This window comes from Flavobacterium sp. TAB 87, assembly GCF_001529295.1.
Taxonomy (GTDB): Bacteria; Bacteroidota; Bacteroidia; order Flavobacteriales; family Flavobacteriaceae; genus Flavobacterium.
This window is the reverse complement of sequence record NZ_LLWK01000036.1, coordinates 173,015-230,685: the sequence shown is the minus strand read 5'-3', so window position 1 is coordinate 230,685 and position 57,671 is coordinate 173,015. Positions and strand designations below refer to the sequence as shown.

The window sequence follows — 57,671 nt, the reverse complement described above, 5'->3', positions numbered from 1 at the left end:
AAAGTAAAAAGTAAAAAAGTAAGTAGAAATAGATTTTTCATCGCAATTATAATTTTGTGCAAATTAATACAATTTTGTTATCATTTACATCCGTTGTAAAAAAACAATAACTAGTTCCTCCGTCTTTTATTTTCCATTTTTTTCGAATGATTTCGACCGTATCCGGAAAATTTCTAGTAGTAATGTTTGCTTTTTTATTAGACAAATGAAGTTTCATTTCCGTTTTATTGTAAGGAATTGCGTTTTGTATTTCAAAACGTCTCCCGGGAAATTCAATTGCTTCTTCTGAAGTATATAAATGAGAATGTTTATGTAATTTATTGATTTTAAATTGTGAACTAACGGATTCGAAACCTCCAGATTTCATTATCGCACTATTAGCTTCGTATAAATATTTTTGTGGCAAATGGTAGGTTGCAAATTCGTTGTTTGTGTTTAAAACATATTCAAAAGTTTGATTTTTCTCCTTCGAAATATTTACTGTTTTAATAGTAATTACATCCGTATAGTCATGGTGAATTTCCCAGAGTACTTCTTTTACTTCATTTTCTAGCGCAACGATATGGATGTTTTTTACATTTTTAAGTTCGTCCAATCCTGCAGCAATATCTAGCAATGGTGCTGTTTTTAATAGTATGCAGTTAGAATACTTAAAATAAGAGTCTAAATTTTCAGGTACATTTGGTAAGCAATCGGTCAGCATGAATACTTTTCCTTTAGCATCATTTCTGCGAGACGGATCAATATATATCCAATCAAAATATTGCTTTAATTCTTCTAAAATATGTGTACTATCACCTGCATAACATTTGATGTTTGAAGCATTCATTTGCTCAAAATTATGCGCTACAATTTCAGAAAGAGAAGCGTCAAGTTCGCAATGAATTACTGTCTTAAAAATGGTTGAAAAAAAATAATCATCTACACCAAAACCGCCAGTTAAATCTATTATTGAATTTCCAGAAAGTAAGGAAGTTTTGTAGGCTGCCGTTTTTTCTGAAGAAGTTTGTTCAACAGAAATCTTGCTCGGATAAATGATGCTATTGGTATTAAACCAAGTGGGTAATTTGTCTTTAGCTTTACTTTTTGCTTCAATTTGATTCAAAATAGAAATCCATTCTACATCTGGAAACTGATTTTTTTGGAAAGCCAATCGTGCTATTGATTTACCTATTTGTTTATTGATAAAGTCTTGAATTTCAGCTTGTAAAATGGGAATTTTCAATATTATATTCTTTCGGTTAAAACCATTACAATTTTATTATTCGGAAAAAATTCTTTTAAAATTACTTTGATCATTGTAAAGACTGGAATTGCAACAATCATTCCGACAATACCAAAAGAAATTCCACTAATAAGAATGACTAAAAATATTTCTAAAGGATGAGAGTTCACACTTTTAGACGATATAATTGGCTGACTGATATTGTTGTCTATGGCTTGAACCAAGAAAAAACCAATAACAATGTAAATCGTAGTGGGTAAGATTTCACTTTGAAAATCTTGGCCAATTAAACTTAACATCGTTAATAGTGCTGCTAAAACGGTTCCAATAATTGGTCCGATGTACGGAATAATATTGAGGAGCGCGCACAAAAATGCAATTATAAAAGCATTCTGACTTCCAAAAATTAATAAAACAATTAAGTAGAGAATAAAAACTACGGTTAGTTGCATGAGCAAACCCACAAAATAACGAGTCAATAAATAATTTATTTTTGAAACGGAATTTATAATTTTATCTTCATTATTATCTGGTAAAAGGCGTCTCGCATTTTCTTTAAATAATAATTGATCTTTAACAAAGAAAAAAGTGATAAAGAAGACCGACGCTACTCCCATTCCAAAATTTGCGAGGAAATTTAGAACTGCGTTAATAAAGTTAGTAAAAAAGCCAAAATTTATTTTAGAAGTTAGATCGGCATTTTGTGCTAAAGTACTAAAATCCAAATGCTCGAGGTTAAAATATTTTTCGACGGACTTTTCGATGGTCATAAATTGAGTTTGCAAACTATCTGTATCTAAAAGTGCCAGATTGTTTGCTTGCGAGATGATTAATGGAACAAACAATAATATAAATCCCGCAACAGCCAAAGAAAATAAAATCAGTGTCACTATAGCAGCAAACGTCGGACTGAATTTAAGTTTATTTTCTAAAAATTGTACTAGCGGATTCGCAATAAGCGTCAAAATTAAAGCAACTATTAGGTATACAATTACAGTTTGAATCACGTACAAAAAGTACAAAACTAGACCTATAATTAGGATAGTTGCAAGTGCTCGCAAAAGGCCGTTAGAAATTATTTTAGATGTTATCATTGTAGTTTTATTTAAAGGATAAATATAGAAAAATACTGCTTAAATAATTAAAGTAAATTAATTTTACTTTAACTGCAGCAATTGATTAGTTATTTCATACAAACATATACTTGCGGCTTGTGCTACGTTCATGCTACTATTGGCTCCGAACATATCGATGTGCACGACTTGATGTGCAATTTCTAACAAAGATTCAGAAACGCCACTAATTTCGCTACCGATAAGCAAAGCTATTTTTTTATTTCTTTCGATACTCACTTTTTGAAGAGCCTCACTATTATGCGCAATTTCTAAAGCAATTATTTCATACTTATTTGCTAGTAAATATTCTTTAATTTCTAATTCGGTTTCTACAACCGTATAAGGAACGCGTAAATGCGTGCTTCTAGACGTTTTATTAATTTTTCGTGGTGTTAAAGGGATGTCTTTGCCTAAAAAAAATATAGCTTCGACACCAAAAGCTTCCGATATACGGAATATCGAGCCAATGTTTTGCTGAAAATAGATATGATCGCAAATTATAGTAATTGGAAAAGTTTTGCGTTCAAACTGCGTTTCTTCGTGTGAAAGTTGCATTTTTTAATTCGTAAATATGTAATTAATAATATTTGCGCCCATTTTTAACGCTTTTTCACGTACAGCAAGAGGATCATTGTGCACTTCGGCATCTTCCCAACCGTTTCCTAGATCACATTGATAAGTGTATAACAAAACCAATTTGTTGTCAATAAAAATTCCAAAAGCTTGCGGTCTTTTATTATCGTGTTCGTGAATTTTGGGCAAACCCGCAGGAAAAGAAAATGGCTTTTGAAAAATAGCGTGACTTGCGGGTAATTCTACTAACTCGCTAGCAGGAAATATTTTTTTAATTTGAGGACGAATGTAGGGGTCCATTCCGTAATTGTCATCAATATGTAAAAAACCACCGCCGTTCATATAATTACGCAGATTTGCAATATCAGCTTCACTAAAAACAACATTTCCATGTCCAGTCATGTGCGCAAATGGATACGATAGTAAATAGGGATCACTTGGCGTTACAGTAACTGGTTTTGCTATAATTTTTGTATTTATATTGGCGTTGCAAAATAAAATAAGATTGGGTAAAGAGGTTGGATTTGCATACCAATCGCCACCGCCACTGTATTTTAAAAGTGCGAATTCTTGCGAAAAAACAAAACTAGAAAACAAAAGAAATAGAAAAGTTATTTTTTTCATATTGTTATTTTCAAAAGAGTGTACTAACTTTCATTAAAAAACGCAACACTATGGCACGCTACAACAGCGGCTGTTTCTGTTCTCAAACGCGTGTTACCTAAAGATACCGGTTGAAACTTATTATCAAAAGCCAGCTCAATTTCTTTTTCAGAAAAATCACCTTCAGGACCAATTAAAATAGTGACATCCGTACTCAGTTCTAAAACAGATTTCAATGTCTTTTTATCGGTTTCCTCGCAATGTGCGATCAGTTGTAAACCGCTGTTTTTATTCTGTTTAACAAATTCTTTAAAAGAAATCGCAGGATTTAATTTGGGTAAATAAACTTCATTGGATTGTTTTAGAGCCGATAAAATTATTTTTTCGTACCGATCAACATTAATAACTTTTCGTTCGGAACGATCACAAATGATAGGCGTAATTTCATGAACTCCAATTTCAGTAGCTTTCTCTAAAAACCATTCGTAACGATCGTTCATTTTGGTAGGAGAAACTGCCAAATGCAATTTGAAATTTGGTACTGGTTTTTTCTCGAACGAAAGAATTTTAACCGTACATTTTGTATCTGAAGCCAAAACAACTTGTGTTTCAAATAATAAACCTTGACCGTTGGTCACATGTAAAATATCTCCGTCGTTTTTGCGTAGCACTTTTATAATGTGACGACTTTCTTCTTTGTCAAAAGAAAATTCTTGTACATTTTCGTCAATAGATGGATTGTAAAATAATTGCATAATTAAAATTGGATTCTTGCTTTTGAAACAACAGCTGAAGTTTCAAATTGTTCTGATAAATATTTTTGATAACCCACAATGCCAATCATAGCAGCATTATCGGTAGTGTATTCAAATTTTGGAATGTAGGTTTTCCAACCGTATTTTTCTTCCGTCTCTTTTAGTCGAGCTCTAATTCCTGAATTGGCAGAAACTCCGCCACCAATAGCAATTCTATTAATTTTGGTTTCTTTAACGGCTAATTTTAATTTGTCCATTAAAATTTCTATAATCGTATGCTGTATCGAAGCACAAATATCATCTATATTTTCACCTACGAAATTCGGATTTTCTACTTTTTTCTTTTGAATGAAATATAAAATAGCTGTTTTTAATCCTGAAAAGCTAAAGTTTAATCCAGGTACTCTAGGTTTAGTAAATGCAAATGCTTTTGGGTTTCCCAGTTGCGCATGTTTGTCGACCAAAGGTCCGCCAGGATAGGGAAGTCCCAAAATTTTGGCACTTTTATCAAAAGCTTCACCAACGGCATCATCGGTCGTTTCGCCAATTATTTCCATTTCAAAAAAACTACTCACTTTTACAATTTGCGTATGTCCGCCACTAATTGTTAATGCCAAGAACGGAAAAATGGGTTTGTCGTATCCCTCTTCATCTATAAAATGAGCCAAAATATGAGCGTGCATGTGGTTTACAGCAATTAAAGGAATGTCTAACGCCAAGGCCAACGATTTACTAAAAGAGCTGCCAACCAAAAGTGAACCCATAAGTCCGGGTCCTTGGGTAAAAGCAATTGCAGTTAGTTGTTCTTTTTGTACATTTGCCTTACGAAGCGCGGCATCAATCACTGGAACAATATTTTGTTGGTGCGCTCTCGAAGCTAATTCAGGAACAACGCCGCCGTATTGGTTGTGAATAAGCTGATTGGCTACAACATTTGAGAGTACTTTGTCGTTATGTAAGACAGCAGCTGCTGTATCGTCACAAGAACTTTCAATGGCAAGTATAAAAACCTCAGATTTTTGCATATAAAAGCACGAATTTTGAATTATATTTGACCAAAATTATGGTTCAATTAAGTGTTTAGAACGAGTTGCCAAAATTAAAGAATTTTTATCAAAAGAACTTTGATTTGAACCATCAATATTAAAATTAAAAAGTAAAGTAAACCTATCAAAAAGTTTAGCAAAATATTTCTTCGATCGATACTCGGATTAATCCTTCTTTTGTTGGTGTTGGCAACTCTATTGGCGGTACCTACGGTGCAAACCAAAATAGCTAATTATTACACCGAAAAAATTAACAAAAATTTTAAAATAGACATTCACGTAAGTAAAGTCGCTGTGAGTGTTTTTGGTGGTGTAAAATTAAAAGACGTTCTTATTAGAGACCATCATAAAGACACTTTAATTTATTCGGCTATTTTACAAACGAATATCTTAGGCGGAAAAAGAATTTTAGATGGTGATTTAATGTTTGGCGACATTAGATTGACCAAATTACTTTTTAATCTAAAAACATATAAAAACGAGAAAGAAAACAACTTAGACGTTTTTATTCGTGCTTTCGACTCTGACAAACCGCCTACAAAACAAAGCAGACCTTTTTTAATGACTGCAAAGAATGCCTATATCAATAAAGGTCATTTTATTTTAACAGATGAAAATCGAGCTGTCCCAAAAGATGTAGACTTTACGAATTTAAATGCTTTTATAAGCGATTTTAAAATCTCAGGTCCAAATGTAGATACTAAAATTCATCGTTTGTCTTTTAAGGACCATCGTGGTTTGTATGTCACTAATTTTACTTCTGTTTTTAGCTACAGCAAAGAGCAAATTAAATTGGATAAATTGGGAATTACCACCCGTGAATCGCAGTTAAATGGTACCGCTTCATTAAATTATAAAATTGAAGATTTTGCTTCATTTACTGATAAAGTTCGTTTTGATGTAACAATTGATTCCGCTTCTTTAGCTTCCAATGACGTTCGTTATTTTTATACTGAAATGGGTAAAAACATAAAGTTTAAACTGCGTTCGACCGTTAAAGGAACATTAAATAATTTGACTTTATCTAAATTAAAATTAGTCGATAGTAATCAATCAGAAATTGTCGGTAAAATAAATTTTAAAAATTTATTTGGTAAAGACGATCAAGAATTTGCAATGATCGGAGACTTAAAATTGCTGTCGACATCGCACGCAAATTTGGTTAAAGTATTGCCCAACGTCTTAGGAAAAAGTTTGCCCAAAGAAATTGAACGTCTAGGACGTGTAAATTTAATTGGAAATGCACGGGTTTCTAAAAAGGAACTGCAAACTAACTTTACGATAGTCACCGATATTGGAAATGGAAATGCTGATTTGCAAATTTCTGATTTGGATTTTATCGATCGTGCCTCTTATAGTGGAGCTGTAGTTTTACAAGATTTTAATATTGGAACGTTGTTGGACTTAAAAAGTCTCGGAAAAACTACTGCAAACTTAACGATAGATGGTAAGGGTTTTACGCAAAAATACTTGAATACTGCCGTAAAAGGAACGATTAGTAATTTATTTTACAATAATTACAATTACCAAAATATTACAGTGGACGGAAATTTTAAACTTCCCAATTATAAAGGAGAGATTAAAATAAAAGATCCAAACTTGATTTTAAATTTTGATGGATTAGTCGATTTAAGTAAAAGAGAAAACAAATACGATTTTCACATTAATGTCGAAAAAGCTGATTTGCACAAATTGAAGATTGTAAATGATACGCTGTCAACTTTCCAGGGCGACGCAATTGTTGCTGTTACGGGTAATAATATTGAAAATTTATACGGAACTATTTATTTGAGCAATGCCGTTTATGTCAATTCAAAATCAATCTATCCATTTGATGAAGTAACTATTAATTCTGAATTTGATGCCAATCGCGTGCGAACCATTACTATAAATTCGAGTGATGTGGTCGAAGGTCAAATTGTTGGAAAATTTAGATTTGATCAGTTGTATGATTTAGCAGCCAACTCTGTACTAAGTTTATATGCAAATTACAAACCAACAAAAGTCACCAAAGGACAATTTTTAAAGTTCAATTTTAATATATATAATAAAGTAGTGGAGCTCTTTTATCCAGAAATTAATATTGGCACGAATACGATGATGCGTGGCCAGATTGATTCTGATAAAAAAGAATTCAAGTTCCGTTTAAATTCAGAAAAAATAACACTTGGAACGAATACATTAGACAATATAAATTTTCGTCTAGATAATAAAAATCCGCTATACAATGCTTATGTAGAAGTAGATAGTATTAAAACGAAGTACTATAAAGTGAGTGATTTCAGTTTGATTAATGTGACGATGAAAGACACTCTTTTTGTTCGTTCAGAATTTAAAGGAGGTAAAAAAGCCGAAGATTATTTTAATTTAAATTTATATCACACGATAAATAAAGACAAAAAGAATGTTATTGGATTTCATAAATCAGAAATGAGATTTAAGGAGAACATGTGGTATTTGAATGAAAAAGGAGAAAGCAACAACCAAGTTGTTTTTGACAAAGAATTAAAAAATTTCACCATTGATAATTTTATTTTATCGCATGAAGATCAAAAAATCGATCTGTTTGGAGAAATAAAAGGAGATTCTTATAAAGATATTAATCTGAAGTTTAACAATGTTGATATTAATAAAGTCACGCCCGAAAACGATAAATTCACCTTTAAAGGAAATTTAGTGGGAGGTGTTCATTTTAAACAGAATAAGAATGTTTATCAACCAACTGCATCGATAAAAATTAACGATTTAAATATTAATGACACTGAACTTGGCGTCTTAAATTTTGATATTGCTGGAGATGAAAATTTTAAAAAATTTACTATAAATTCTTCGGTAAAAAATAATTTTGCAGAATCCTTTAGTGCCACAGGAGATTTTGAAATTGTAAATAAAGAAACCGTTTTAGATATGAATCTAAAAATGGAAGATTTTAACTTGGGAATTTTAAGAAACTTAGGAGGCGATGTGTTGTCAAACATTAGAGGTTTTGTTTCGGGAAATGCTTCTATAGCTGGAAATTTAAAAACACCAGATGTAAATGGCCGATTGTATGTAAGCAAGGCTGGACTGACAATTCCGTACTTAAATGTCGATTACGCTTTAAGCGAACGTACGATTATTGATGTCACCGATGAGAAATTTTTGTTAAGAAATAACAGTTTAACAGACACGAAATACGATACAAAAGGTTCTTTAAACGGAACGATAGAACATCAGAATTTTGGAGATTGGAAATTAAATTTAGATATAAATACAAAGAAATTATTGGTTCTTGATACAAAAGATAGCGATGATGCGGGTTATTTTGGAACCGCATTTATCAATGGTTCAGCATCAATTAAAGGTCCAGTTGAATCACTTTTTATTAAAGTAGCCGCAAAATCTGAGAAAGGAACAGTTATTAAAATTCCGATTAATTATGCTGAAAGTGTGGGTGAAAGCAGCTTTATCCATTTTGTAACTCCGAAAGAAAAATACAATTTAGCTAACGGAATTGTTGAGAATACCCGAAATTATAATGGTTTAGAATTGGAATTCGATTTTGATATAACACCAGATGCAGAAGTAGAGGTGATTTTAGATCGTAGTTCTGGTCACGGAATTAAAGGAAAAGGATATGGTTCGTTATTGTTTAAGATTAATACTTTAGGTAAATTTAATATGTGGGGCGATTTTCAAGCCTACGAAGGAACCTATAATTTTAAATATGGTGGTTTAATTGACAAAAAATTTGCAGTAAAAAAAGGAGGACAAATTATTTGGGAAGGAAACCCAATGAAAGCACAATTAAATATCGAAGCAGTATATCGAACTACTGCTAATCCATCGGTATTGTTAGAAAGTTCCTCATTTAATAAAAAAGTACCTGTGGACGTGGTTATCGGTTTACGCGGTGATTTGGCAAGTCCAGAGCCTGTTTTTAATATCGAATTCCCTACGGTCAGCAGTGTCATGAAATCTGAAATTCAGTATAAATTAGATGACAAAGATGTGAGACAAACCCAAGCTTTGTATCTGCTTTCTTCAGGCGCATTTTTAAGTCCAGAAGGAGTAAATCAGTCTGATTTCTCGGGTAGTTTGTTTGAGACAGCGACTAATTTATTGGGTAATATTATTAAGACAGACAATGATAAATTTGCTGTAAACTTAAATTATATTGCAGCCGATCGAAGAGTGGGACAAGAGGCAGACGGTCAGTTTGTAGCAAATATTTCGTCTCAAGTAAATGAGAGGATAACTATAAACGGTAAGGTTGGTGTGCCAGTTGGTGGGATCAACGAATCTGCGATTGTAGGCGACGTAGAAGTACAATATAGAGTTAGTGAAGACGGTTCGCTTAATTTGCGCTTGTTTAATCGTGAAAATGACATTAATTATGTAGGTCAAGGGATTGGTTACACACAGGGAGTCGGTGTGAGTTACGAGGTCGATTTTGACACCTTTAAAGAACTGGTCAATAAAATTTTTAAAGATCAGAAACTAGAACGTGCCATAAAATCTAATGATGATTTTCAAGATTCTTCTTTGAATCCAGATTACATTCGTTTTAACGAAGCCAAAAAGAAAGAGGACAAAAAGAAGGAAGAAGAAAAGAAAAATGCAGAGCGTCCCCCTTCAGAAAAGCAAAATAATCAAGGGAGAATTCCAGAGGAAGATTAAAGCTATGTCAATTTATAATCAAAAATAAAATTATATACTTCATTTATTTTTGGTTTGATCGTTCAATTTTATGTATCATTTTATAACTTTTGCTTCTATTATTGTTGCGATTTACGCGATTTAATGAATATAGATCGCATTAATTTTCTTTTATTTTCAGGGCTTTCCGAAAACTTATTAACGAAAACGTTTGAATTTAACACAATTATTTATTTAATAATAATATTGGTCGCTTAAGTGGTTCGCGTTTGCTAATTTTACGCTTTAATACTTAAATAATGCCAAAAACAATAAAAAAAGTAGGTGTTCTTACCTCTGGAGGAGATTCACCTGGAATGAATGCAGCCATTCGATCTGTAGTTCGAACGTGTGCTTATCATAATATTGAATGTATCGGAATTTATAGAGGATATCAAGGAATGATTGAAGGTGACTTCAAGGAAATGGGACCTCGTTCTGTAAATAATATTGTAAACAAGGGAGGAACAATTTTAAAATCAGCGCGTTCTGCAGACTTTAAAACTCCTGAAGGAAGAAAAAAAGCACACGAAAACCTTATAAAATCAGGTATTGATGCTTTGGTTGTTATTGGTGGTGATGGAAGTTTTACAGGAGGATTACTTTTTAATTCTGAATATAATTTCCCAATTATGGGAATTCCAGGAACAATCGATAATGATATTTTTGGTACAAGCTATACTTTAGGCTACGATACCGCTTTAAATACAGTTGTAGATTGTATTGATAAAATTCGCGATACAGCAAGTTCACACAACCGCCTGTTTTTTGTAGAGGTTATGGGTAGAGATGCTGGTCATATCGCTTTGAATGCAGGTATTGGAGCTGGAGCGGAAGAAATTCTTATTCCAGAAGAAGATTTGGGTTTAGAACGCTTATTAGAATCATTGCAAAAAAGTAAAGCTTCAGGAAAATCATCTAGTATAGTTGTAATTGCTGAAGGAGATAAAATTGGTAAAAACGTTTTTGAATTGAAAGATTACGTGGAAACTAATTTACCAGAATATGATGTGCGTGTATCGGTTTTAGGACACATGCAAAGAGGAGGATCACCGTCTTGTTTTGATCGCGTATTAGCAAGTAGATTAGGAGTGAAAGCTGTTGAATCTTTATTAGAAGGTAAATCTAACTATATGGTTGGCTTATTGGCAGATAAGGTAACATTAACGCCATTAGAGCAAGCGATCAAAGGTAAATCAGTGATTGATAGAGATTTATTACGTGTTTCTGAAATAATGTCGACGTAAAGGAATAAAATTTTGAAGTTTATTGTGAGGAAATTAAACTTTATAGAAGTTAAATAAAAAACAAAAACAAAAATCAAGTAAAATGTCAAAAGTTAAATTAGGAATAAACGGATTTGGAAGAATTGGAAGAATAGTTTTTAGAGAATCATTTAACCGCGATAATGTTGAAGTTGTAGCAATTAATGATTTGTTAGATGTAGACCATTTAGCTTACTTATTAAAATATGATTCTGTACACGGACGTTTCAACGGTACTGTTGAAGTGAAAGAAGGAAAACTATATGTAAACGGAAAAAACATTCGTATTACTGCCGAAAGAAACCCAGCCGATTTAAAATGGAATGAAGTTGACGTTGATGTTGTTGCTGAATGTACTGGTTTCTTCACTACTCTTGAAACTGCAAACGAACACATTAAAGGCGGGGCAAAAAAAGTAATTATTTCTGCACCATCTGCTGATGCACCAATGTTTGTAATGGGAGTAAACCATGAAACTGCAAAAGCTTCAGATTTGATCGTATCTAATGCATCTTGTACGACAAACTGTTTAGCACCATTAGCTAAAGTTATCAATGATAATTTTGGAATTGTTGAAGCGTTAATGACTACTGTTCATGCAACGACTTCTACTCAAATGACGACTGATGGACCTTCAAGAAAAGACTGGAGAGGTGGACGTGCTGCATCATGTAACATTATTCCTTCTTCTACGGGAGCTGCTAAAGCTGTTGGTAAAGTAATTCCTGAATTGAATGGAAAATTAACTGGTATGGCTTTCCGTGTTCCTACAACAGATGTATCTGCAGTAGATTTAACGGTAAAAGTAGCTAAAGAGACTTCTTACGAAGAAATAATGGCTGTCTTGAAAAAAGCGTCTGAAACTACAATGAAAGGTGTCTTAGGATTTACAGAAGATTTAGTAGTATCTCAAGATTTCGTTTCTGATTCAAGAACGTCAATCATTGATGCTAATGCAGGAATTGGATTAAACTCTACATTCTTCAAAATCATCTCTTGGTATGACAATGAATATGGATATTCTAGCAAATTAATCGATTTATCGGTTCACATTTCTAGTTTAAAATAATAAAATACTTTGTAAAATCCCGTTATTGCATAATAGCGGGATTTTATTTTTTAGAATTCAATAGGACTTAGGTTTTTAAAACTACTTTTGAATCTTAAAAATATATTTAACTAACACACCAAAAAAATGAAATTAATAGTTGATAGTGGATCTACAAAAGCAGATTGGATTGCGATTGATGATAATGGTAAAGTATTATTTACAACTCAAACTTTAGGTTTAAATCCAGAAATTTTGAATGGTAACGAAATTCTGGCCCGTTTAAATGACCGTTTTGACATTTTACAAAATAAAACTAATGCTACTCATTTGTTCTTTTATGGAGCAGGTTGTGGAACAGATCGAATGAGATTATCGCTATCTCAGATATTTCAAGATTACTTTACAAATGCAATTGTAGAAGTACACGAAGACACGTATGCAGCAGTTTATGCAACAACGCCTCCAGGGCAACAAGCAATTGTAAGTATTCTAGGAACAGGCTCAAATTGCAGTTACTTTGATGGAAAGGTATTGCATCAAAAAGTACAATCTTTGGGTTATATTGTAATGGATGACTGTAGTGGAAATGTTTTTGGAAAAGAGTTAATTCGCAAATATTATTTCAACAAAATGCCTCAAGAATTGGCAATTGAGTTCGAAAAGGAATACAATGTAGATCCTGATTTTATTAAAAGTAAATTATACAAAGAGCCCAATCCAAATGCTTATTTGGCAACTTTTGCAAAGTTTTTAATCAAGCATAAAGATTCTGAATTTTGTAGAAAAATAATTTTTAAAGGAATGAAATCTTTTGTAAAAAATTATATTAAGCAATTTGATAATTGTAAAGAAGTACCTAATCATTTTGTAGGTTCTATCGCTTTTTATCTAAAAGACGAATTGCAAGAAACTTTTGACAAGTACGATTTACAGTTAGGTAATGTTTTAAGAAGACCAATTGATGGCTTAATTGCTTATCACGTTGCTAACAAATAAAATGCTATAGAAATAGTTGTTTTAGTGCAATGATCAAAAAGTGTTTGTTAAAGCATACGATGTGCCAATAACTACAAATGAAGTATTGGCACTATTGCTACTGAATGCTATTGTACGGCAATTATAGAAATTTCTACATTAACGTTTTTTGGCAAACAAGCCACTTGAACCGTTTCACGAGCTGGAGCGGTTTTTTCGTTAAAATAAGAACCGTAAACAGTATTGATGGCACCAAAATCATTCATGTCCATAATGAAAATCGAAGTTTTTACTACATTTTCAAAGGTCATATTTGCTGATTCTAAGACTGCCTGAATGTTTTTCATTACTTGGTTGGTTTCGTCAGAGATGTTGGCTGTAACAAGCTCTCCGCTTGCCGGATTAATAGCAATTTGTCCAGAAGCATATAGCGTGTTTCCAGAAAGAACGGCTTGGTTATAAGGTCCGATCGGAACAGGCGCTTTCTCGGTAAAGATTATTTTTTTCATAGTGAAAACAATTTTATAAGGTTATTTTTAGAAATTGGTATTGCTTCTTTTATTGTACTTAATGTCACTTAAAATTCCAGATTTTATTCCAATAAAGAAATTCCAGTTTGAATATTCTCCAAGTGGCGTCCAATTAAAATCCATTCTCCAACTCAATAAATCTCTTTCAAAACGCAATTGCGTAAAGGTAATTCCCTTCTGAACAAAATCATAGCCGCTCGAGATTCCACCTTTCCATTTAGGAGTAATATCTGTGTTTATAGATATCATAACTGAATTTCCAATAATCTCATTTTCACGACGCGCATTTCCATAGGTTAATGAATAAGCTAGCGTCATGTCCCAAGGAAGTTTGGCTCTAAAAAATTCCGAAATTACATCAGTAGAGTCATCTTCGTCATCAAACTGACTTCTACGAGAATCAGTTAAGTCTACATTACTTCCAAACAAATCATCTTCACGACCACCATTTCGTTCGCTTTGTTTATTGTCTTTTTCGCCAAATTCTTTACTAGAAATAGAATAATTCATCGTTAAATTTGCGCTTGTCAATCGAAATAAGCTTCCTCCGTTATTAATATTAAAGACATCAATAACATTCCCAGAATTGTCAATTGCATACGGATTTAAAGTTGCTCCGAAATTGACACTCATTTTATTATCTAAAATTTGCGTTCCACCACTAACTCGAACTGGTTGCCAAGCTAGTGTGTTTTTCCCGTCTGCATCAAAGTTATAACTGGTCGAAAAGTTAAGATTATTCAAAAGCATCATCTTTTTCGGATCTGTTTTTGTACTGTCTTTATCGGTCACTTTCGCTTCAAAAGTGTTACTCAAATCAAAACCTACGATGTTGGAATTTGTTTTTCCTGGTGAACCGTAAATTCCGTTTTCAAAACGGGTGTAGTCTCCTAATTTTCCAGTAGCATCAATGGCGTAGGTATCGTAATATTTTTCGAAACTAGGCGTATAGCTGTAGCTTACAGATGGACGCATAACGTGGCGAATGGCTTGAATTTTTTTAGTTTCACCAAAGTTAAAAGTTCCGTAAACTGTTGTACCCAAACTAGATGATAATGAATAGGTTCTGTAGGCATCAAAGCCATTAACCACTTCATCAATTACTGCACTTTCTTCTGGATCGTAGTATTTTTTTCTAGTTTTATTATACCAAATTTCATCGTAATTCGCACTTGCACTCGCACTAAAATATTTAAAAACTTTAAAGTTAGTACTAATCGGAATGCTGTGTTTGAAGCCTAACTGCGCATCGTCGAACATCGCCGATTTAAAAAACAATGAATCTGTTGTTTTAATGCTGTTTTTACCGCTTAAATTATACTGTAAGTTGATGTTTTTAATCAATCCGCGCTTCACACCATCTTTACCAACAAAAGGATAAATTCGGTCCACACTGGCTTCTAGTGACGGCAAAGTCATGTTTATTTCTTCTGTTTGTGTATTTTGCGAATGTGTAGCCGTCAATGCTGTGCGTATTTGCGGAACTGTATTGAATGTTTTACTATACGAAACCGAAGAACTCAATGTGTTGTTCAAATTTGATCCAACATTCACTTGGTTGATCGATTGTTGAAAGTACTTACTGCTTCCCATATTTACCGAAGCAGAGAAATTAGAATTCGGACTTGATTTGGTATCTCTAGAATGCGACCATTGAATATTATAAATGGATTGTTTAGAGTAATCTGGGTACCCTCTTTCACTTTGAATTAAATTCTCGTAACGCAAATTTAAGTTTCCGCGGTAGCGATATCTCTTGGCATACGATGACTCAAAACGCATTGCATAACTACCATTAGTATAATAATCGGCTAAGGCAGTTAAGTCGTAATTGTCACTTAAGGCAAAATAGTAACCTAAGTTTTGTAATGAAAAGCCACGAGTATTGGAGTCATTATAACTCGGAATAATAATTCCAGAATGGCTTTCTTCGGTCATCGGAAAGTAAGCAAAAGGAAGTGCTAAAGGAGTAGGTACGTCAGCAATTACCATATTGGTAAAGCCAACGATTACTTTTTTTCCTGGAATAAATTTTACCTTATTGGTCTGAAAATAATATTCAGGATTGTCAATGTCTTTCGATGTTGTAAATCGTGCTCCCTTTAAAAAGTACACCGAATCATTTTCTTTTTTTGTAATGGCCGCTTTAATTCTAAAATCGCTTTGCTCAGTTCTAGAATTCCAGATTAGAGCCTTTTTTGTTTTAAAATTAAATCGAATAGAGTCGGGTTGTACTACGTTTGCACCTTGTTTAAAATTTGGATATTGAATAAAGGCTCCAGTAGAATCTTTAATACGTCCGGCGTATACTTCATCTTTACCATAATCTAGCACTATTAAGCCAGATTTTAATTCGATATCATTATAATACAATTCGGCTTCATTATATAAAGTGATTTGTTTTTTTTTCTGATCGATTCGCGCGTAATCTTTGGCAACATAGCGCACTTTTCCATCTAAAAATGTTTTCTTAGTTTTTACAGTATCTAGCTTTATAGTGTCTGTAACAGATTTACTTAAGCTATCTTCCTGTACAACAGCAGGAATGCTAACTTTTTTTTTCTTTATATCCTGCGAATAAATAGAACCACCTCCTAAAGTAAGGAAAAATGATGCTAAAACGATATTAAATAAGTTTGTATGCAAAGGTTTTAATGCTATTTTTGTAAAAATGTGGCTTATTTTTTGAAGTGTCAGACTTACAAATTATTTTTTGTCAAAAATAGGCAAATAAAAATTATAGCTACAGTGTTTAATTAAATTAACTTTTAAAAATGAAATTCAATTCTAAGAAATTTATTTTAATTGCGATAGTATTATTGTTTTCAAATAGTTATCTCTTTTCTCAAAACAAGCATACATTTACTGTTGTACTTGATGCGGGACATGGCGGTAAAGACCCAGGAAATTCCTATCATGGTTTTGTAGAAAAAGAAATTGCACTTAAAACTACTTTAAAAGTAGGGCAATTATTAGAAAAAGATAAAGATGTCAAAATAATTTACACACGTACTTCGGATGTATTTATTGAATTAGCAAATAGACCAAAGGTTGCTAATAAAGAGAATGCAAATCTATTTGTTTCTATTCACTGCAATTCAGTTAAAAACTTAGCTCCTTTTGGTACCGAAACTTTTGTAATGGGATTGTCGCGACATGATATGAATCTGGAAGTAGCTAAAAGTGAGAACTCTGTGATTTTATTAGAAGACAATTACAAGCAAAAATACCAAGGTTTTGATCCGAACAAACCAGAGTCATTAATTGGACTTACGATGATGCAAGAGGAAAATTTAAATAGCAGTATTAATTTAGCAACTAATATTCAGGATAATTTTACCAATAATCTAAAAAGAAATTCGAGAGGTGTAAAACAACAGCCTTTATGGGTTTTAGATGCTGCTTACATGCCAAGTGTTTTAATTGAGTTAGGCTTTTTATCAAATAAAGAAGAAGGTAAGTTTTTAAATTCCGATGATGGACAAAATAAAATGGCAAAACAAATTGCCGATGCTATTTTAAATTATAAAAGTAAATATTACGGTGAAAAGTTTATTGCTGCGTTAGAGCCTTCATCAAGAGAAGAGGTAACCAAAAGTAAAAAAGTAGACGAGTATTCAACCGTGAAGCAAGTTAGTTCTCCGGGTGGTGTTATTTATAAAGTGCAACTTGCTGCAAGTTCTCAGAAATTAGCCTTGAAACCAGAAAATTTTAAAGGATTAAAAAACATATCTTGTGTGGTTTCTAATAAATTGTATAAATACATGTACGGTGAAACTTCAAATATCGATGAAGCACGAAAAATGCAACAAGAAGCTAGAAAAGCTGGATTTGCCCAAGCGTATGTAGTTGAATTTAACTAATACAAACTAAAGTATTAAAGAGGTAGTTAGTTACTACGTGAAAAATAAAAAGGAACTATAAAATTTTAATATTGATGAATAAAATTAAAAAGTATTTTTTTGACTCATTATTGTTTGTACTGTTGCTAGGTTACAGTTCTGCTTATAGTCAAAACAATAGTTTCAAAGTAACTTTAGACGCAGGTCACGGCGCTCACGATTTTGGAGCTGTTTATAGTGGTCGAATCGAGAAAAATATAGCTTTGGCCATCGTTTTAAAAGTAGGAGTATTATTAGAATCGTATGCTAATGTAGACGTTTCGTACACACGTAAAACGGATGTATTTATAGATTTGGTTGAGCGAGCAAACATAGCCAATCGGGCCAATGCTAATATTTTTGTATCCATACATTGCAATGCGAGCAAAAATACCACTGCCTTTGGTACAGAAACCTATGTAATGGGTTTAAGTAAAACGGCATCAAACTTAGAAGCAGCAAAAAAGGAAAACTCTGTTATTACTTTAGAGCAAGATTACAAACGTAAATATGAAGGTTTTGATCCTAATTCGCCAGAATCAATGATCGGAATGACTTTAATGCAAGAGGAATATTTAGAGTATAGTATTTCTTTGGCTAGTAAAGTAGAGAATGAATTTGATAAATTAGGAAAAAAATTGCGCGGTGGTGGAGTAAAACAAGCGCCATTTATGGTTTTGCATAAAGCTTACATGCCTAGAGTATTAATAGAAACAGGCTTTATTTCTAATCCTGAGGAAGGAGATTTATTAAACTCTGAACATGGACAAAATGAAGTAGCAAAGGCGATTGCAGACGCAATTATTAGTTATAAAAAAGAATATTTTGGTAGTGGAACTGCTGAAAATATTGAAATTAAACCAGTTGTAAGAGAAAATGCTCCAGCACCTCTTCCAGCGGTGACGGTTGTTGATGGCGTCTTTTTTAAAGTTCAGTTGATGGCGAGCACAAAAAAGTCGGCCTTGAATCCTAAGAATTTCAATGGATTAAGTCCAGTTTCTGTAGTATACGAATCTAATGTTTACAAGTATACGTACCAGCAAACTGCTGATTATGAAAAAGCAAAGTCATTTTTGAATGAGGCAAAAAGCAAAGGATACCCTTCAGCGTTCTTGGTTGCGTTTAAGAATGGTCAGCGAATCAACATCCAAGATGCGATTAAATAATCGCATAAATTCGATTAATTTATATTAAATTTGTACAAAATTCAGATATTTTGAAAGTAACAAGAGAGATCAAAACGGCAGTTTTAGTAATTGCATCAATATTATTATTTATTTGGGGTTATAGTTTTTTAAAAGGAAAAGAATTATTTACTAGCTACACTACTTTGTACGTTGTTTACGATAATGTAGAAGGCCTTTCTGCGTCAGCACCAGTAACATTAAATGGGTTAACGATTGGTAAAATAAGTGGAATAACAATCGACGAAACTACAGGCAAGCTGAAAGTAAGCATGCAAATTAAAACAGACTTTCCAATTTCGAGAACAAGTACTGCTACTATGTACTCACCAAGTCTGATCAGCGGCAAGCAAATCGCAATTCATCCTAATTTTGAAGATAAAGAATTAATAGAAGACAATCAGTTTTTAGCTAGTTCTGTAGAGTTAGGTTTGACAGATTCATTAGGAGAAAAGATCGAGCCGATACAAAAAAAGCTGCAAAAATTAATGTCTAATATCGATTCACTTGTCACAGGTTTAAATAATGTTCTAGATAAAGATGGACAAGACCATTTAAAGAGAAGCTTAGCAGAATTGAGTCATACTGTACAGCAATTTCACAGAGCATCGACTAGTATTAATTCGTTGTTGGACCAAAACAAGTCTCAGATTAATGGAATGGTAACGAACTTCAATAAAGTGTCAAGTAACTTTTCTAAGATTTCAGATTCTATAAATAAAGCAGATTTAGGAAAAACAGTCAGAAACTTAAACTATACTTTAGGAAAAGTTGACGTTTTAATGGGTAATTTACAATCTGGTAAAGGAACTGCTGGCAAATTATTAAATGATGAAGCTTTGTATAATAATCTCAATTCGACTTCGCAAGAATTAGAGTTACTTTTACAAGACCTTAGGTTAAACCCAACCCGTTATGTAAATGTTTCTTTATTCGGAAAGAAAAATAAACCGTATGTTGCTCCAGTTACAGATTCAATTTCTACAAACAATTAATTTTATTTAAATATGAATTACCTAGATAATATTTTGTTTGCTATTTTATTAATTATTGGTTTTGGTTATTTTGCTTTTAACGTAAAAAAACTAATCAGAAATATTAATTTGGGAGCAGCTGTCGATCGAAAAGATAATCCCAAAGCAAGATGGGCCAACATGGCTCTGATTGCATTAGGCCAATCGAAAATGGTCAAAAAGCCAATTGCAGGCGCATTGCATATTATAGTTTACGTTGGTTTTGTAATTATTAATATCGAATTATTAGAAATTATTATTGACGGACTGTTTGACACACATCGTGTTTTTGCTCCGTTAGGAGTTGTTTACGATGTTTTAATTGCCTCGTTCGAAATACTAGCATTTTTAGTGTTAGTGGCTGTAATAGTTTTTTGGATTAGAAGAAATATCATTAAAATCAAAAGATTATTTAATAAAGATTTAGAAGGATTTCCAAAAAATGACGCGAATTATATTTTATACTTTGAAATTGTTTTGATGTCATTGTTTTTATTAATGAATGCATCCGATTATCACTTGCAAAATCTTCCCGAACAATTTTCTCATTTTATCAAAGCAGGAAGTTTTCCAATAAGTCAGTTTATTGCTCCAATTTTTAACGGAATGAGTAACGAATCTGTGCTGATGTTAACTGAATTATTTTGGTGGATGCACATTATTGGTATTTTAATTTTTCTGAACTACTTGTATTTTTCTAAACACTTACACATTTTATTAGCTTTTCCCAATACATATTTTGCAAATTTAAAACCGATGGGACAGTTTGATAATTTAGAATCTGTGACCAAGGAAGTAAAGTTAATGATGGACCCAAATGCAGATCCTTTTGCTGCGCCAGCGCCGGTTGAAGGTGAAGCGCCAGCTAAATTTGGTGCAAGCGATGTTCAAGATTTAAATTGGGTACAGTTAATGAATGCATACACATGTACCGAATGTGGACGTTGTACATCAGCTTGTCCTGCTAATCAAACGGGTAAAAAATTGTCTCCTCGAAAAATTATGATGGATACTAGAGATCGATTAGAAGAGGTAGGTAAAAATATAGATACTAATAAAGGTGTTTTTGTGCCAGATAATAAAGCGTTATTAAACGATTATATTACTCCAGAGGAACTATGGGCGTGTACGTCTTGTAACGCTTGTGTTGAAGAATGTCCAGTAAATATCAATCCACTTTCTATTATTATAGATATGCGTAGATATTTAGTAATGGAGCAAAGTGCTGCTCCAATGCCATTAAACACAATGATGAGCAATATTGAAAATAACGGTGCACCTTGGCAGTACAATCAGCAGGACCGATTGAACTGGAAAGACGAAAATTAGATAGCGTAATCTCAATCAAAGTTAATTTTCAAATTGAAATGAATTTCTAAAAGAGAATTATTTTTTTATTTTAAACAAATAGCCCTAACCTATAAATATCACACCATGTCAGAAAATTTAGTAGTACCCACAATGGCAGAAATGCTGGCTCAAGGCAAACAACCAGACGTATTGTTTTGGGTAGGATGTGCGGGAAGTTTTGATGATAGAGCAAAAAAAATAACGAAAGCATTTGTAAAGATTTTAAATCATGCTAATGTATCATTCGCCGTTTTAGGAACAGAGGAAAGCTGTACAGGTGATCCTGCAAAAAGAGCTGGAAATGAATTTTTGTTTCAAATGCAAGCCATGATGAACATTGAAGTTCTGAACGGCTACGAAGCTAAGAAAATTGTTACTGCTTGTCCGCATTGCTTTAATACGATAAAAAATGAATATCCAGAATTAGGCGGAACTTACGAAGTGGTTCACCATACGGAGTTTCTTAAATCGCTTTTAGATGAGGGAAAATTAACAATCGAAGGAGGGCAATTTAAAGGTAAAAAGATAACTTTTCATGATCCTTGTTATTTGGGTAGAGCAAATAATATTTATGAAGCACCGAGAGATTTAATTCAGAAATTGGACGCCGAGTTATTAGAAATGAAACGTTCTAAAGCTAATGGTCTTTGTTGTGGAGCAGGAGGAGCGCAAATGTTTAAGGATGCAGAACCTGGTACGAAAGAAATAAATATTGAAAGAACTGAAGATGCTTTAGAAGTTCAACCAGATATTATTGCTGCTGGCTGTCCGTTTTGCAACACCATGTTGACCGATGGTATAAAAAATAAAGAAAGAGAAAGTGATGTAAAAGTGATGGACATCGCTGAATTAATTGCTACAGCAAACGATTTGTAATTGTATTATAAAGCGTGGAATTTCAATTTTAAAACAATAAGTTATGTACGTACCTTTTGACGATTTACCCGAGGATTCTAGAATTTGGATTTACCAATCGAATAGAAAATTTTCTGATGAAGAATTTTCAGCTATTGAACTAGATTTACAAGATTTTTTGAAGGACTGGGCCGCACACGGAACAAGTTTAGAATCGTCCTATTTATTAAAGTACAATCGATTTATAATTATTGCTGTAAATCAAGAGGTTCAAGCTGCTACAGGTTGTTCAATTGACAGTTCGGTAGAATTTATACAAAGTTTAGAACGAAAATATGAAGTTGATTTGTTGGATAAAATGAATGTAACTTTTAAACAAGGCGAACACATCGCACACAAACCTTTAATTGATTTCAAGAAAATGGTCAAAGATAAGTCGGTTACTGCAAACACAATTGTCTTTAACAATTTAGTTAATTCTATACAGGAATTTAATGAATCATGGGAAGTTCTTGCCGAAGATAGTTGGCACAGTCGCTTTTTTTAGGATTAATAAACACCTATATGCAAACCGTCTTCATTATAAAGACGGTTTTTTTTGTATTTATAAATTTATTCAACAAATTCTAAAGTGGCAAATTCTTTTGGTTGATGAAAACCGTAGGTTTTACTGACATAACTTTTTAGCGATTGGTATTCTGTTGTCATCCCGAAGTCAATTCTAAACAAATTTGCTTTCCATTTCGTTCCAATTTTAGGGGTTCTAAAATTAGCAGAAACAATGGATTTTAAACTTTCGAACGGAATTTCAATTTCAACCGTGTAACCATCTTTTACAATTTTTGAAATAGTTTTACTATTTTTTAAGTTCATCGATATATCAGTTTTCCATCCGCCACAATCTTTAGAAATACAGTGAACTATCAAATCATATTGACTAGAATAGGCATTAACTCCTAATTCTAGGTACTGCCTTCCATCACCATCTGGATCAATAAAAACTTCAACTAAATCATCAGTACTAAAAATGTAGGCATCGTTAATGCGCTCTTTTCCAATTATTTTTGTGTCCATGCATTTAAATGCAATAAATAAACTGATTTTATTCCACGAAAGTGCAGCATAAGTTAATTGCGTTGGTTTTTGCCCTGAGTTATGAATGGCAAACGGACCTAAAAAAGGAGTTTCCCAATCAGACAAATCACCATCAATCTTTATGTTCTTTTTTAATTGTGGCACCAGGACATTTTGTGCAGAAGCTTCCATTGAAGTAAAAATAAGAACTAGGTAATAAAATAACTTTAGTTTCATAATAGGTTGGTCACTTTGGGATTTCAAATATAAGATTAAACTGTTAAACATTACCAGTTGGTAATTCAAATAGATTTATCTTTTACTTTGATTGGTTACATTTGTCTCAAATTTTAGCAGCATTCACTGCTAGCCATTTAATAATATAAAATTTTATGAAACAATACATAGCTTCTTTAATTGTCGCATTTTGCGCTGTCGACGTTGCCAATGCGCAGGGTCTTTTGGATAAAGCTCCAACTCAATTTACACATCAAGATACTTTACGTGGCAGTATTACACCCGAAAGAGTTTGGTGGGATTTAAAATACTATCATTTAAATGTAAAAGTAAATCCAAAGGACAGTACAATTGTAGGCTCCAATAAGATACGATATACTGTTTTGAAGGAATATAAAACAATGCAAATCGATTTACAGGAGCCAATGCATATTGATAAAGTAGTTCAGGATGGAAAAGAATTAACTTTTAAAAGAGATGGAAATGCTTTTTTTATCGATTTAAAAGCAAGTCAAATTATAGGACAGTCCAAAGAACTTACTGTGTTTTTTGGCGGAAAGCCGAAGGTAGCCGTTCGCCCGCCTTGGGATGGTGGAATTACATGGAGAAAAGATGCTAATGGTCTTGATTTTATTGCATCCTCCTGTCAAGGTTTGGGGGCTAGCGTTTGGTGGCCCAACAAAGACCATATGTACGATGAAGTAGAGAAGATGTTGATTAGTGTGAACGTACCTGGTAATTTAACGAATGTTTCAAACGGTCGATTACAAAGTGTGAAAAAAGAAAAAGATGGTACAAGAACCTTCAACTGGTATGTTTCTAATCCTATTAATAATTACGGAGTAAATATAAACGTCGGTGATTATGTGAATTTTTCGGAAAAGTACAAAGGAGAAAAAGGCAATTTGGACTGCAGTTATTATGTTTTAAGAGATAATGTAGGAAAAGCGAAAGAACAATTTAAGGACGTACCGAGAATGATTGAAGCTTTTGAGCATTGGTTTGGTCCTTATCCATTTTATGAAGACAGCTATAAATTGGTTGAAGCTCCTTACTTGGGCATGGAACACCAAAGCTCTGTTACTTATGGTAATGGTTTTAAAAACGGTTATTTAGGTCGTGACTTAAGCTATTCTGGCTGGGGATTAAAGTTTGACTTTATTATAATTCACGAATCAGGACACGAATGGTTTGCTAATAATATTACATACAAAGATATCGCTGACATGTGGATTCATGAAAGCTTTACCAATTATGGCGAGAGTCTTTTTGTAGAGTACTTTTATGGAAAAAAAGCAGGATATGAATATGTACGTGGAGTTAGAAAGAATATTGCCAACGACATTCCAATTATTGGAAAGTACAATGTCAACAGTGAAGGTTCAGGCGATATGTATTATAAAGGAGCGAATATGTTGCACACTTTGCGACAGTTGGTTAACGACGACGAAAAATGGCGTTCTATTTTACGGGGTTTAAACAATACTTTTTATCATCAGACGGTTACGACTGAGCAAATTGAAAAATATCTTAGTATTCAAAGCGGTATAGAATTGCAAAATTTTTTCGATCAGTACTTGCGAACTACGATGGTGCCAACTTTAGAATATTATTTTACCGAAAATCACTTGAGTTACCGCTGGATTAATTGTGTTACAGGTTTTAATATGTCTGTAAAGATTAACTTGAATGGAGTAGAAGCGCTGTTACATCCGACCACAGAAATACAAGATTTAAAAACTACAACTTATCAAAATAATTTAGTTATCGATGAGAATTTTTATGTAGCTGCAATGGATCTTTCAAAATAACATAAAGACTACCTATTTAAAAACCAGTCTAGAGACTGGTTTTTTTTTTATTAAAAAATAATTACAATTTTTTCATAGAATAGAACGCCATAGAAAGCTGTTTATTTTACTGCTGCAATAATTACATTACTTTGCAGATTGTAATAAAAGTTTAATAACTATGCTACTATTTTTATTCCTGACTATGTACAAAAAAAATGGGTTCGACTTTAATTAAAAAGTCAAACCCAAATTTTTTAAAGTGACACTATGTTTAAGACAGTATCAGTATTTCGATTGTATTATTTTACTTTAAAAGTAACTCTTCTTACAATTTGTCTAGCTTCTGCTGAGTTTTTGTTTACTGAAGAATCTTCACCGTTAGCAATAACGTTTAATCTTGAAGCATCAATTCCTGCACTTGTAACTACATTTTTAACCGCTTCTGCTCTTCTTAGAGACAATTGTTGGTTATAATCAGAGTTTCCAATTTCGTCAGAGTATCCAATGATGTCTGCAGATTTAGAAGGATTGTTTTTCATATATTTTACTAAGAAATCAACACCTGATAATGAAGCATTTGTTGGTTTTGACGAATTAAAGTCAAAATATACATTTACATAACCATCATTAATTAATTGCTCTACAGTTCCATTTGTAGCAACACTACCTTTTTGACCGTAAGTTGCTTCTAAATAGCTTTCTAATTCGTCTGGAACACCGTTTTGATTAGTATCAATAGCTTGTCCTTTAGTATTAACAGCAACTCCAGCAATAGTGTTTGGCTCTAAATCATATAGATCAGCAACACCATCTTTATCAGAATCAACAAGACCTGTTTCGATCAAACCTACTCTATATTCTAATTCACTAGTTTTATCTTCTATGAACCAATCTGCATGTTTCTCGTTTTTACCTAAGTAAAATGTTAAACCAACAGAACCGTTCAATAAAACTCCGTCAAAAGAACTAGAAGTTGTTTGTCCCATTCCGTCAAAATTGTTTTGTTGTTGACCGTGAACGATTCCAGTAATGTCTCCTGTTAAAACAACACTGTTGCTTAATTTGATTTGACCTGTCATTCCCATTATTCCATGGCTCATGTAGTCTTTTCCATTAAAACCATTTTCTGATTGTAATTGAGATACTCCAAATCCACCGTGAGCTAATAAACCTAATGTATTAGTCCATGTTTCAAAATCTAAAACTCTACCTAAGTTTACAACCCCTTGTAAACTTGTTCTCATGTATTTTGAGTCGAAAGAAGCAGTATTGTCTCTTTCTTGAAATTCATCATATCCAAAGTCTAATTTTAAACCTACTTTTGGATTAAACATATATCTAACACCTAAATCTGCATGAAAAGGGCTAAGTGTTGAAGTTGAGTAACCAGGAGTCATTGCTCTAGTTGGTTTGTTTAAACCACCATTAAGTTCGATAGACCATCTGTCGTACGATTTTTCTGGAGCCATGTTAATTGCAACCGGTGTAGCTTCTTGCGCATTAGCCGCAAAAGACATAAATATAATTGATAATGATGCTAACTGTTTTTTCATGATATTAATTTTAATTTGATTTTTGTAAGTGTTTCTGTTTTTAAAATGTTTGACAAATATAGGCAATGAGTTCAATTGATAGTTGTATATCTGATTACATAATTCCCATGTTTACGGGACTTCAGTGTTAATCTTATCGTAATTTTAACAATATTTTACTTTGTTTTTTACTCTTTTAATTTATGTAATTGGTTTTATATTAGTAGGGTACGAGCTAATTAGACTAATAATAAACAAGATTTGTTGTTAATCGAAATTGTTAAAAACTGATTTTTACTTTAACAAAAAATAATACAATTTTTTTTAATTTGTAGGTTTAAACTTATTATAAAATAAAGGTTTTTAAACGCAAAATCAGAGATTTTATTGTTGCGATTTTGCTTTTTTTCAAATGTAGTCTTGAAATCGACCATAGAGTACAGTATAAAACGCAATTACAACAGTCCTTTCCAATTTTATTGTAATTTTTCTAAATTAGATTTTTTTTACAGCTATTCCTTTTGCTTTTATTAACTTAACATAAGTATAAAAGATGACCTATCGTTATCGCTTTTAAATCTCATACGAATGCATATCTTTGTACACTTTATAATTTTATCACCTATATATGACATCAAATACAAGAAGGTTTCCGGCAGAGTGGGAAAAACAACAAGGAATCGTTTTATGTTTTCCTTATAATGGTACCGATTGGCCAGGAAAATACGAGGCGGTACAGTGGGCTTTTGTAGAGTTTATAAAAAAGGTTGCGAGTTATGAAACGGTATTTTTGGTTGTTGTCGATCAAAAGCAACAAGATAAAGTAACTGATATGTTAGAAAGAGCGCATGTAGCTTTATCAAATGTTGAGTTTGTAATTCATAAAACCAATAGAAGTTGGATGCGTGATTCGGGGCCAATTGTGGTTTACAACGGAAAAGAAAGAGAAGCACTCAATTTTAATTTTAATGGTTGGGCAAAATATAAAAATTATCAGTTGGATAGGGGAGTGCCTTTAAAAATTGCTACACATCTTGATATCCCATTAACGCAAGTTATTTATAAGGGAAAACCAGTTATTGTAGAAGGTGGCGCTATTGATGTAAATGGTAGAGGAACATTATTAACATCGGAAGAATGTTTGATGGATCCAGCAATTCAGGTTCGTAATCCTAATTTTACCAAAGAAGACTACGAAGCAGTTTTTAAAGAATATTTAGGTATAACCAATGTGATATGGTTAGGAGACGGAGTAAAAGGCGACGACACCCACGGGCATATTGACGACTTATGCCGTTTTATAAATGAAGATACCATTGTTACCATTATAGAAACCAACAAAAATGATCCGAATTATGCACCATTGCAAGATAATTTAAAGCGTTTGCAAAATGCAAAGTTAGAAAACGGAAAATCACCTGTAATTGTGACGCTGCCAATGCCAAAACCAATTGAATTTGAGGAATTAATTTTACCAGCGAGTTATGCTAACTTTTTAATTTTGAATAAATGCGTTTTGGTTCCCACTTTCAATGATGCTAATGATAGAGTAGCTCTAAATATTTTAGCAGAATGTTTTCCAGATAGAGAAGTAATCGGGATTAGTGCAGTAGATTTAATATGGGGATTTGGTACCTTACATTGCTTGAGCCAGCAAATTCCAGAATAATAAAATTTTTGAAAACTCATAAAAAAAAACTCTTACTTATTTAAAAGTAAGAGTTTTTTTGTTTTAATTTTTAGCTGTTACTCTAATTCGGGAACCGGTTCATCTTCAATAAAATCCAATTCTAATGCCCGAACGGTTTGCACTGCATTTCCTGCAATACCTCGAATAGAGCCGTACATTCCTAATGTATTACTCACCACTTTTTCAATTTGTTTTTCTCTTTGTTTCCAAATGCGTTGCATTGCTCTTTTTTCAGAATCTAGATCCGATTGCATCTGAGTAAATCCTTCGACAATTCCTTCAATTTGCAAACGAAATTCGTTACTGGTTAAGAAGTCATATAGCATTGCCATTTTATCTCCTTTATTTTCTTGCGCTTGCACTGCTTGACTGACCTGAATTAATGATTGTCGCAAGACATTACTCAAACCTTTAAATTCGTCGTAAGTACAAATCCAAATACCATCGCGCATTCCCATTCGATCCATTCCGCTTGGCATAACTTCGGTGACTAAAACGCCAATGTTTGCTTTTTTATCGCGAATATCATTTTTGAATTTTTCAATCCAAGCTGGTTGAAAGGCTTTGGTTCGTTTACTCTCATAATAAATAGAACCACAATTTTGAAGTTCACGAGTATTTACAATCTGCAAGCAATCGGCGCCATTAGCTCCTTTTTTTATCTCGTCAATACTATCCAAAGGAAAGTTATTCGCCAACCATTCTTCAATTGCAAGCTCCATTATTTCGCCTTGCAGTTGCATTGAACCTTGCTCTTGCTTGCGTTTCATTTCTTCGGTTAACTTTTTCTGTTCTTCAAGCTGCTTTTGTAGTTCCTTAAATTTTAGTTCGTTTTTATCGTCTTCTTGTTTTCTAATTTTTTCGCGTTCTAAAACTAAAGTCAAATTCAGTTGTTTTTCTGCTTCTGCCTGGATTGCATCTTTCATTTCCAACTTTTCACGTTGCAGTTTAGCAATTTCGCCTTCCATTTTATTAAGCTCTCTGATTTTTGCTGATTTTTCCGAAAGTTCTTTTTCCATCAATGACAAAAGGTCTTTATTTTCGTCATTGAGTTTTGTTTTTATTTTTTCGGTAATCTCTTTTTCTGCCAATTTTTTTTCACGCTCTAAGCGTTCTGCAAAAAGTTCGTTTTCATGCTTCTTTTTGGCTTCAAATTCCAATTTAGCTTTTTCAAATTGCTCGTTTTTATGTGCTAATTCTTTGGCTTGAATAGTTGCTTTTTGCTGGTACTCTTTTCGGATACTATCTTCAAGCTGGTGCTTTAAAATATCATTAACATCGATTGTTGTGCCGCAATTAGGACATTGAATTGAAGACTGCTCTGCCATTTTGAAAAAGATTATTTAGTAAAAGAAGGTTTTTGCGCTAAGGTATTTAAAAGATAGTTTAAAAGTGCTAAACTTTTAAAATTGATAAGTTTTGAAGTAGTAGAAATTACTACTTTTAGAACTACTTATTTTTTATTCGACGACGGTCGTATTTATAGGAATAAAAAAATAACATAATCAAGTAGTTAAAAAGTAAAATAGATTCTGATAGTATAAATTGTTAGAATTTCACTTTAAGTCAGAATTAAATTATTTTTTTAATTACTCTTAATTTGTGCGTGTGCTTATTAATTTCCGGATTGTAAATACCTAAATGATCCAAACGGTCAATACGAACTTTACCACTGGCATGAATGATGTAATTATTATCCATTATAATACCCACATGGATAATATTTCCTTCATCATTATCAAAAAAAGCTAAATCACCTGCTTCACTTTCTTCAATAAAACTCAAAGGTTCTCCTTCACGTGCTTGTTGCGAGGCATCGCGCTGTAATTTGTATCCATTTAGCTTGTAAACCATTTGTGTAAAACCAGAACAGTCAATACCAAAAGGTGTTTTTCCGCCCCAAAGATAAGGCGCGTTTAAATACATAAACGCAGTATTAATTAAGTTGCTTTTTGCTTTTATTCCGCTTGTTCGTGTTCCTTCAAATTCAAAATTAGCGGTATTAATTTCACTATTATTTAAAAAAGATAGAGAAGCTCCTAACGGAATGGGTAATAATAAATTATCTGGAGCAGTAATATAGTCAATTAAATCAGCATTTAAAATAATTGATTCTTCACTTAATTGCTTAAAGTTTTCTTCGGAAATAATTTGAAATTGCTTCGAATCTACCCAACCCTCGTAACCATCAAACTGAATTTTTATTCGCGCCCATTGCTTGTCTCGCTCTAAAATTTCTATATGTTCACCAAATAAAAGCTGTGTAATTATTTCGCTTCTATCACTAGGTTCAAATCGTACGGGCACTATGGCAAGGTTGCAAATTCCGAACATTTATGTAATTTATTAGTTAAAAAATTTAGCGCTATGTACATTGTCTACATAACGCTAAAAAGTAATTTAAGCTCTTTCTATGACAATTGCCGAAGCACCACCACCACCATTGCAAATGGCCGCTGCTCCAATTTTTGCGTTATTTTGTTCTAAAACATTTATTAAGGTAACAATAATTCTCGCTCCTGAACATCCAAGTGGATGACCTAAAGAAACTGCTCCACCGTTAACATTAACTTTGTTGTTCTCTAATTCAAGTATTTTTGAATTTGCTAAACCAACTACTGCAAAAGCTTCGTTAAATTCGAAATAATCTACGTCACTAATTGAAATTCCTGCTTTATCCAATGCTTTTGGAAGCGCTTTTGCTGGACTTGTTGTAAACCATTTTGGTTCTTGAGCAGCATCTGCATAGCCATTAATATAGGCTAGTGCTCTTAGGCCTAAAGATTTTGCTTTTTCTTCACTCATTAAAACCAAAGCAGCAGCACCATCATTTATGGTAGACGCATTTGCAGCAGTTACTGTTCCGTCTTTAGTGAATACAGCATTTAATGAAGGTATTTTGTCTAATTTAACATTGGTATATTCTTCGTCTTTTGAAACAATAATTGGTTCTCCACGTCTTTGAGGTACTTCAACAGGTGTAATTTCGTTATCAAATTTACCATCCTCCCAAGCTTTAGCACTTCTCTCGTAAGACTGAATAGCGTAATTATCTTGGTCTTCTCTAGATATTTGATATTCGCTAGCACACATATCAGCGCAAACTCCCATTGCGTTGTTGTCGTAAGCATCTGTTAAGCCATCTTTTTGCATTCCGTCAACCATAGTTGCAGGACCAAACTTTGTTCCGTTACGAAGGTGTAGATAATGCGGAATTTGGCTCATGTTCTCCATTCCCCCGGCAATCACAATTTCGGCATCACCGCAAGCAATCGCTTGAGCGCCTAACATCACTGACTTCATTCCAGAGGCACAAACTTTATTAATAGTAGTACAAGCAACGTTTTCAGACAAACCGGCGTAAATGGCAGCTTGGCGCGCTGGTGCTTGACCAACTCCAGCTTGTACCACATTACCCATGTATACTTCGTCGACTAATTTTGGATCTAATTTTATTTTGTCTAATGCGCCTTTAATGGCAGCAGCTCCTAATTTTGGTGCTGAAACTGTAGATAAACTTCCCATGAAACTTCCGATAGGTGTTCTAACGGCAGAAACGATAACAACTCTTTTGTTCATTTTCTGTGTATTTGATTAGTATAGCAAATTTACTGTTTATTTGTAGATATTCAAATTTTGGAGGTTTCTATTCGATTTTAAAATTTTATTTTAAAATAATATAAATTCTATTCATTTGATAGTGAAGTCTTTTAGATCTAAACTCAAAATAATATAAAAAAAAGCATCAAAATACTTGTCAGTTCTCTAATGATGTCATACCTTTGCCACCGCAAAACAGGACAAGTTTCCTTGAGCTTGGAGAGTTGCCTGAGTGGCCGAAAGGACTTGTTTGCTAAACAAGCGTATGGGAAACTGTACCAAGGGTTCGAATCCCTTACTCTCCGCTTCAAGTTTTTTGCCTTACGGGGTGTAGCGTAGCCCGGTTATCGCGCCTGCTTTGGGAGCAGGAGGCCGCAGGTTCGAATCCTGCCACCCCGACTACAATAATTAGTGGATACTAATTAATATTTGAAATATTGGACGCATAGCTCAGTTGGATAGAGCACCTGCCTTCTAAGCAGGCGGTCGAAGGTTCGAATCCTTCTGCGTTCACTATAATAATTAAGCCTTTACAGAAATGTAAGGGCTTTTTTTATGACTTTTTACGAAAGTTTAAAAAATAATTTTGATCTTTTTTAGATTTTTTCTTCAAAATTTTGGAACAAAAGATAAAAAGTCGCTCTATTTGTTGAAGTTACATCCGTTTTATTGTCTAGGTAATTGTTTTGAGTAAATGATTACTGGCAATTTCCTTAATATCAACGGAAAATTCATAATAATTATCCGTACTAGAGGTAGTACTCTAATTTACGGCGTAGATTAACTGAAATGTAAAATCAGTGGCCAGCTTTAGTTGTTCTGATGAGTAAAAGTGAAGGTGCTAAATTTAAATAGTGAATTGATCCAAAAAAAAAATGATTGTCTAAATTTAATAGACAATCATTTATTTAAAATTGAGTCCTTTAGACTGAAAAATTAGCGGCTATTTAATTTACCTTTTTCTCTAATTATGTCAGCAATTTTACGATTATCTATTTTGCTTTCTAACCACGAAATAATATCTAAGTATAAAAATGCCCGCTTTTCGTAAGTGTTTTTTTCGAGTTCAATAAATCGCTCTCTCATTTTAATGAATTCTTTTTTAATATCACTTGGATAAAAGTTATTCAAGTTCTTTAAAAACTTTATAATTTCTTTTTGAACTTCATGTAAGTCGTTCATCTTTAGTAGAAATTTATACGTATTTTTTAACTGATTTTCTAAGTAGTAATCTTTTCCTAACTCATAATGGACAATTAGACACAATATTCGAGAGAAACACATTAAATCTTCTCTCATCGAAAGATTCTTGTTGTTTATGATTTTCTCCAAATAAAAAATAGACTCATTGTATTTTTCATTTCCAAAATAGATGCAAGCAATTTTATAGTAGAACATCATTTCGTGATGCTCGTCTAAGTGCTCGTTGTGAATTTTAATTTTTTCTAAAATTTCAGGAATCAAATATTCACTTTCTTCGAAAGATGCTTCTAAAATATGAAGATTTAATTTGTTGTTGTATAAATACAGAAAGGACAAAGAAGCGACATTATCATTGACTGGAAATTTTGGATCGTTAATGGTTTCCTCCAGTAAATTCAAGTACTTTTTAAAGTTCGACTTGTATTTTAACATATATAATGATTCCAAAAAGTAATGATTTCCCTTTAAGAAAAACACTGGGTTTTGATAAATCATATTCGGATTGTCATAAAATAAATTCACCCATTTGTAGGCATATTTATAACTAGCCAAAAAATCTTGAACTAAAAAGCTGCGCCACAAATTGGCATTATAAAACCAATATTTCTCTCTAAATCCGAATTTATTCTCGTCAAATTTAGAAATGTGTTTTTGAAAATAATCATCTATATAACGGTATTCTTCGTCATTTTTTACGTAACCTGTTTTTAGCATTATGCCGTACAATTGCAAAGACAAATTCGACAATTTACTAGAAATGGTATTGCGATAATTCAATTCTTTGGCTTGAACTACTAATTCATCAGCTCGTCCTTGAATACTTCGAGTAATATATTGTGATTCAATCAGCTTTTCAAATTCAACAATTTCATAAGCCATGTATTTCTCATCGTGCTCCATAGCTTGTATTTTAGTCTTATCTAAAATTTTCAAACTCTGTCTGTAAAGTCCTTTATTGTATAAGATTCCTGCAAAATCCATCTGCTCGCGCAATTGATATCGAACATTTTGACTTGGTATATTCAATCGGATACTTACTAAAACTTGTTTGTATAAGTATGATTTTAAGTTAGATAGCTGTACTTTTTTTATACTTCCACTTTTTAAAATCAACTTCTCATCATAGTTTTCTGACTTGTCTAAAATGTTAAACAATTCAATAAATTTTGTATTCGAACTTGTTTCTAATCGGCTTGCAAAAATTTTGAATTGTCTTTTTTCAGATTTCGAGAGGGATTTTATCAATACAAATAAAAAATCTTTTTGATGGTTAGCCATTGTAAAATATAATAATGTAAATAACTGATTTTCATTTAGTTATATGATTATAACTAGTCGTATCAACAGTATATTTTGGATTAAATGAATTTCTTACTTGAGTATAAGATTATATGTTTGTTATCAAGATGTGAAATTACATTAAATAAATGAAAATGAATAGAGAGAAAGTTCAAATTTTTGATACCACTTTGAGAGATGGTGAACAGGTCCCTGGATGTAAATTAGATACAAAACAAAAATTAGTAATTGCAGAACGCCTCGACCAAATGGGTGTTGATGTCATTGAAGCTGGTTTTCCTGTTTCTAGTCCTGGTGATTTTTTGTCTGTTTCTGAGATTTGTAAAATTGTAGAAAATGCTACGGTTTGCGGACTAACACGAGCGGTTAAAAATGATATTGATGTTGCAGCAGCAGCTCTTAAACATGCCAAGAGACCGAGAATACATACCGGAATTGGAACTTCAGATTCTCACATCATTCACAAGTTAAACACGACAAGAGAAGATATTATTGCAAGAGCAAAATTTGCTGTTGCTCATGCGAAAACTTATGTGGAAGATGTAGAGTTTTATGCTGAAGATGCTGGACGAACAGATAATGCTTTCTTAGCGCAAGTTTGCGAAGAAGTTATTAAAGCTGGAGCGACAGTTCTTAATATTCCTGATACTACCGGCTACTGTTTACCAGAAGAATACGGTGCAAAAATTAAATACTTAAAAGAAAACGTAAAAGGTATAGAAAATGTAATTATTTCATGTCACTGTCATAATGATTTAGGAATGGCAACTGCTAATTCTATTGCAGGAGCGGTTAATGGTGCAAGACAAATTGAATGTACTATTAATGGTATTGGAGAAAGAGCAGGAAATACGGCTTTGGAAGAAGTGGTGATGATTTTTAAACAACATCCCTATCTTAATTTAGATACCAATATTAATACTCGACAATTGAACGAAATGAGTCGTTTAGTATCAGAAAGTATGGGAATGATGGTGCAGCCTAATAAAGCGATTGTTGGTGCGAATGCTTTTGCGCACAGTTCGGGTATTCACCAAGACGGTGTTATTAAAAACAGAGCGACCTACGAAATTATGGATCCATTAGATGTTGGAGTAAATGAATCGTCCATAATTCTTACCGCTCGTAGTGGTAGAGCAGCTTTGGCTTATCGTGCTAAGAAAGTAGGTTATGAACTTACAAAAGTGCAATTGGACTTAGTTTATATTGAGTTTTTAAAATTTGCAGATATTAAAAAAGAAGTAATCGATGAAGACATTCATCAAATCGTTGAAGCTTGTCGATTGGAAGTTTGCTTGTAAAAGAACTAAAAAAGTAGCACAAAATGGAATTAAAAATTGCAGTTTTAGCAGGAGATGGAGTGGGACCAGAAGTTGTTTTGCAGGCTAAAAAAGCTTTGCATGCAATTGCAGACGTTTTTGAGCATACTTTTATTTTTGAAGATGCGCTCATGGGAGCTGTCGCAATCGAGCGAACAGGAAGCCCATTGCCAGAGCAGACTCTAAATTTATGTTTAAATACCGATGCTGTTTTGCTTGGTGCAATTGGCGATCCTAAATTTGATAACAATCCGTTAGCAAAAGTACGTCCAGAACAAGGATTGTTAAAACTACGGAAATCACTAGGGTTGTTCACAAATATTCGTCCGATCAAACCCTATCGACCATTGCTAAATGCATCTCCTTTAAAAAGAGTTATTATAGAAGGAGTTGATTTTGTAATTTTTAGAGAATTAACGGGTGGTGCTTATTTTGGAGAAAAAAAAATAAACGAGGCGGGAACTTATGCGTCTGATTTATGCGAATATTCAAAAGAAGAAATTACGAGAATAACACATTTGGCCTTTCAGGCGGCTCAGAAAAGACGCAATAAAGTAACATTGGTTGATAAGGCAAATGTTTTAGAAACGTCTAGACTTTGGCGAAGAGTAGTAAAGGAGATTGCTGCACAGTATCCTTCTGTAGACTTAAACTTTCTCTTTATCGATAATGCTGCAATGCAAATTATAGTAAATCCAAAACAGTTCGATGTTATTTTGACAGAAAATTTGTTTGGAGATATTTTGTCGGATGAAGCAAGTGTAATTACAGGTTCAATTGGATTGCTAGCATCGGCATCTTTAGGCGAAAAAAATGCATTGTTTGAACCGGTTCACGGATCGTATTCTAAAGGAAAAGGAAAAAACATTGCGAATCCAATTGCCTCGATTTTATCTGCAGCGATGCTTTTAGAACATTTTGGTTTACAAGACGAAGCAGGCAAAGTATATGAAGCGGTTGAAAAAGCTATAGAATATCAGGTAGTTACTAAAGATTTAAAGCCTGACTCTAACTTTGGAACAAATGATGTAGGAGATTTTGTAGCAAATTATATTTTAAGCAAAGATGATTTGCTTTATTTCAATAATGATAACGTTCATATCGGTCAATCAACAATAGTCTAGTTGATTATGTTAAATATTTAAAAATAATAACAAGAAGAATGTGAAATGTTGATTTTTTATTTTTTTAGGTCTAATGCTTTTTATACATTTGTCCTATCAAAAAGTAAAAATGAAAAATTCAATTATTATTTCTTCTATTATTAATGTCATTGTGATAATCACAACGGATTAGGGAAGCGTATAAATATAATTGAAAAATAATATTATAAACCTTCCAGTAAATTGGAAGGTTTTTTTTATATAAAAAAATTAAAATTACACAAACAAACTATAATGGAATTAAATAAGTACAGCAAAACCATAACGCAAGACGAGACGCAACCCGCTTCTCAAGCCATGTTCTATGGCATTGGATTAACGGAGGAAGATCTTAAAAAAGCGCAGGTAGGAATTGTCAGTATGGGTTACGACGGAAATCCGTGTAACATGCACTTAAACGATTTAGCAAAAGATATAAAGACAGGTGTTTGGAAAGAAGATTTAGTAGGACTAATTTTTAACACGATCGGAGTAAGTGACGGTATTTCAAATGGAAATGATGGAATGCGTTTTTCTTTGGTTTCTCGTGATGTCATTGCAGACTCAATTGAGACGGTAATGGGAGCACAGTGGTACGATGGTTTAATTGCTGTTCCTGGTTGTGATAAAAACATGCCTGGGGCGTTAATAGCTATGGGAAGAGTAAATCGTCCCTCTATTATGGTTTATGGAGGATCGATCCATCCAGGAAAATGGAAAGGAGAGGACTTAAATATTGTTTCTGCTTTTGAAGCTTTAGGAAAAAAATTCAGTAATTCTATTTCTCCAGAAGATTTTAAAGGTGTGATTCAAAATGCTTGTCCGGGTGCAGGTGCATGTGGCGGAATGTATACGGCAAATACAATGTCTTCAGCAATTGAAGCATTAGGAATGAGTTTGCCTTACAGTTCTTCAAATCCAGCTTTAAGTCCAGAAAAAAAACAAGAATGTATTGATGCCGGTAAAGCTATTAAAATATTATTAGAAAAAGATATCAAACCGAGAGACATCATGACTCGTAAAGCATTTGAAAATGCAATCACAATGGTAGCTGTTTTAGGAGGTTCAACTAATGCAGTGATGCATTTGATTGCAATGGCTCATTCTGTTGGTATCGAATTGACGTTGAAAGATTTTCAGGACATTAGTGATAAAACGCCATTACTAGCAGACTTAAAGCCTAGTGGTAAATATTTAATGGAAGATTTACATAATGTAGGTGGTGTTCCTGCAGTAATGAAATATTTATTGAAAGAAGGTTTCTTGCACGGGGAATGTATGACTGTGACAGGTAAGACTATCGCTGAGAATTTAGAGTCAATTCCTGCTTTACATGATGGTCAAGAAGTAATCTTTGAAATTCAGAAAGCATTAAAAGCTACTGGGAATATTCAAATTTTATACGGTAATATAGCTTCAGAAGGTTGTGTAGCTAAAATTAGCGGTAAAGAAGGTGAGTTTTTTGAAGGTACGGCAGTTGTTTATGAAAATGAGAAAGATGTAATTCGAGGAATACAAGCTGGTGAAGTTAAACCAGGAAATGTCGTCATTATTCGATATTGTGGTCCAAAAGGTGGTCCAGGAATGTCTGAAATGTTAAAGCCAACCTCTGCGATTATGGGTGCTGGTTTAGGCAGTACTGTTGCACTAATTACAGACGGGCGTTTCTCTGGAGGTTCTCATGGTTTTGTAGTAGGGCATGTTACACCAGAAGCGTATGAAGGTGGCGGAATTGCATTGATTGAGAATGGAGATTTGATCACAATTGATGCTGTCAAAAACACAATTAATATGAATATTTCTGACGAAGAATTTGCGAACCGTAGAGCTAATTGGAAACAACCAGAATCACCTATCAAACAAGGTGTTTTACTCAAGTACATGCGTTCGGTCTCTAGCGCTTCTGAGGGATGTGTAACTGATAAATAATGTACAGATAACTGAAAAGTAAAAGAATTTTAAAATATTTTTTTTCAGTTTTTTAATAATATTCAAAAGGATGGAAACAACAAGAATATCTGGCGCAGAAGCCGTTATTAAATGTTTATTAGCAGAAGGTGTAGATTTGATATACGGCTACCCAGGTGGAGCTATTATGCCAGTTTACGATGAATTATATAAATTTAGAGATCAACTGCATCACGTTTTAGTGCGTCACGAACAAGGCGCTACGCACGCCGCTCAAGGATATGCAAGAGCTACAGGAAAAGTGGGTGTAGCAATTGCAACGTCGGGACCTGGAGCTACAAATTTAGTGACGGGAATTGCAGATGCACAAATTGACTCGACTCCTTTAGTATGCATAACAGGGCAAGTGGGTAAACACTTACTAGGATCAGATGCATTTCAAGAAACCGATATTATTGGAATTTCTACTCCAGTTACTAAATGGAATTACCAAGTTACAGAAGCTAGTGAAATACCAGAAATTATTGCAAAAGCTTTTTACATTGCACGTTCGGGTAGACCAGGTCCAGTCTTGATTGATATTACAAAAAATGCGCAGTTCGATTTACTTGATTTTAAGTATGAAAAATGCACTAGTATAAGAAGTTACAATCCTGTACCTAAACTTAAAATTGAATCAGTACAGAAAGCAGCAGATATAATCAATTCAGCAAAAAAACCTTTTATTGTTTTCGGACAAGGTGTTATATTGAGCAGAGCAGAAGAAGAGTTGAAAAAGTTAATTGAAAAAACCGGAATTCCAGCGGGATGGACTATTTTAGGATTATCTGCCTTACCAACCGAACATCCTTTGAATGTTGGAATGTTAGGAATGCATGGTAATTATGGACCAAATGTATTGACTAATGAATGCGATGTTCTTATTGCTTTAGGAATGCGTTTTGATGATCGTGTGACAGGAGATTTGAAAACTTATGCTAAACAAGCAAAAGTAATTCATTTTGAAATTGATCCTGCAGAAGTTGATAAAAACGTAAAAACAGAAGTAGCTGTTTTAGCTGATTTAAAAGAGGCATTGACTGCTTTGCTTCCTTTATTGAATGATAACAAACACGAAGATTGGCACAATGAATTTAAAGAGAAAGCTAAAATTGAATTTGAGGCTGTCATCGATGAGGAATTAAAGCCAACTAATGGAAAAGGAATTTCAATGGGTGAAGCTGTTGAAATGATTAACAAACATTCAAAAGGTGATGCCATTATCGTTTCCGATGTAGGTCAACATCAAATGTTTGCTTGTCGTTATGCAAAATTTAATTCAACTAAAAGTAACATTACTTCGGGAGGTTTAGGAACAATGGGATTTGCACTTCCAGCTGCAATTGGAGCGAAGATGGGAATGCCAGAGAGAGAAGTTGTTGCTATTATTGGCGATGGTGGATTTCAAATGAATATTCAAGAATTAGGAACTATTTTTCAATCTAAAGTACCTGTTAAAATAGTTGTTTTAAACAATGAGTTTTTAGGAATGGTGCGTCAATGGCAAGAATTATTCTTTGATTACCGCTATGCTTCAACTGAAATGGTAAATCCAAATTTTGTGGCTATAGCCGAAGGATATTACATTAAAGCAAAGAAAGTTACAAAACGAGAAGAACTAGATGCTGCAGTTGCCGAAATGCTCGCTTCGAAAGATTCGTACTTTTTAGAAATAATGGTAGAAAAAGAAAATAATGTATTTCCAATGATTCCAACAGGAGCCTCAGTTTCTGACATCAGATTAAGATAATAGTTATGGAAGATAATAAAACATTCACCATCTCGGTGTATTCAGAAAATAATGTGGGTTTATTAAATAGAATATCTGGAATATTCTTAAAAAGACACATCAACATATTGAGCTTAAACGTTTCAGAATCGGAAATTGAAAATGTTTCGCGCTTTATTATTGTAGTGGATACTACAGAAAAATGGGTTCGAAATATTGTAGGTCAAATCGAAAAACAAATCGAAGTGATAAAAGCATTTTACCACGTTGATGACGAAACTATTTTCTTAGAAAATGCATTGTTCAAAATAAATTCTAGGTTGGCAGAAAATCAGGATATTAAGGATATTATAGCTAACAGTAATTCGGTAGTTATGACTACAGAGCATGATTTTTTTGTAATTTCAAAAGCTGGAAAGCGTGCGGATATAAATGAGTTACATGCACAATTAAAACCGCATGGTATCATGCAATTTGTTCGTTCGGGTCGAATTTCTGTATCAAAAGAAAAAATGGAAATTTCGCAACTGTTGCAAGAATTCAAACAAAATTAAAAACAAAATAAATTTAAGACTAATAATTAAGAGTAGAAAATGGCAAATTATTTCAACACATTACCGTTACGATTACAATTAGAGCAACTAGGAGTTTGCGAATTCATGGAGCAGTCAGAATTTGCTGATGGAATTACAGCTTTAAAAGGTAAAAAAGTAGTTATCGTAGGTTGTGGTGCTCAAGGTTTAAACCAAGGTTTGAACATGAGAGATTCTGGATTAGACATATCATATGCTTTGCGTCCTGATGCAATTGCAGAAAAAAGAGCTTCATTTAAAAATGCTAGTGAAAACGGATTTAAAGTAGGAACTTACGAAGAGTTAATACCAACTGCCGATTTAGTTTGTAACTTAACGCCAGATAAGCAACATACTGCAGTAGTAACTGCAATTATGCCTTTAATGAAAAAAGGGTCTACATTAGCTTACTCTCACGGTTTTAATATTGTGGAAGAAGGAATGCAAATTCGTAAAGATATTACGGTTATTATGTGTGCACCAAAATGTCCAGGATCTGAGGTTCGTGAAGAATACAAAAGAGGATTTGGAGTTCCAACACTAATCGCTGTTCATCCAGAAAATGATCCAAATAATATTGGTTTAGATCAAGCAAAAGCATACGCCGTAGCAACTGGAGGTCATAAAGCAGGAGTTTTAAGATCATCTTTCGTTGCTGAAGTAAAATCAGATTTAATGGGAGAGCAGACTATTCTTTGTGGTTTGTTACAAACAGGATCTATTTTATGTTTTGATAAAATGATAGAAAAGGGAATTGACGCAGCATATGCTTCAAAATTAATTCAGTACGGATGGGAAACGATTACTGAAGCTCTTAAACACGGAGGCATCACAAACATGATGGACCGTTTGTCTAATCCTGCAAAAATTAAGGCATTCGAAATTGCTGAAGAATTGAAAGACATTATGCGTCCGTTGTTTCAAAAACACCAGGACGATATTATATCTGGAGAATTTTCTAAAAATATGATGATCGACTGGGCAAATGACGATAAAAATTTATTGACTTGGAGAGCTGCTACAGAAGAAACTAATTTTGAAAAAACGGCTCCACAAGAAGCTGCAATTTCAGAACAAGAGTATTTTGATAACGGCCTTTTAATGGTTGCAATGGTTAAAGCAGGAGTTGAATTGGCTTTTGAAACAATGACTGAAGCAGGTATCATTGAGGAATCAGCATATTATGAATCATTACATGAATTACCTTTAATTGCAAATACAATTGCAAGAAAAAAATTATTCGAAATGAATCGTGTCATTTCTGACACTGCAGAATATGGTTGTTATTTATTTGATCATGCTTGTAAACCATTATTAGTTGATTTTATGAAAACAGTTGATACAAATGTAATTGGAAAATCTTTTTCAGTATCAAATAGCGCAGATAATGCAGTTTTAATTGCAGTAAACAAGCAAATTCGTCAGCATCCTATTGAAGAAGTAGGAGAGTGGTTGAGAGAGTCAATGACTGCAATGAAAAAAATTGGTTAATTAAAATTTTGGAATTACCGCACCAAGAGTGTGTCGGAATTTGCAATGTATTCTTTTATATAATATTTTGAATTAGTAAGCACTTATTAAAAATTAAGGATATACTTGTAAATTGCTTTCACTTAACTTCAAAGGGAGTTAAGTGAAGTAATTCCTATTACTATTTAGGTTGTAAAATATAGCTCTAGATTTTGATAAAGTTGCTTCTAATTCTGATGTTTTAAGAATGGAATTTATAAACAGAATTTGGGTTAAACAAAAGAGAAAGAAGGCATGATATAATTATATTATGCCTTTTTTATTTGACATAAATAAGAGGAAAATATTTAATAATTAAATTTTTACCTTAAAAAAGTAATTTAAATTACACAAAATATAATTTTTAGTTAAAATTTATAAATTAAATAATTATTAGAATCGAAGTAGTTTTAATACATTTATAAAAAAAAAATTGAGCAAACATGAGTTATTTTAAAATTGAAAATTTAGAACAATATTTTAAACATTATAATAAGTCAGTTCGTGAACCAAGGAAGTTTTGGGGAAAAATTGCCGAAGAAAATTTCACTTGGTATCAACATTGGGATAAAGTAGTTGACTTTAACATGGTTGATGCTGGAATCAGTTGGTTTTCGGGAGCTAAAGTTAATATTACAAAAAACTGTATTGACAGACATTTAAATAAAAGAGGCGAGAAAACGGCTATCATTTTTGAACCTAATGATCCTTCAGAAGAAGCATTGCATATTACATATAATGATTTATACGAGCGAGTTTGTAAAATGGCTAACGTTTTACTGGAGCAAGGAATCAAAAAAGGAGATCGTGTGTGTATTTATTTACCGATGATTCCAGAATTGGCTGTATCTGTCTTGGCTTGCGCTAGAATTGGAGCGATTCATTCTGTTGTTTTTGCAGGATTTTCTTCTTCTGCAGTAGCAGCAAGAATTAACGACAGCGAATGTAAAATGGTTATTACATCGGATGGTGGTTTTAGAGGAAATAAATCGATTGAATTAAAATCGATTATCGATGAAGCATTAGAAGCTTGCACTTGCGTTGAAAAAGTATTAGTTGTAAAACGTACCAATACACAAGTAAAAATGAAAGAAGGACGCGACCAGTGGTTGCAACCGTTATTAGATACTGCTTCTGCAAGTAATGTTGCAGAAATTATGGACGCTGAAGATCCTTTATTTATCTTATATACTTCAGGATCTACTGGTAAGCCAAAAGGAATGGTGCATACCACTGCAGGTTACATGGTTTATACTTCGTATACCTTTAAAAACGTATTCAATCACGAAGAGAATGATATTTTTTGGTGTACGGCAGATATCGGTTGGATCACAGGACACTCTTATATTGTATATGGTCCATTATTAAATGGTGGAACTACAGTTATTTTTGAAGGCGTACCTTCTTACCCAGATTTTAGTCGTTTCTGGGAAACAATTGAAAAACATAAAGTTACTCAGTTTTACACGGCACCAACTGCCATCCGTTCTTTAGCAAAAGAAAGTTTAGATTACGTTTTAGGTTTTCCTTTAAAATCATTAAAAGTAATTGGATCTGTCGGTGAACCTATAAACGAAGAAGCATGGCACTGGTACAACGATCACGTGGGAGCTAAAAGATGCCCAGTTGTTGATACGTGGTGGCAAACAGAAACTGGAGGTATCATGCTTTCGCCAATTGCATTTGTTACTCCAACAAAACCAACTTACGCTACCTTACCTTTACCAGGAATTCAACCTGTGCTAATGGATGATAAAAGAAACGAAATTGAGTCCAATCAAGTAGACGGAAGTTTATGTATTAAATTTCCGTGGCCCGGAATTGCAAGAACAATTTGGGGCGATCACCAAAGATATAAAGACACTTATTTTTCTGCTTTTCCAGGTAAATATTTTACGGGAGATTCAGCATTACGAGACGAAGTTGGTTACTACAGAATTACCGGTCGTGTTGATGATGTAGTAATTGTATCTGGACATAATCTAGGAACTGCGCCAATTGAAGATGCAATTAATGAGCACCCTGCTGTTGCAGAATCTGCTATTGTCGGTTTCCCACATGATATTAAAGGAAATGCTTTATACGGTTTTGTAATCTTGAAAGAAGCAGGTGAGTACCGAGATAGAGAGAATTTAACTAAAGAAATCAATCAATATATTGCGGACCATATCGGACCAATAGCAAAATTAGATAAGATTCAGTTTGTTTCTGGTTTGCCAAAAACACGTTCTGGAAAAATTATGCGTAGAATTCTTCGAAAAATTGCAGAAGGAGATTTTTCTAATTTCGGTGATATTTCTACCTTATTGAATCCAGAAATTGTAGATGAAATAAAAGACGGAAAAAAATAATACTTACAAAAGCTGCTTTTCATCTAAAAGCAGCTTTTTTTTTATTTGAAAAATTAAAAATGTGGATAAAATTATACTGAACATACAATCTGAAGGTGTTGAATATAGGGTAACAACTTATCAAAATGAATACAGAAGCTTAATGCAATTGATTCGCGATAATTCGTTCTTAGAAGATTTTGGTGACTGTGGAGGAGTGGGACGTTGTTGCACCTGTGTAGTAGAAATTATCTCAAAAGAAATACCATTAATACCGTTTGACGGAAATGAAAGAGCAACTATTCAAAAGCACGATTTAGATGCAGAAAAGTTTCGTTTGGCATGCCAGATTATGATTGATAAAAGTATCGACGGATTAGTCGTAAAAGTATTTCAAGAGTAAATTAATACTTAAAACTATTAGAAAGCGATAAATCTTGCATTGTGTTTTATTACAAGAATTTTGATTTTAACTCAGGAGTTGGAATTAGACAAGATTCCTTTTTGCCATACAAACGATATCTGTTTTTTGCAACATAATCATAAAAAGCATCTCCAATGAAAATAGGAACAATTCGCATAAAGGCTGACATATTCCAAATACCACCAAATTCTTTTGCAATGGCTAGTATGGCCGATGACTTGTAGTAATAAGCAACGCCTGGCTCATATAAAATGATGCTATCCATCTTAGCATAACTAATTCCTATTGTCTTGCAAATTTCAATGCCAAGATCTGATTGTAAAGCTACAAATCGGAAACAATCTTTTTCATCGTGTTTGATAATATATTGAACCGCAGAATTGCAAAGATTACAAACGCCATCAAATAATATTATTTTTTTATTTTGAGGTAGATTTAGCATGAATTTTCTTGATTTTGGGAATCAACTAATAAATTTATAACAAACGTACTAATAGAAACTCGAACTTGCGACTATTAGTATGCGTTTAACAAAAACAAATTACTTTTTAACAGCTTCAACTAATTCTAATTCGTCTAAACTCACTTTTGAAGTGAATATTCCGTAATTAACTGTTGCTTTATTTCTTTCTATATTGTCGATGCTGCCAACCGATCGACCATCGATCATGCGAACGCGATCGCCTACTTTTAAAATTGGCTTGGCTTTTTCCACGACAGGTTTCAGTTTTTTAGCCTTCTTTTCTTCTCTAATTTCTTCAACTTGTACTTCTACTTCTTTAGCAATTTCTTTTTTCTTCTCCGCAATCACTTTAATTTCTTTTGGAGTGGCTTTTATACGTTTAGAATTTTCGATTTCAACAATTTTCAAAAGATCTCCAATTAATTCCTTCTTATTGCTATTGTTAAAATACTTCTGTGAAATATCATCTACTTTTTGACCAATGTAAATTAATTTTTGGTTGCTGTCATACAGTTCTTGATAGCTTTCTAACTTTTGTTTGATTTTTACGTTGATGTTTTCCATCTTTTTACCTTCTTCGCGTGCTCTAGTTTCTTCTTCTTTTAAATTTATCGAAGTTTTCTCAAGCTTCGAACGCTCTTTCTGTAAAGTGGCAATAGTTTTATCAAAACGCACTTTTCCGACCTCTATTTTCTTTTTAGCACGGTTGATCAATCCAAAAGGGATTCCGTTTTTAAGTGCAACTTCAAACGTAAAGGAGCTTCCTGCTTGTCCTAAAACCAATTGGTACAAGGGTTCTAAAGATTTTTCGTCAAACAGCATATTGGCATTGGTTGCAAAAGGCAATTCGTTGGCCAATATTTTTAAGTTAGAATAATGCGTAGTTATAATTCCGAATGCTTCACGATGGTAAAATTCTTCTAAGAAGATTTCTGCCAAAGCACCTCCTAATTCTGGATCAGAGCCGGTACCGAATTCATCAATTAAAAACAGGGTCTTCTTGTTGCACTTTTTCAAAAAGTAGTTCATGTTTTTTAAACGGTAACTGTAGGTGCTTAAATGATTTTCAATAGATTGATTGTCTCCGATATCGGTCAATATTCGATCAAAAAGAAACGTTTCACTTCGTTCATGTACCGGAATTAACATTCCAGACTGCAACATCAATTGCAATAAACCTACTGTTTTTAGGGAGATCGTTTTACCTCCTGCATTCGGTCCAGATATTACGATAATTCGATTTTCCTGTTTTAATTCAATCGTTTGTGGATGCGTAATTTCGTTTTTCGACTTATTGTTTAAGTATAAAATAGGGTGAAAAGCATCTCTAAAATACAAACGACGTTCTTCTGTAATAGCAGGCAAGATTCCGTTAATTTTATTAGCATATTTCGCTTTTGCGGCAATGACATCGATCTCACTTAGAAATTCTTGATATTCTTTCAATAAGGGTAAAAAAGGACGAACAGCATTGGACAATTGCTTTAGTATTCGGGTAATTTCTTCCTTCTCTTCATATTCTAAATTACTTAATTCTCGGGAATATTTCAAAGTTTGTTCAGGCTCAATGTAAGCGATACTTCCAGTTTTACTAGTACCTAAAATAGTCCCTTTAATTTTGCGTCGGTACATCGCCAAAACGGCTAATACGCGGCGGTTTTGAACAAAGCTTTCCTTGATGTCATCTAAATATCCAAGAGTGTTGTATTGCGTTAATGCCGATCCAAAACTTTGGTTAACCTTTCCCCGCACGACGTTCATGTCGCGACGAATATTTAATAGTTCGGGCGATGCATTGTCTTTTATCTCACCATATTTGTCTACCACAACATCAACCAGTGCAATTATATCTTTAGTCAATTCTACTTGCGAAGAACGCGCGTTTAAATTGGGATAGTAATCTTCAAATTTCCTTAAAAAAGTTAATAAAACATTGACAGTTGCCGAAAGCGTAGCAATTTTTCTGAAACTGCCTACTTCTAGAAAACTATCTTCAATCGCTAGAAATTTAATTTCATGAGTGATCGCATCAAAGCCATGATTAGGAATCGCGTTATTGTTATCAAAAGAAGAAACATACTCAGAAGTTTGTTTTAGCGCTTGCAGCAAGCTTTCTTTATCACTGAAAGGTTTAATTGTAAGTGCCTTTTCTTTACCTATCTCTGTATTACAGATAGCTGAAATGGTTTCTAGTATAGTTGGAAATTGTAAATCTTGTAGTGTCTTATCGGTAATGGATATCATATTGGTCCTAAAGTTGTCAAGAAGCAAAGTTACAAAGTTACGCACTGTAAATAAGCAACAGCTCGGGGAGTTTTTAGTAAAAGTTGTCTAAGTTTGTAAAAAATTTGACGCTTATGATTGCCGATCTCAATTCAAACTGGAAAAAAGTCTTAAATTATGAATTACAAAAGCCCTATTTTGTAGCATTAAATACTGTTTTGGAAGAAGAATACCAAACGCATACCTGCTATCCGCCAGCTGAATTAATTTTTTCTGCGTTTAACAGCTGTGATTTCTCTGATTTAAAAGTAGTTATTATTGGTCAAGATCCCTATCATGGAGAAGGCGAGGCTAATGGTTTGAGTTTTTCGGTAAATGATTGCGTTAAAATTCCACCGTCATTGCGTAATATTTATAAGGAAATTCATAGCGATTTGGAGGCTGTTTTTATCCCAGAATCTGGTAATTTAAAACATTGGGCACAACAAGGCGTTTTATTATTGAACGCGTCGCTAACAGTGCGAAAAGATAGCGCAAATAGCCACAAACACCTAAAGTGGAATCTATTCACAGACGCTGTCATTAAAACAATTTCTGAACAGAAAGAAGATGTTGTGTTTTTATTGTGGGGTGCTTTTGCACATAAAAAAGGTGCGAAAATTAATCGAAATAAGCATTTAGTTTTAGAATCGGGACATCCTTCGCCAATGAGCGCCAATCAAGGAAAATGGTTTGGAAATAAGCATTTTAGCCAAACCAATGCTTTTCTTTTATCAAAAAATAAATCTGAAATTAATTGGTTTTAGTTAATTTTTGTAATCGATTCTAAAACAGCTTTCTTTTCATAATTGACCACTTTTAAAATAATTTCTTGATTTTTAACGGTCTTACCTTCAATTATATAAATCTTACCATTTTTATATTTGATATTACTTTGATCAAAATCAACATCACCATGTTTTAGCGTATTTTTCACGTCTACGGTATCGATCCATCCTTCAGCTAGAACTTGAGAAGCTGCATCAGAATAATGAAAAGGTTTAGTTCGTAAATCACTTAAAACTCGCGAATTAGGGAAATAATTACAGCTGGTATCTTTTCCGCCTAAAATAAAAGCTACAAAAAAAGCTCCAATCATTAAACCGAATAAATAATATGCTAAGCGTTGCGGAAATTTCATAAAATATTTTTCGAGCAAAGATAGTCCAAAAATGTACTAAAAAACAAGTAAATTAATATCGTTATGAGGCAAGTCAAACCAATCACTAATAGCTCTGTTGGTTACAATTCCGTGGTACAAATAGATTCCGTTTAAAAGACCTTTATTGCAACGAATCGCACTTTCAATTCCGCCATCTTCGGCAATTTGCAACAAATAAGGCGTAATAATATTACTGATAGAAAGGGAAGCGGTCTTAGAATAACGCGATGGAATGTTAGGAACACAATAATGCAAAACATTGCTTTTTAAGAAAGTTGGTTTTTCATGCGTCGTAACTTCTGAAGTTTCAAAACAACCACCAGTGTCGATACTAACATCTACAATTACAGCTCCTTTTTTCATGTGTTCCACCATAGTTTCGGTAACCACAATCGGACATCGTTCTTTGCCGCGCATAGCTCCAATAGCAACATCGCAACGACGCAAAGCCTTAAGTAAAGTTTTAGGCTGAATGGTCGAGGTAAAAACACGCTGATTTAAATTATTTTGTAGGCGACGTAATTTAGTAATTGAATTGTCAAAAACCTTGATACTTGCACCTAAACCCAAAGCAGTTTTAGCTGCAAATTCACCAACTGTTCCTGCTCCTAAAATAACAACTTCGGTCGGTGGAACACCCGTAATATTGCCAAATAAAAGTCCTTTTCCTAAATCATCGGTAATCATTAATTCGGCAGCAATTAATATCGACGCCGTTCCTGCAATCTCACTCAACGATTTTACTGCAGGATAGGAGCCGTCTTCGTCTTTAATATATTCAAAAGCCAGTGCGGTAATTTTCTTTTGAGTCAACGCTTCAAAATAAGCTTTCTTTTTAGTCTTTAGCTGAATGGCAGAAATTAAGATCGTTTCGGGATTCATTAATTTGATTTCAGCAATTGTGGGAGGTTCGACTTTAAGTAGCATCGGGCAGCCAAATACCTTTTTGGTGTCTTTAGTAACTTCTGCACCCGCATCACTGTATTCTTTGTCTGTGTAACTTGAACTTTCTCCTGCGCCAGCTTCTATCATCACGCGGTGTCCTTGATACACTAGTGAAGTGACGGCATCTGGAGTTAGACAAATACGACGTTCTTGATAACTTGTTTCTTTAGGAATACCAATAAAAAGTTCTCTTTTATGTCTACCTATTTCAAGCATTTCTTCCTGAGGTAACAATTGTTGTTTCGTAAATGGAGTTATTGTAATTGGCATTGGTTCGGCAAAATTAAGGATTCAAATTACGTAAAAATTTTGGAATAAAATAATGCTTAACATATTAAAGCATATTATGTTAACGGCTGTGACTTAAAGTTAGTAATCGCCGCCCATCGGGTTGCAAATCAATAGTAATAACAGAATGATTCTCTGGAATAAGATTCGGTATTTTCTCAGACCACTCAATAAAACACCAATTATTAGAATACAAATAATCTTCGACACCCATATCGAGCGCTTCGGTTTCCTGTTTTAAACGGTAAAAGTCAAAATGGTATACGGTCTTTTTATCATCGGTTTGATATTCATTTACTAGAGAAAATGTCGGACTACTAGTTGCTTCACTAACGCCTAATGTTTTGCAAAATTGTTTTATAAATGTTGTTTTTCCAGCGCCCATTTCGCCATTAAAAAGAATTATTTTTTCAGGATATTGGTCTAAAATTTGTTGAACAACCGATGCTATTTGGTCTAACGAAAACTTAATTTCCATATGTTTGATAAATGATTGGTAATTGCAAAGTACTGAATTGTAAAATTACTCGGCACTACTGATTAATCGCTTGACACTATTTTGGGTTAAAAACTAAAAACGGAATAATCATCTCTTCTAATGAAATTCCCCCGTGTTGGTACGTATTTCTATAATAACTTACATAGTGATTGTAATTGTTTACGTAAGCCAAAAATAAATCGTTTTTTGCAAAAATAAACGAACTACTCATATTTATTGCAGGTAAACCAATTTTTTTAGGGTCTTTAATGTCGTAAACGTCTTTGCTCTCGTACGTTAAGCTTCTTCCTGTTTTATATCTCAAATTTAAACTTGTGTTTTTGTCGCCCACAACTTTAGAAGGATGTTTGACATTAATGGTTCCGTGGTCGGTGGTTAAAATTAGCTTGAAGCCCATCGTTTGTGCTTGTTGAATAATTTCTAAAAGCGGAGAATTTTTGAACCAACTAAGGGTTAACGAACGGTAGGCCTTGTCGTCTGAAGCTAATTCTTTTACGACATCTAATTCTGTTTTCGCATGCGAAAGCATATCAACAAAATTATAAACTACAGTAACCAAATCGTTGTTTTTTAAACCTTTAAAGTTTTCTGATAATTTTTTACCACTTGCTAAATTCGTGATTTTAAAATAATCTTGAACAATATTTAATCCCAATCGCTTCAGTTGCGCGGTTAAAAATTCGGCTTCGTATAAGTTTTTACCACCATCTTCAACATCATTTTTCCAATATTCAGGATGCTTTTTCTCCATTTCCAAAGGCATCATTCCAGAAAAAATTGCATTTCTAGCATATTGAGTTGCTGTGGGAAGTATAGAAAAATAAGGAACTTCTTTCTCGAGTTTGTAATAATTTTGAACAACAGATTCAAAAGCTTTCCATTGATCGTATCTTAAATTATCAATGACAACAAACAAAATTGGCTTGTCTTTCTTTTTAATTTCCGGAACGACCAATTCTTTGAATAAATTATCTGATTGAATCGGACGATCTGCTTTTGGTGCAAACCAATCTTCGTAATTGCGTTCGATAAATTTACCGAATTGCGAATTCGCTTCTACTTTTTGGGATTCGAGAATTTCAATCATTCCTTGATCATTAATATTCTCTAATTCTAATTCCCAGAAAATTAATTTTTTGTATAACTCAACCCAGTCTTCATAAGTGTTGACCATGGCTAATTCCATCGATATTTTACGAAATTCTTTCTGATAATCCATACTAGTTTTTTCAGAAATCAATCGTGAATGGTCTAAATTCTTCTTTAAACTTAGTAATATTTGATTCGGATTAACGGGTTTAATCAAGTAATCGGCAATTTTAGAACCAATTGCCTCTTCCATAATATACTCTTCTTCGCTTTTGGTAATCATAATCATCGGAATAGACGATTTTTTTTCCTTCATTTCCGCAAGCGTTTCTAAGCCGCTCATTCCGGGCATATTTTCGTCTAAAAAAACAATATCAAAATTGTTCTCATCAAAAATAGTGAGGGCATCTAAACCGTTATTGCAAGTAGTAACCTCGTAGTTTTTCTTTTCTAAAAATAGTATGTGTGGCTTTAATAGGTCGATCTCATCATCTACCCAAAGTATTTTTATCTTGCTCATTATATCCCTTTTTTACGCAATTTAAACCTTTATAGCACGAATAAGTACTAAAATTATTATAAATTTATTGAGTAAAATTAGCTTTAAATGGTACTACTTTGATTGTTTATTTCAAAAAATCAAAAAAATTTTTAAATAACTGAATTTTAAAGTACGCACTTAGTATTAAAGAAGATAAAAAAACTGAATTCTAGCTTCGCTGGTTCGAACTATTTTAAAAAAAAATATATATTTTTAGGGCATTATGTTTCTATTAAACGCATTACAGCCTTAGTCTACCTAATACAAAATAAAAAATGAGATACTTATTCAAATTAACAGTTTTAATAATTTTAATGAGTTTTAGAGGGAATTCTCAAATAAAGATTCATAAAATTAAAGAAGTTGTAAAATTAGAATTTGGAGTTGCTTTAGATAGTTTAGGAGTAAAAGGTTCTGTCTTAATTTATGATGTTAAAAATAAAACGAATTATTCTAACAATTTCGCTTGGACAAAAATAGCCGTAATTCCTGCTTCGACATTTAAAATTCCCAATTCTATTATTGCTTTAGAAAGTGGTGTAGTTAACAATGATTCAGCAATTTTTAAATGGGATGGACAAAAGCGCAGATTTAAAAAATGGGAAGAAGATTTATCTTTTAAAAAAGCATTTCAAGTTTCTTGCGTGCCTTGTTATCAAGAAATTGCTAGGAAAGTTGGTGTGCAACGCATGAAACTGTATTTGAAAAACTTACAATATCCAGGAATGGTGTTTGATAGTTTAACAGTAGATGAATTTTGGCTTCAAGGTGAATCTAAAATTTCACAATTACAGCAAATAGAATTTTTAGAGCGATTTTATTTTTCAAAATTACCAATTTCTACAAAGACGGAAACTATCATGAAAGATATCATGATAATAGAAAAGACTGAAAATTATATTTTAAGTGGGAAAAGCGGATGGGGAATGAGGGGAGACTTGGATAACGGTTGGTTAGTAGGATATTTAGAGAAGAATAATTCGGTTTGTTTTTTTGCTACAAATATCGAAATGAAAGATGCCAAGATGGAATCTTTTCCAGCAATTAGAATGCATGTAACCAAAGAAGCATTTAAAAAATTAGAATTAATTAAAAATTGATAGCAGTTATAAATCGAAAGATTTATAATGAGTTCATTATATAAAAGACAAAATTATAAATTAAGTTTTAATGCTAATCTTTTAGTACGGTACGCGCATCAAATGTAAATATTAATTCTATCACTTTATTCAATCATTAAGATTCCCTGAAACAATGGGTAATTAGATAATATAAATTAATTCAGGAATTTGACTTTCTTAGATTTAAAGTTGTTAAACAAATAATAATGTTTTACAATTACATTGTGCGCAATTTAATTGTGTGATATATTTGCAGTTGAAATGAGTAGTATGAAAGATCAATTACAAATTAGCCAGCAAGTTTGTTTTCCTGTTTATGTTTTCGCCAAGGAGATTATTAGTCACTATAGACCTTTACTAGAAGAACTCAAACTCACTTATCCTCAGTATTTGGTGATGATGGTCTTATGGGAATACGAGACGCAAACTGTTAATCAATTGGGAGAAAAATTGAAACTTGATAGCGGTACATTAACTCCGCTGCTTAAGCGCATGGAACAAAAAGATTTTGTTTCTCGCGTAAGAAGTAAGGTGGATGAACGTTCAGTTAATATTTCGCTGACTGAAAAAGGAAAAGCCTTAAAAAATAAAGCAGCTTGTATTCCAAATCAATTAATGGAATCAATGGAAGTTTCAACTGAAGATTTACTTGTTTTAAAAAACATTATTACAAAAATATTAAATAAATAAATACAGAAAATGGCATTATTAGAAGATTTGAATTGGAGGCATGCTGTAAAAGCATACGATTCTACAAAAAAAGTAAGTACAGAAAATATTGATAAAATTATAGAAGCAGCTCGTTTAGCACCAACTTCTTCGGGCTTGCAACCTTTTAACCTAATTGTTGTTGAAAATCAAGAATTAAAAGAAAAGTTAGTAAAAGGAGCTTTGAATCCAGAATGTATGAGAGACTGTTCTCATGTGGTAATTTTTGCTGCATGGGATCGCTACACAGCCGAACGAATTGACAAAGTATACGATCATACTACAGACGAACGCGGTTTAGAAAGAGGGCGATTTGGTAGCTATACCGATATGCTAAAGAAAATTTATCTTGAACAACCTGGCGAAGAAAATTTTGCTCACATTGCAAGACAAACTTATATTGCATTAGGACTCGCGTTAGCGCAAGCGGCAGAATTAAAAATTGACAGCACACCTGTAGAAGGTTTTGACACTAATGTGGTTGATGAAATATTAGAATTAAAAAAGCTTGGTTTAAAAAGTGTTTCGTTAATGTATGTTGGTTATGCCGATACACCAAACGACTGGATTGCGCCGATGAAAAAAGTGAGAACACCGAGGGAAGAATTTTTAATTGAATTTAAATAAGCCGCAATTTGCAGTAGCTTTTATAAAGCGTAAACACTCATAAGTTTAAAGAAGCCTAGCGCAATATTATTTTGTGCTAGGCTTTTTTTGATTTCTCTTTTAAGTATTGTTTTTAAGAACTGTATTTTTTTTGTTGTAGTATATAAATGTGAAAGGGTTGCCTTTTCATAAAAAGTAAAAGCCATTAAACATTGCTATTTAATGGCTTTTTGAATTAATATTACCTAATACATTTTGGTTAAAAATAACCTATTGCCATCCGCCTCCAAGTGCTTTATACAATTGGATAATAGCATTATACTGTTGAAATTTATTGTCTATTAAGCTTAACTCAGCGTTTAGCGCATCATTTTTAGAAGTTAAAACCTCTAAATAATTTACCATTCCGTAAGTAAGTAATTCATCAGAATAACTGCTAGCTAAAATCAAAGCATCTACTTGTTGTGTTCGCACTGCAATTTTATGAGTTTCATTGTTGTATTGTGCTAACGCATTTGAAACTTCATTTCCAGCATTTAATAAGGACTGTTGAAATTGTAATAAAGCTGCTTCTTGATTGGCTTGTGCCACTTCGTACTGCGTTCTTATTTGTCTTTTGTTAAAAATAGGTTGTGTTAAACCGGTGATTACATTAGCAAACAAAGAATTAGCACTAAACCATTCTTTTAAATCGATACTTTGCAAGCCACCCGAAGCGGTTACGGTTAGGCTAGGGTAGAAGCTACTTTTTGCCACATTGGTTTGCTCAAAATTAACGATCAAGTTATATTCTGCAGCAATAACGTCAGGTCTGTTTCTTAATAATACAGCAGGAACACCCAAAGCAATTTGCGGATTAACATTTTGATTTTCTAATGTGCCACGCGCTATGCTTTTAGGATTTTCACCCAATAATAAATTAAGCTTGTTTTCTAGAAATTTTACATTGTTTCTCAAATCGGCCAGAATCAATTCTGTAGCATACTTTTGAGCTTCCGTCTGTTTTACTCCAACCTCATTAACATTTCCTGCGTTTTTAAGTGCTTGAATTGTCTCTATGCTTTGCTCTCTGTTGAGCAATGTTTTTTCGGTAACCTTAATTTGAGCATCTACCGAAAGCAATTCGAAATAAGTCGAAGAAATTAGTGCAATAAGCTCTGATTTTACAGCTTGATTAGCCGCATGAGTTTGCAAATAGGCAGCATTCGCAGCACGTTGATTACTACGAATTTTTCCCCAAATGTCTGCTTCCCAAGATAAATTTCCTGCCAATTGGTATTGGTCAGAACTTCTATTTTGAAGTACCGATCCAAACTGGCTATTTTTAGAAAGCTCAGAATGCGTCCAATCTGCTCCAATAGCAAATGTTGGTAAATATCCCGCTTTTCCTTGCTTCATCATTGCTTCAGAGGCAGTTAATGTTTGCATTGCAATTCTAATATCAAGGTTGTTATCTAACCCTTTTTGAATGTATTGCTGTAAGATAGGATCTGTAAAAATATTTTCCCACTTCATATTTGCAAACGAAATACTATCTGTACTTGTTTCTTCAGTTCTAAAAAGATTGTCCGTTATCACTTCGGGTCTTTTATAATCTTTTGCCACAAAACAGGATTGCAGAAGCAATGCAGTGGCAAGAAGAAGTGTTATTTTGATTTTTCTATTTTTCATTTTCTTCATTTAATAGTGGTGTTTCTTCTTCTGTCGCTGCTACTGGTTTTCCAGAAATGCGCTCTTGTAATCCTTGAAAAATTACAAACAAAATCGGAATAAAAAATACTCCAATAATAGTACCGACCAACATTCCTCCAACAGCACCCATTCCGATAGAACGGTTACCTACAGCTCCAACTCCAGATGCTAATGCTAATGGCATCAAACCAAAGATAAAAGCCAACGAAGTCATTAAAATTGGTCTCAGACGTGCTTGAGCACCTTCAACAGCAGCTTGAACTAAAGGCATACCTTGTCGTCTTCTTTGAATCGCAAACTCAACGATCAAAATCGCATTCTTGGCGAGTAATCCGATAAGCATAATCAGGGCAACTTGAAAATAAATATTGTTTTCCAGTCCTGCTAGTTTTACGAAACCAATCGCTCCAGCTAAACCAACTGGTAATGAAAGAAGTACAGCCAAAGGCACTAAATAACTTTCATATTGTGCACTAAGTAAAAAGAAAACAAATATCAAACTCAATAAAAATACGCCTGCAGCTTGACTTCCGGCAAGGATCTCTTCACGAGTCATTCCAGAGAATTCATAAGAGTACGTTTTTGGTAAATGCTCTTCCGCTACTTCTTGAATTGCTTTAATAGCATCTCCCGAACTGTAACCTGGTTTTGCTTTACCGTTTACGTTAACCGCTTTAAGCATGTTGAAACGTGCTACAGCTTCTGGTCCGTAAATGCGTTTAAAGTCGATAAATTGACTGATAGCAACTTGTTGTCCGCTCGCATTTTTAACGTAAATATTATTGATAGATTCAAGA

At 33.3% G+C, this 57,671-nt stretch carries 47 protein-coding genes and 3 tRNA genes (2 of these 50 running past the window's edge); 27 read left to right on the top strand and 23 right to left on the bottom strand.

Annotation, left to right across the window (positions count from 1 at the left end; genetic code table 11):
- From AP058_RS09005 to tsaD, 7 genes are all read right to left on the bottom strand, one after another.
- Nucleotides 1-41, bottom strand: partial view of a hypothetical protein gene (locus AP058_RS09005; protein WP_066309609.1) — the 5' portion only. 526 nt of this gene lie to the left of the window's left edge; only the first 41 of its 567 coding nucleotides appear in the window; it begins with the start codon at nt 39-41; its stop codon lies beyond the left edge, outside the window.
- 5 nt (nt 42-46) lie between these two features.
- Entirely contained in the window at nt 47-1,225 is a 1,179-nt protein-coding gene (locus tag AP058_RS09000) for an SAM-dependent methyltransferase (protein ID WP_066309443.1), read from the bottom strand.
- Nucleotides 1,226-1,227: 2 nt separating this feature from the next.
- Nucleotides 1,228-2,319, bottom strand: coding sequence for an AI-2E family transporter (locus tag AP058_RS08995; protein ID WP_066309441.1), 1,092 nt, complete (start codon nt 2,317-2,319; stop codon nt 1,228-1,230).
- A gap of 63 nt (nt 2,320-2,382) precedes the next feature.
- Nucleotides 2,383-2,895: a TrmH family RNA methyltransferase gene (locus AP058_RS08990; RefSeq protein WP_066309438.1), complete on the bottom strand. Its 513-nt coding sequence runs from the start codon at nt 2,893-2,895 to the stop codon at nt 2,383-2,385.
- A gap of 3 nt (nt 2,896-2,898) precedes the next feature.
- Nucleotides 2,899-3,537, bottom strand: a complete 639-nt coding sequence (locus AP058_RS08985; RefSeq protein WP_066309436.1) for a DUF4159 domain-containing protein — start codon at nt 3,535-3,537, stop codon at nt 2,899-2,901.
- A gap of 23 nt (nt 3,538-3,560) precedes the next feature.
- Entirely contained in the window at nt 3,561-4,271 is a 711-nt protein-coding gene (locus AP058_RS08980; RefSeq protein ID WP_066309433.1) for a 16S rRNA (uracil(1498)-N(3))-methyltransferase, read from the bottom strand.
- 2 nt (nt 4,272-4,273) lie between these two features.
- On the bottom strand, nt 4,274-5,296 hold the full coding sequence (tsaD, locus tag AP058_RS08975; RefSeq protein WP_066309427.1) for a tRNA (adenosine(37)-N6)-threonylcarbamoyltransferase complex transferase subunit TsaD: 1,023 nt from the start codon (nt 5,294-5,296) through the stop codon (nt 4,274-4,276).
- Between the two features lie 204 nt (nt 5,297-5,500).
- On the opposite strand from tsaD, the gene AP058_RS08970 reads away from it, so the two are divergent.
- The 4 genes from AP058_RS08970 to AP058_RS08955 all read left to right on the top strand — a co-directional run bounded on the left by AP058_RS08970 (nt 5,501) and on the right by AP058_RS08955 (nt 13,306).
- Nucleotides 5,501-9,976: a translocation/assembly module TamB domain-containing protein gene (locus tag AP058_RS08970; protein ID WP_231739609.1), complete on the top strand. Its 4,476-nt coding sequence runs from the start codon at nt 5,501-5,503 to the stop codon at nt 9,974-9,976.
- 278 nt (nt 9,977-10,254) lie between these two features.
- On the top strand, nt 10,255-11,241 hold the full coding sequence (gene pfkA / locus AP058_RS08965) for a 6-phosphofructokinase (RefSeq protein WP_066309423.1): 987 nt from the start codon (nt 10,255-10,257) through the stop codon (nt 11,239-11,241).
- An 82-nt stretch (nt 11,242-11,323) separates the two neighbouring features.
- Complete coding sequence (gene gap / locus AP058_RS08960) at nt 11,324-12,328, top strand: type I glyceraldehyde-3-phosphate dehydrogenase (RefSeq protein ID WP_066309421.1); 1,005 nt, start codon at nt 11,324-11,326, stop codon at nt 12,326-12,328.
- A 126-nt stretch (nt 12,329-12,454) separates the two neighbouring features.
- Nucleotides 12,455-13,306, top strand: a complete 852-nt coding sequence (locus tag AP058_RS08955; RefSeq protein ID WP_066309419.1) for an N-acetylglucosamine kinase — start codon at nt 12,455-12,457, stop codon at nt 13,304-13,306.
- 107 nt (nt 13,307-13,413) lie between these two features.
- Here AP058_RS08955 and AP058_RS08950 read toward each other — a convergent pair whose 3' ends face one another.
- On the bottom strand, nt 13,414-13,794 hold the full coding sequence (locus AP058_RS08950) for a RidA family protein (RefSeq protein ID WP_066309418.1): 381 nt from the start codon (nt 13,792-13,794) through the stop codon (nt 13,414-13,416).
- Between the two features lie 27 nt (nt 13,795-13,821).
- Entirely contained in the window at nt 13,822-16,461 is a 2,640-nt protein-coding gene (locus AP058_RS08945) for a putative LPS assembly protein LptD (RefSeq protein ID WP_082706614.1), read from the bottom strand.
- Nucleotides 16,462-16,589: 128 nt separating this feature from the next.
- Here AP058_RS08945 and AP058_RS08940 point away from each other — a divergent pair, with 128 nt between their 5' ends.
- The 6 genes from AP058_RS08940 to AP058_RS08915 all read left to right on the top strand — a co-directional run bounded on the left by AP058_RS08940 (nt 16,590) and on the right by AP058_RS08915 (nt 22,645).
- Entirely contained in the window at nt 16,590-17,678 is a 1,089-nt protein-coding gene (locus AP058_RS08940) for an N-acetylmuramoyl-L-alanine amidase (protein WP_066309411.1), read from the top strand.
- A 74-nt stretch (nt 17,679-17,752) separates the two neighbouring features.
- A complete protein-coding gene (locus AP058_RS08935) occupies nt 17,753-18,862 on the top strand; it encodes an N-acetylmuramoyl-L-alanine amidase (protein ID WP_066309409.1) in 1,110 nt (369 codons plus the stop codon).
- A 50-nt stretch (nt 18,863-18,912) separates the two neighbouring features.
- Complete coding sequence (locus AP058_RS08930) at nt 18,913-19,875, top strand: MlaD family protein (RefSeq protein WP_066309406.1); 963 nt, start codon at nt 18,913-18,915, stop codon at nt 19,873-19,875.
- Nucleotides 19,876-19,887: 12 nt separating this feature from the next.
- A complete protein-coding gene (locus AP058_RS08925) occupies nt 19,888-21,222 on the top strand; it encodes a (Fe-S)-binding protein (RefSeq protein WP_066309398.1) in 1,335 nt (444 codons plus the stop codon).
- A 105-nt stretch (nt 21,223-21,327) separates the two neighbouring features.
- On the top strand, nt 21,328-22,119 hold the full coding sequence (locus AP058_RS08920) for a (Fe-S)-binding protein (protein ID WP_066309395.1): 792 nt from the start codon (nt 21,328-21,330) through the stop codon (nt 22,117-22,119).
- A 43-nt stretch (nt 22,120-22,162) separates the two neighbouring features.
- Nucleotides 22,163-22,645, top strand: a complete 483-nt coding sequence (locus AP058_RS08915) for an ABC transporter ATPase (protein ID WP_066309392.1) — start codon at nt 22,163-22,165, stop codon at nt 22,643-22,645.
- 65 nt (nt 22,646-22,710) lie between these two features.
- Here AP058_RS08915 and AP058_RS08910 read toward each other — a convergent pair whose 3' ends face one another.
- A complete protein-coding gene (locus tag AP058_RS08910; protein ID WP_066309389.1) occupies nt 22,711-23,409 on the bottom strand; it encodes a carbohydrate-binding family 9-like protein in 699 nt (232 codons plus the stop codon).
- Nucleotides 23,410-23,564: 155 nt separating this feature from the next.
- Between AP058_RS08910 and AP058_RS08905 the strand changes: the two genes are divergently transcribed.
- Nucleotides 23,565-25,220 (top strand): M1 family metallopeptidase, encoded by a 1,656-nt coding sequence (locus tag AP058_RS08905; RefSeq protein WP_066309384.1) that lies wholly within the window; start codon nt 23,565-23,567, stop codon nt 25,218-25,220.
- 281 nt (nt 25,221-25,501) lie between these two features.
- Here AP058_RS08905 and AP058_RS08900 read toward each other — a convergent pair whose 3' ends face one another.
- Nucleotides 25,502-26,755 (bottom strand): OmpA family protein, encoded by a 1,254-nt coding sequence (locus AP058_RS08900; protein WP_066309607.1) that lies wholly within the window; start codon nt 26,753-26,755, stop codon nt 25,502-25,504.
- Between the two features lie 607 nt (nt 26,756-27,362).
- Between AP058_RS08900 and AP058_RS08895 the strand changes: the two genes are divergently transcribed.
- Nucleotides 27,363-28,403, top strand: a complete 1,041-nt coding sequence (locus AP058_RS08895) for an agmatine/peptidylarginine deiminase (protein WP_066309381.1) — start codon at nt 27,363-27,365, stop codon at nt 28,401-28,403.
- A 77-nt stretch (nt 28,404-28,480) separates the two neighbouring features.
- Here AP058_RS08895 and AP058_RS08890 read toward each other — a convergent pair whose 3' ends face one another.
- The 3 genes from AP058_RS08890 to AP058_RS08880 form a co-directional block, all read right to left on the bottom strand.
- Nucleotides 28,481-29,752, bottom strand: coding sequence for a DUF2130 domain-containing protein (locus tag AP058_RS08890; protein WP_066309375.1), 1,272 nt, complete (start codon nt 29,750-29,752; stop codon nt 28,481-28,483).
- A gap of 244 nt (nt 29,753-29,996) precedes the next feature.
- Nucleotides 29,997-30,758, bottom strand: a complete 762-nt coding sequence (locus AP058_RS08885) for a C40 family peptidase (protein WP_066309373.1) — start codon at nt 30,756-30,758, stop codon at nt 29,997-29,999.
- Between the two features lie 66 nt (nt 30,759-30,824).
- A complete protein-coding gene (locus AP058_RS08880) occupies nt 30,825-32,003 on the bottom strand; it encodes an acetyl-CoA C-acyltransferase (protein WP_066309371.1) in 1,179 nt (392 codons plus the stop codon).
- 239 nt (nt 32,004-32,242) lie between these two features.
- Here AP058_RS08880 and AP058_RS08875 point away from each other — a divergent pair.
- From AP058_RS08875 to AP058_RS08865, 3 genes are all read left to right on the top strand, one after another.
- Nucleotides 32,243-32,329, top strand: a tRNA-Ser gene (locus tag AP058_RS08875).
- A gap of 19 nt (nt 32,330-32,348) precedes the next feature.
- Nucleotides 32,349-32,423: transfer RNA gene (locus AP058_RS08870), tRNA-Pro, on the top strand.
- Nucleotides 32,424-32,463: 40 nt separating this feature from the next.
- Nucleotides 32,464-32,537, top strand: a tRNA-Arg gene (locus AP058_RS08865).
- A gap of 423 nt (nt 32,538-32,960) precedes the next feature.
- On the opposite strand, the gene AP058_RS08860 is transcribed toward AP058_RS08865, so the two are convergent.
- Nucleotides 32,961-34,505 (bottom strand): hypothetical protein, encoded by a 1,545-nt coding sequence (locus AP058_RS08860; RefSeq protein ID WP_066309367.1) that lies wholly within the window; start codon nt 34,503-34,505, stop codon nt 32,961-32,963.
- Between the two features lie 155 nt (nt 34,506-34,660).
- Here AP058_RS08860 and AP058_RS08855 point away from each other — a divergent pair, with 155 nt between their 5' ends.
- From AP058_RS08855 to AP058_RS08820, 8 genes are all read left to right on the top strand, one after another.
- The gene (locus tag AP058_RS08855; protein ID WP_082706621.1) at nt 34,661-35,827 is read left to right on the top strand and encodes a 2-isopropylmalate synthase; all 1,167 of its coding nucleotides are present in this window, start codon (nt 34,661-34,663) and stop codon (nt 35,825-35,827) included.
- Nucleotides 35,828-35,850: 23 nt separating this feature from the next.
- Entirely contained in the window at nt 35,851-36,969 is a 1,119-nt protein-coding gene (gene leuB, locus AP058_RS08850; RefSeq protein ID WP_066309364.1) for a 3-isopropylmalate dehydrogenase, read from the top strand.
- A 273-nt stretch (nt 36,970-37,242) separates the two neighbouring features.
- On the top strand, nt 37,243-38,916 hold the full coding sequence (gene ilvD / locus AP058_RS08845) for a dihydroxy-acid dehydratase (protein ID WP_066309606.1): 1,674 nt from the start codon (nt 37,243-37,245) through the stop codon (nt 38,914-38,916).
- Nucleotides 38,917-38,986: 70 nt separating this feature from the next.
- Nucleotides 38,987-40,684, top strand: coding sequence for a biosynthetic-type acetolactate synthase large subunit (ilvB, locus tag AP058_RS08840; RefSeq protein WP_066309362.1), 1,698 nt, complete (start codon nt 38,987-38,989; stop codon nt 40,682-40,684).
- Nucleotides 40,685-40,689: 5 nt separating this feature from the next.
- Nucleotides 40,690-41,217 (top strand): acetolactate synthase small subunit, encoded by a 528-nt coding sequence (gene ilvN / locus AP058_RS08835; RefSeq protein WP_066309360.1) that lies wholly within the window; start codon nt 40,690-40,692, stop codon nt 41,215-41,217.
- Between the two features lie 39 nt (nt 41,218-41,256).
- Nucleotides 41,257-42,726, top strand: a complete 1,470-nt coding sequence (ilvC, locus tag AP058_RS08830) for a ketol-acid reductoisomerase (RefSeq protein WP_066309358.1) — start codon at nt 41,257-41,259, stop codon at nt 42,724-42,726.
- Nucleotides 42,727-43,187: 461 nt separating this feature from the next.
- Nucleotides 43,188-45,095, top strand: a complete 1,908-nt coding sequence (gene acs, locus AP058_RS08825; RefSeq protein WP_066309355.1) for an acetate--CoA ligase — start codon at nt 43,188-43,190, stop codon at nt 45,093-45,095.
- Nucleotides 45,096-45,156: 61 nt separating this feature from the next.
- On the top strand, nt 45,157-45,477 hold the full coding sequence (locus AP058_RS08820; RefSeq protein WP_082706613.1) for a 2Fe-2S iron-sulfur cluster-binding protein: 321 nt from the start codon (nt 45,157-45,159) through the stop codon (nt 45,475-45,477).
- A gap of 49 nt (nt 45,478-45,526) precedes the next feature.
- Here AP058_RS08820 and AP058_RS08815 read toward each other — a convergent pair whose 3' ends face one another.
- Together AP058_RS08815 and AP058_RS08810 are read right to left on the bottom strand one after the other, a co-directional pair.
- The gene (locus tag AP058_RS08815; protein ID WP_066309348.1) at nt 45,527-45,940 is read right to left on the bottom strand and encodes a thiol-disulfide oxidoreductase DCC family protein; all 414 of its coding nucleotides are present in this window, start codon (nt 45,938-45,940) and stop codon (nt 45,527-45,529) included.
- A gap of 99 nt (nt 45,941-46,039) precedes the next feature.
- A complete protein-coding gene (locus tag AP058_RS08810; RefSeq protein ID WP_066309342.1) occupies nt 46,040-48,205 on the bottom strand; it encodes a DNA mismatch repair protein MutS in 2,166 nt (721 codons plus the stop codon).
- Between the two features lie 113 nt (nt 48,206-48,318).
- Between AP058_RS08810 and ung the strand changes: the two genes are divergently transcribed.
- Nucleotides 48,319-48,990, top strand: coding sequence for a uracil-DNA glycosylase (gene ung, locus AP058_RS08805; protein WP_066309341.1), 672 nt, complete (start codon nt 48,319-48,321; stop codon nt 48,988-48,990).
- Here ung and AP058_RS08800 read toward each other — a convergent pair.
- The 4 genes from AP058_RS08800 to AP058_RS08785 form a co-directional block, all read right to left on the bottom strand.
- Nucleotides 48,987-49,364 (bottom strand): DUF4258 domain-containing protein, encoded by a 378-nt coding sequence (locus AP058_RS08800; RefSeq protein ID WP_066309339.1) that lies wholly within the window; start codon nt 49,362-49,364, stop codon nt 48,987-48,989. The genes ung and AP058_RS08800 overlap by 4 nt on opposite strands.
- Nucleotides 49,365-49,400: 36 nt before the next feature.
- Nucleotides 49,401-50,600, bottom strand: a complete 1,200-nt coding sequence (locus AP058_RS08795; RefSeq protein WP_066309336.1) for an alanine dehydrogenase — start codon at nt 50,598-50,600, stop codon at nt 49,401-49,403.
- Nucleotides 50,601-50,679: 79 nt separating this feature from the next.
- A complete protein-coding gene (tsaE, locus tag AP058_RS08790; protein WP_066309333.1) occupies nt 50,680-51,096 on the bottom strand; it encodes a tRNA (adenosine(37)-N6)-threonylcarbamoyltransferase complex ATPase subunit type 1 TsaE in 417 nt (138 codons plus the stop codon).
- A gap of 76 nt (nt 51,097-51,172) precedes the next feature.
- Nucleotides 51,173-52,726 carry a bifunctional response regulator/alkaline phosphatase family protein gene (locus AP058_RS08785; protein WP_066309331.1) on the bottom strand — a complete coding sequence of 518 codons (1,554 nt, stop codon included), beginning with the start codon at nt 52,724-52,726 and terminating at the stop codon, nt 51,173-51,175.
- Nucleotides 52,727-53,022: 296 nt separating this feature from the next.
- On the opposite strand from AP058_RS08785, the gene blaOXA reads away from it, so the two are divergent.
- The 3 genes from blaOXA to AP058_RS08770 all read left to right on the top strand — a co-directional run bounded on the left by blaOXA (nt 53,023) and on the right by AP058_RS08770 (nt 55,203).
- Nucleotides 53,023-53,847 carry a class D beta-lactamase gene (gene blaOXA / locus AP058_RS08780; RefSeq protein ID WP_066309329.1) on the top strand — a complete coding sequence of 275 codons (825 nt, stop codon included), beginning with the start codon at nt 53,023-53,025 and terminating at the stop codon, nt 53,845-53,847.
- A 291-nt stretch (nt 53,848-54,138) separates the two neighbouring features.
- On the top strand, nt 54,139-54,558 hold the full coding sequence (locus tag AP058_RS08775; RefSeq protein ID WP_066309326.1) for a MarR family winged helix-turn-helix transcriptional regulator: 420 nt from the start codon (nt 54,139-54,141) through the stop codon (nt 54,556-54,558).
- Nucleotides 54,559-54,567: 9 nt separating this feature from the next.
- Entirely contained in the window at nt 54,568-55,203 is a 636-nt protein-coding gene (locus tag AP058_RS08770) for a nitroreductase family protein (RefSeq protein WP_066309323.1), read from the top strand.
- Nucleotides 55,204-55,452: 249 nt separating this feature from the next.
- Here the strand turns inward: AP058_RS08770 and AP058_RS08765 are convergent, their stop codons facing one another.
- Nucleotides 55,453-56,853: an efflux transporter outer membrane subunit gene (locus AP058_RS08765; RefSeq protein ID WP_197413395.1), complete on the bottom strand. Its 1,401-nt coding sequence runs from the start codon at nt 56,851-56,853 to the stop codon at nt 55,453-55,455.
- On the bottom strand, nt 56,843-57,671 hold the 3' portion of the coding sequence (locus tag AP058_RS08760) for an efflux RND transporter permease subunit (RefSeq protein WP_066309320.1). Its footprint extends 2,342 nt past the window's final position; only the last 829 of its 3,171 coding nucleotides appear in the window; its start codon lies off the right edge, out of view; its stop codon occupies nt 56,843-56,845. Before AP058_RS08760 ends, AP058_RS08765 begins: the two co-directional genes overlap by 11 nt.

Bases quoted from the DNA above. Each gene is read 5' to 3' on its own strand.
- AP058_RS08775 (WP_066309326.1), top strand. From the start codon at position 54,139: ATGAAAGATCAATTACAAATTAGCCAGCAAGTTTGTTTTCCTGTTTAT.
- ilvC (WP_066309358.1), top strand. From the start codon at position 41,257: ATGGCAAATTATTTCAACACATTACCGTTACGATTACAATTAGAGCAA.
- AP058_RS08990 (WP_066309438.1), bottom strand. From the start codon at position 2,895: ATGCAACTTTCACACGAAGAAACGCAGTTTGAACGCAAAACTTTTCCA.
- ilvD (WP_066309606.1), top strand. From the start codon at position 37,243: ATGGAATTAAATAAGTACAGCAAAACCATAACGCAAGACGAGACGCAA.
- AP058_RS08895 (WP_066309381.1), top strand. From the start codon at position 27,363: ATGACATCAAATACAAGAAGGTTTCCGGCAGAGTGGGAAAAACAACAA.
- AP058_RS08880 (WP_066309371.1), bottom strand. From the start codon at position 32,003: ATGAACAAAAGAGTTGTTATCGTTTCTGCCGTTAGAACACCTATCGGA.
- AP058_RS08890 (WP_066309375.1), bottom strand. From the start codon at position 29,752: ATGGCAGAGCAGTCTTCAATTCAATGTCCTAATTGCGGCACAACAATC.
- blaOXA (WP_066309329.1), top strand. From the start codon at position 53,023: ATGAGATACTTATTCAAATTAACAGTTTTAATAATTTTAATGAGTTTT.
- AP058_RS08980 (WP_066309433.1), bottom strand. From the start codon at position 4,271: ATGCAATTATTTTACAATCCATCTATTGACGAAAATGTACAAGAATTT.
- AP058_RS08855 (WP_082706621.1), top strand. From the start codon at position 34,661: ATGAATAGAGAGAAAGTTCAAATTTTTGATACCACTTTGAGAGATGGT.
- AP058_RS08955 (WP_066309419.1), top strand. From the start codon at position 12,455: ATGAAATTAATAGTTGATAGTGGATCTACAAAAGCAGATTGGATTGCG.
- AP058_RS08940 (WP_066309411.1), top strand. From the start codon at position 16,590: ATGAAATTCAATTCTAAGAAATTTATTTTAATTGCGATAGTATTATTG.
- pfkA (WP_066309423.1), top strand. From the start codon at position 10,255: ATGCCAAAAACAATAAAAAAAGTAGGTGTTCTTACCTCTGGAGGAGAT.
- AP058_RS08860 (WP_066309367.1), bottom strand. From the start codon at position 34,505: ATGGCTAACCATCAAAAAGATTTTTTATTTGTATTGATAAAATCCCTC.
- ilvN (WP_066309360.1), top strand. From the start codon at position 40,690: ATGGAAGATAATAAAACATTCACCATCTCGGTGTATTCAGAAAATAAT.
- AP058_RS08765 (WP_197413395.1), bottom strand. From the start codon at position 56,853: ATGAAAAATAGAAAAATCAAAATAACACTTCTTCTTGCCACTGCATTG.
- leuB (WP_066309364.1), top strand. From the start codon at position 35,851: ATGGAATTAAAAATTGCAGTTTTAGCAGGAGATGGAGTGGGACCAGAA.
- AP058_RS08910 (WP_066309389.1), bottom strand. From the start codon at position 23,409: ATGAAACTAAAGTTATTTTATTACCTAGTTCTTATTTTTACTTCAATG.
- AP058_RS08815 (WP_066309348.1), bottom strand. From the start codon at position 45,940: ATGCTAAATCTACCTCAAAATAAAAAAATAATATTATTTGATGGCGTT.
- AP058_RS08925 (WP_066309398.1), top strand. From the start codon at position 19,888: ATGAATTACCTAGATAATATTTTGTTTGCTATTTTATTAATTATTGGT.
- AP058_RS08885 (WP_066309373.1), bottom strand. From the start codon at position 30,758: ATGTTCGGAATTTGCAACCTTGCCATAGTGCCCGTACGATTTGAACCT.
- AP058_RS08800 (WP_066309339.1), bottom strand. From the start codon at position 49,364: ATGAAATTTCCGCAACGCTTAGCATATTATTTATTCGGTTTAATGATT.
- AP058_RS08900 (WP_066309607.1), bottom strand. From the start codon at position 26,755: ATGAAAAAACAGTTAGCATCATTATCAATTATATTTATGTCTTTTGCG.
- gap (WP_066309421.1), top strand. From the start codon at position 11,324: ATGTCAAAAGTTAAATTAGGAATAAACGGATTTGGAAGAATTGGAAGA.
- AP058_RS08785 (WP_066309331.1), bottom strand. From the start codon at position 52,726: ATGAGCAAGATAAAAATACTTTGGGTAGATGATGAGATCGACCTATTA.
- AP058_RS08915 (WP_066309392.1), top strand. From the start codon at position 22,163: ATGTACGTACCTTTTGACGATTTACCCGAGGATTCTAGAATTTGGATT.
- AP058_RS08985 (WP_066309436.1), bottom strand. From the start codon at position 3,537: ATGAAAAAAATAACTTTTCTATTTCTTTTGTTTTCTAGTTTTGTTTTT.
- ilvB (WP_066309362.1), top strand. From the start codon at position 38,987: ATGGAAACAACAAGAATATCTGGCGCAGAAGCCGTTATTAAATGTTTA.
- tsaD (WP_066309427.1), bottom strand. From the start codon at position 5,296: ATGCAAAAATCTGAGGTTTTTATACTTGCCATTGAAAGTTCTTGTGAC.
- AP058_RS08920 (WP_066309395.1), top strand. From the start codon at position 21,328: ATGTCAGAAAATTTAGTAGTACCCACAATGGCAGAAATGCTGGCTCAA.
- AP058_RS08795 (WP_066309336.1), bottom strand. From the start codon at position 50,600: ATGCCAATTACAATAACTCCATTTACGAAACAACAATTGTTACCTCAG.
- AP058_RS08770 (WP_066309323.1), top strand. From the start codon at position 54,568: ATGGCATTATTAGAAGATTTGAATTGGAGGCATGCTGTAAAAGCATAC.
- AP058_RS08935 (WP_066309409.1), top strand. From the start codon at position 17,753: ATGAATAAAATTAAAAAGTATTTTTTTGACTCATTATTGTTTGTACTG.
- AP058_RS08950 (WP_066309418.1), bottom strand. From the start codon at position 13,794: ATGAAAAAAATAATCTTTACCGAGAAAGCGCCTGTTCCGATCGGACCT.
- tsaE (WP_066309333.1), bottom strand. From the start codon at position 51,096: ATGGAAATTAAGTTTTCGTTAGACCAAATAGCATCGGTTGTTCAACAA.
- ung (WP_066309341.1), top strand. From the start codon at position 48,319: ATGATTGCCGATCTCAATTCAAACTGGAAAAAAGTCTTAAATTATGAA.
- AP058_RS08905 (WP_066309384.1), top strand. From the start codon at position 23,565: ATGAAACAATACATAGCTTCTTTAATTGTCGCATTTTGCGCTGTCGAC.
- acs (WP_066309355.1), top strand. From the start codon at position 43,188: ATGAGTTATTTTAAAATTGAAAATTTAGAACAATATTTTAAACATTAT.
- AP058_RS08995 (WP_066309441.1), bottom strand. From the start codon at position 2,319: ATGATAACATCTAAAATAATTTCTAACGGCCTTTTGCGAGCACTTGCA.
- AP058_RS08810 (WP_066309342.1), bottom strand. From the start codon at position 48,205: ATGATATCCATTACCGATAAGACACTACAAGATTTACAATTTCCAACT.